40 protein-coding genes, 3 tRNA genes and 1 other annotated feature (1 of these 44 cut by a window edge) are annotated in these 43,713 nt (G+C 47.8%); of the genes, 37 read left to right on the plus strand and 6 right to left on the minus strand.

The features are described from left to right. The 5 genes from HP552_RS22220 to HP552_RS22240 all read left to right on the plus strand — a co-directional run. On the plus strand, positions 1 to 565 hold the 3' portion of the coding sequence (locus tag HP552_RS22220) for a YlmH family RNA-binding protein (protein WP_175397549.1). Its footprint begins 218 nt before the window's first position; only the last 565 of its 783 coding nucleotides appear in the window; the start codon falls outside the window, past its left edge; it ends in the stop codon at positions 563 to 565. Between the two features lie 121 nt (positions 566 to 686). Then, positions 687 to 839 carry a hypothetical protein gene (locus tag HP552_RS22225; protein ID WP_175397550.1) on the plus strand — a complete coding sequence of 51 codons (153 nt, stop codon included), beginning with the start codon at positions 687 to 689 and terminating at the stop codon, positions 837 to 839. Then, on the plus strand, positions 811 to 1,320 hold the full coding sequence (locus HP552_RS22230) for a DivIVA domain-containing protein (RefSeq protein WP_056696170.1): 510 nt from the start codon (positions 811 to 813) through the stop codon (positions 1,318 to 1,320). The genes HP552_RS22225 and HP552_RS22230 overlap by 29 nt, the downstream gene beginning before the upstream one ends. 58 nt (positions 1,321 to 1,378) lie before the next feature. After that, positions 1,379 to 1,668 (plus strand) — a binding site (T-box leader). 86 nt (positions 1,669 to 1,754) lie between these two features. Continuing rightward, positions 1,755 to 4,853, plus strand: coding sequence for an isoleucine--tRNA ligase (gene ileS, locus HP552_RS22235; protein WP_175397620.1), 3,099 nt, complete (start codon positions 1,755 to 1,757; stop codon positions 4,851 to 4,853). Positions 4,854 to 4,997: 144 nt separating this feature from the next. After that, positions 4,998 to 5,348 carry a DUF5665 domain-containing protein gene (locus tag HP552_RS22240; RefSeq protein WP_175397551.1) on the plus strand — a complete coding sequence of 117 codons (351 nt, stop codon included), beginning with the start codon at positions 4,998 to 5,000 and terminating at the stop codon, positions 5,346 to 5,348. Positions 5,349 to 5,364: 16 nt separating this feature from the next. Here the strand turns inward: HP552_RS22240 and HP552_RS22245 are convergent, their stop codons facing one another. Then, positions 5,365 to 6,114 carry a TraR/DksA C4-type zinc finger protein gene (locus HP552_RS22245; RefSeq protein WP_175397552.1) on the minus strand — a complete coding sequence of 250 codons (750 nt, stop codon included), beginning with the start codon at positions 6,112 to 6,114 and terminating at the stop codon, positions 5,365 to 5,367. Between the two features lie 219 nt (positions 6,115 to 6,333). Between HP552_RS22245 and lspA the strand changes: the two genes are divergently transcribed. The 8 genes from lspA to HP552_RS22285 all read left to right on the plus strand — a co-directional run bounded on the left by lspA (position 6,334) and on the right by HP552_RS22285 (position 12,908). Next, positions 6,334 to 6,828, plus strand: a complete 495-nt coding sequence (gene lspA, locus HP552_RS22250) for a signal peptidase II (protein WP_175397553.1) — start codon at positions 6,334 to 6,336, stop codon at positions 6,826 to 6,828. A 55-nt stretch (positions 6,829 to 6,883) separates the two neighbouring features. Further along, positions 6,884 to 7,804, plus strand: coding sequence for an RluA family pseudouridine synthase (locus HP552_RS22255; RefSeq protein ID WP_376768977.1), 921 nt, complete (start codon positions 6,884 to 6,886; stop codon positions 7,802 to 7,804). 109 nt (positions 7,805 to 7,913) lie between these two features. Next, the gene (locus HP552_RS22260) at positions 7,914 to 9,167 is read left to right on the plus strand and encodes an LL-diaminopimelate aminotransferase (RefSeq protein WP_175397555.1); all 1,254 of its coding nucleotides are present in this window, start codon (positions 7,914 to 7,916) and stop codon (positions 9,165 to 9,167) included. A gap of 181 nt (positions 9,168 to 9,348) precedes the next feature. After that, complete coding sequence (locus tag HP552_RS22265; protein WP_175397556.1) at positions 9,349 to 10,263, plus strand: decaprenyl-phosphate phosphoribosyltransferase; 915 nt, start codon at positions 9,349 to 9,351, stop codon at positions 10,261 to 10,263. 32 nt (positions 10,264 to 10,295) lie between these two features. Next, entirely contained in the window at positions 10,296 to 10,928 is a 633-nt protein-coding gene (locus HP552_RS22270) for an HAD family hydrolase (protein ID WP_175397557.1), read from the plus strand. Then, positions 10,925 to 11,245 carry an EamA family transporter gene (locus HP552_RS22275; protein WP_175397621.1) on the plus strand — a complete coding sequence of 107 codons (321 nt, stop codon included), beginning with the start codon at positions 10,925 to 10,927 and terminating at the stop codon, positions 11,243 to 11,245. Before HP552_RS22270 ends, HP552_RS22275 begins: the two co-directional genes overlap by 4 nt. Then, positions 11,232 to 11,552: a DMT family transporter gene (locus tag HP552_RS22280; RefSeq protein ID WP_312884329.1), complete on the plus strand. Its 321-nt coding sequence runs from the start codon at positions 11,232 to 11,234 to the stop codon at positions 11,550 to 11,552. Before HP552_RS22275 ends, HP552_RS22280 begins: the two co-directional genes overlap by 14 nt. Positions 11,553 to 11,606: 54 nt before the next feature. Continuing rightward, positions 11,607 to 12,908, plus strand: a complete 1,302-nt coding sequence (locus tag HP552_RS22285) for a DUF6080 domain-containing protein (RefSeq protein WP_175397558.1) — start codon at positions 11,607 to 11,609, stop codon at positions 12,906 to 12,908. A 139-nt stretch (positions 12,909 to 13,047) separates the two neighbouring features. Here HP552_RS22285 and HP552_RS22290 read toward each other — a convergent pair whose 3' ends face one another. After that, positions 13,048 to 15,723: a YhgE/Pip domain-containing protein gene (locus tag HP552_RS22290; protein WP_175397559.1), complete on the minus strand. Its 2,676-nt coding sequence runs from the start codon at positions 15,721 to 15,723 to the stop codon at positions 13,048 to 13,050. 659 nt (positions 15,724 to 16,382) lie between these two features. Here HP552_RS22290 and pyrR point away from each other — a divergent pair. The 15 genes from pyrR to HP552_RS22365 all read left to right on the plus strand — a co-directional run bounded on the left by pyrR (position 16,383) and on the right by HP552_RS22365 (position 33,635). Continuing rightward, positions 16,383 to 16,946 carry a bifunctional pyr operon transcriptional regulator/uracil phosphoribosyltransferase PyrR gene (gene pyrR / locus HP552_RS22295; RefSeq protein ID WP_175397560.1) on the plus strand — a complete coding sequence of 188 codons (564 nt, stop codon included), beginning with the start codon at positions 16,383 to 16,385 and terminating at the stop codon, positions 16,944 to 16,946. Further along, entirely contained in the window at positions 16,946 to 17,857 is a 912-nt protein-coding gene (locus HP552_RS22300) for an aspartate carbamoyltransferase catalytic subunit (RefSeq protein WP_376768978.1), read from the plus strand. The genes pyrR and HP552_RS22300 overlap by 1 nt, the downstream gene beginning before the upstream one ends. Positions 17,858 to 17,975: 118 nt before the next feature. Then, positions 17,976 to 19,280 (plus strand): dihydroorotase, encoded by a 1,305-nt coding sequence (gene pyrC, locus HP552_RS22305; RefSeq protein WP_175397562.1) that lies wholly within the window; start codon positions 17,976 to 17,978, stop codon positions 19,278 to 19,280. A 379-nt stretch (positions 19,281 to 19,659) separates the two neighbouring features. Further along, positions 19,660 to 20,802, plus strand: a complete 1,143-nt coding sequence (gene carA, locus HP552_RS22310; protein ID WP_175397563.1) for a glutamine-hydrolyzing carbamoyl-phosphate synthase small subunit — start codon at positions 19,660 to 19,662, stop codon at positions 20,800 to 20,802. Between the two features lies 1 nt (position 20,803). Next, entirely contained in the window at positions 20,804 to 24,022 is a 3,219-nt protein-coding gene (gene carB, locus HP552_RS22315; RefSeq protein WP_175397564.1) for a carbamoyl-phosphate synthase large subunit, read from the plus strand. A 101-nt stretch (positions 24,023 to 24,123) separates the two neighbouring features. Further along, positions 24,124 to 24,864: an orotidine-5'-phosphate decarboxylase gene (gene pyrF / locus HP552_RS22320; RefSeq protein ID WP_281366151.1), complete on the plus strand. Its 741-nt coding sequence runs from the start codon at positions 24,124 to 24,126 to the stop codon at positions 24,862 to 24,864. Further along, positions 24,861 to 25,502, plus strand: a complete 642-nt coding sequence (pyrE, locus tag HP552_RS22325) for an orotate phosphoribosyltransferase (RefSeq protein WP_175397565.1) — start codon at positions 24,861 to 24,863, stop codon at positions 25,500 to 25,502. The genes pyrF and pyrE overlap by 4 nt, the downstream gene beginning before the upstream one ends. A gap of 439 nt (positions 25,503 to 25,941) precedes the next feature. Next, entirely contained in the window at positions 25,942 to 26,715 is a 774-nt protein-coding gene (locus tag HP552_RS22330; RefSeq protein WP_175397624.1) for an ABC transporter ATP-binding protein, read from the plus strand. Next, entirely contained in the window at positions 26,678 to 27,793 is a 1,116-nt protein-coding gene (locus HP552_RS22335; protein ID WP_175397566.1) for an efflux RND transporter periplasmic adaptor subunit, read from the plus strand. The genes HP552_RS22330 and HP552_RS22335 overlap by 38 nt, the downstream gene beginning before the upstream one ends. After that, positions 27,793 to 30,717, plus strand: a complete 2,925-nt coding sequence (locus HP552_RS22340) for an ABC transporter permease (RefSeq protein ID WP_175397567.1) — start codon at positions 27,793 to 27,795, stop codon at positions 30,715 to 30,717. Before HP552_RS22335 ends, HP552_RS22340 begins: the two co-directional genes overlap by 1 nt. Before the next feature lie 2 nt (positions 30,718 to 30,719). Beyond that, a complete protein-coding gene (locus tag HP552_RS22345) occupies positions 30,720 to 31,583 on the plus strand; it encodes an ABC transporter ATP-binding protein (protein ID WP_175397568.1) in 864 nt (287 codons plus the stop codon). Positions 31,584 to 31,603: 20 nt separating this feature from the next. Then, on the plus strand, positions 31,604 to 33,052 hold the full coding sequence (locus HP552_RS22350; RefSeq protein WP_175397569.1) for an ABC transporter substrate-binding protein: 1,449 nt from the start codon (positions 31,604 to 31,606) through the stop codon (positions 33,050 to 33,052). 143 nt (positions 33,053 to 33,195) lie between these two features. Further along, on the plus strand, positions 33,196 to 33,360 hold the full coding sequence (locus tag HP552_RS22355) for a hypothetical protein (RefSeq protein ID WP_175397570.1): 165 nt from the start codon (positions 33,196 to 33,198) through the stop codon (positions 33,358 to 33,360). A 71-nt stretch (positions 33,361 to 33,431) separates the two neighbouring features. After that, positions 33,432 to 33,505: transfer RNA gene (locus HP552_RS22360), tRNA-Met, on the plus strand. A 56-nt stretch (positions 33,506 to 33,561) separates the two neighbouring features. After that, positions 33,562 to 33,635 (plus strand) — tRNA-Ile (locus tag HP552_RS22365). A 92-nt stretch (positions 33,636 to 33,727) separates the two neighbouring features. On the opposite strand, the gene HP552_RS22370 is transcribed toward HP552_RS22365, so the two are convergent. Beyond that, entirely contained in the window at positions 33,728 to 34,399 is a 672-nt protein-coding gene (locus HP552_RS22370) for an SOS response-associated peptidase (protein WP_175397571.1), read from the minus strand. Between the two features lie 242 nt (positions 34,400 to 34,641). Between HP552_RS22370 and HP552_RS22375 the strand changes: the two genes are divergently transcribed. The 5 genes from HP552_RS22375 (at position 34,642) to HP552_RS22395 (ending at position 38,522) form a co-directional block, all read left to right on the plus strand. After that, on the plus strand, positions 34,642 to 35,067 hold the full coding sequence (locus HP552_RS22375) for a hypothetical protein (protein ID WP_175397572.1): 426 nt from the start codon (positions 34,642 to 34,644) through the stop codon (positions 35,065 to 35,067). 196 nt (positions 35,068 to 35,263) lie between these two features. Further along, positions 35,264 to 36,820: a tetratricopeptide repeat protein gene (locus HP552_RS22380; protein ID WP_175397573.1), complete on the plus strand. Its 1,557-nt coding sequence runs from the start codon at positions 35,264 to 35,266 to the stop codon at positions 36,818 to 36,820. A gap of 298 nt (positions 36,821 to 37,118) precedes the next feature. Next, positions 37,119 to 37,805: a hypothetical protein gene (locus tag HP552_RS22385; RefSeq protein ID WP_175397574.1), complete on the plus strand. Its 687-nt coding sequence runs from the start codon at positions 37,119 to 37,121 to the stop codon at positions 37,803 to 37,805. Between the two features lie 94 nt (positions 37,806 to 37,899). Further along, on the plus strand, positions 37,900 to 38,025 hold the full coding sequence (locus tag HP552_RS22390; protein ID WP_175397575.1) for a sporulation protein YjcZ: 126 nt from the start codon (positions 37,900 to 37,902) through the stop codon (positions 38,023 to 38,025). A gap of 167 nt (positions 38,026 to 38,192) precedes the next feature. Continuing rightward, the gene (locus HP552_RS22395) at positions 38,193 to 38,522 is read left to right on the plus strand and encodes a DUF1904 family protein (RefSeq protein ID WP_175397576.1); all 330 of its coding nucleotides are present in this window, start codon (positions 38,193 to 38,195) and stop codon (positions 38,520 to 38,522) included. A 93-nt stretch (positions 38,523 to 38,615) separates the two neighbouring features. Here HP552_RS22395 and HP552_RS22400 read toward each other — a convergent pair whose 3' ends face one another. Continuing rightward, a complete protein-coding gene (locus HP552_RS22400) occupies positions 38,616 to 39,851 on the minus strand; it encodes an MFS transporter (protein WP_175397577.1) in 1,236 nt (411 codons plus the stop codon). Between the two features lie 172 nt (positions 39,852 to 40,023). Next, positions 40,024 to 40,212 (minus strand): DUF6199 family natural product biosynthesis protein, encoded by a 189-nt coding sequence (locus HP552_RS22405; RefSeq protein ID WP_175397578.1) that lies wholly within the window; start codon positions 40,210 to 40,212, stop codon positions 40,024 to 40,026. Between the two features lie 286 nt (positions 40,213 to 40,498). Here HP552_RS22405 and HP552_RS22410 point away from each other — a divergent pair, with 286 nt between their 5' ends. Both HP552_RS22410 and HP552_RS22415 read left to right on the plus strand, forming a co-directional pair. After that, positions 40,499 to 41,653, plus strand: coding sequence for a sensor histidine kinase (locus HP552_RS22410; protein WP_175397579.1), 1,155 nt, complete (start codon positions 40,499 to 40,501; stop codon positions 41,651 to 41,653). Positions 41,654 to 41,768: 115 nt separating this feature from the next. Then, on the plus strand, positions 41,769 to 42,254 hold the full coding sequence (locus tag HP552_RS22415) for a NucA/NucB deoxyribonuclease domain-containing protein (RefSeq protein WP_175397580.1): 486 nt from the start codon (positions 41,769 to 41,771) through the stop codon (positions 42,252 to 42,254). Positions 42,255 to 42,332: 78 nt separating this feature from the next. Here the strand turns inward: HP552_RS22415 and HP552_RS22420 are convergent, their stop codons facing one another. Next, positions 42,333 to 42,569, minus strand: coding sequence for a hypothetical protein (locus tag HP552_RS22420; protein ID WP_175397581.1), 237 nt, complete (start codon positions 42,567 to 42,569; stop codon positions 42,333 to 42,335). Positions 42,570 to 42,789: 220 nt separating this feature from the next. Here HP552_RS22420 and HP552_RS22425 point away from each other — a divergent pair, with 220 nt between their 5' ends. After that, positions 42,790 to 43,248 (plus strand): general stress protein, encoded by a 459-nt coding sequence (locus HP552_RS22425; RefSeq protein ID WP_175397582.1) that lies wholly within the window; start codon positions 42,790 to 42,792, stop codon positions 43,246 to 43,248. Positions 43,249 to 43,540: 292 nt separating this feature from the next. Further along, a tRNA-Leu gene (locus HP552_RS22430) sits at positions 43,541 to 43,626 on the plus strand. Positions 43,627 to 43,713 lie beyond the last annotated feature (87 nt).

A 43,713-nucleotide genomic window follows, 5' to 3' on the forward strand; every position in this document is an offset into this window, starting at 1 on the left:
GTTGATTGCACCGGATTATCGGTATCTCGATGATGAGGATATGGGTATGCAGGTGCTCAGCATTACGTCAGACGATCAGAAAATTGCTGAGCTGGAGCATGGGGACTACATGGGGGCCCTGCTCGGGCTTGGACTGAAACGCGGCAAGATCGGAGATATCCAAGTGCTGGATGACGGGTGCCACACCGTGGTGGCCGCGGAAACCGGCGCTTTTTTATCGCTTCAATTGAATCAGGTACATCGGGTTCATGTGTTTACAGAGCTTCTTCCCCTGGATCAGATGAAATGGTCTGAGAGCAAGCTGGAGACGATGGATATTACCGTTGCATCCCTGCGTCTGGACGGAATTTGTGCGGATGTGTACCGACTGAGTCGCAGTAAAGTTCTGATTCCCATCAAGGCCGGTCGATGCCGGGTGAATTGGAAAGTGGAGGAAGATCCGTCCAAACCGCTGAAAGCTGGGGACGTGGTTTCCATTCAAGGTTTTGGCCGTTTTAAGGTACTGGAACAGGACGGTATGACCAAAAAGGGACGTTGTCGTGTAAAAATCGGCAAATTTGCTTAGCGGCGTTGCAGGAAAACCCGTTTTCTTGTCGAAATGTTTAAGATAAAGGTGTAAAAAACATTCGCTGTTTCCGATATACATTGAAGTACAAGGTTGTTGTGACCGTATTGGAATCAGAACGTTGATTCTGCAATTGCAAATCGTACAAGTTGCCAGATGGCAGCTTGTTCACGGCCCTTTGGGTCGTACCCATGTGCTGCAAACCTTCTCGGTACGGGAAGGAACTTTAACAGGAGGTGGACAGCATGCCATTAACGCCGCTGGACATACATAACAAGGAATTTTCCCGACGCTTGCGCGGGTATGACGAGGATGAAGTCAATGAGTTCCTGGATCAAGTCATCAAAGATTACGAAGGCGTCATTCGCGAGAACAAAGAGCTGAGCAATCAGTTGCTGTCCGTTCAGGAGAAGCTTGATCATTTTGCCACAATTGAAGAGACGCTCAGCAAAACGATTATCATAGCGCAGGAAGCAGCCGACGATGTGAAGAACAATGCGAAGAAAGAAGCGCAGCTCATTGTGAAGGAAGCAGAGAAGAATGCTGACCGGATCGTGAACGAGTCTTTGGCGAAGTCCCGCAAGATTGCTCTTGAAGTGGAAGAGCTGAAAAAGCAGGCTTCCATCTATCGTGCCCGTTTCCGTACACTTGTTGAAGCTCAGCTCGAACTGTTGTCCCAGGATGGATGGGAAGCACTGGAGAGTCGGGAACAGGAAGTCCGTGACCGTGAGCGGGAAATGAAGGAAATTTATTAGTCAGCCTGCCCGGTTGACTTTTGCCTCTAAAGAGGCTATAACTATATTCATAATGAATAATGATTCCATGACGGGTTCAGTACGTTATGATCTCATCCCTCAGAGAGTTGGCGTTTTGGTGCAAGCCAATGGATGAGTTATAGCCGAATATCTCCCCGGAGAAGTGACGCTGAAGCGGTAATGCATTGCCGTGCGTAAGCGAAACCGTAAGCCGAACGTTATATCGGCACCCTGCTGTAGTGAAGCGGGGCATAAGTGCTGTTGATGACAAAGCCTACCCATGTGATTGGATATGGTTTGTGATGAACAGAATTAGGGTGGTAACGCGAGCATAACCTCGTCCCTTTCCAGGGATGAGGTTTTTTTGTGTCCAAAAAAAGAAGTGATGTGAATTGTGGACGGTCCACGATCCAATTATTGAAAGGAAGATCATGATGCAAAGAGTGGATGTCAAAGAGAAAGCACGTGCCAGAGAACTGCGCATGTTGAACAAGTGGAAATCGGAAAATACGTTTAAAAAATCCATCGAAAACCGCGAAGGCAAACCGAACTTCGTCTTTTACGAAGGACCGCCTACCGCGAACGGCAAGCCGCATATCGGCCACGTGCTGGGACGCGTCATCAAGGATTTTGTGGGACGTTACAATACCATGAAAGGTTACCGTGTTGTTCGTAAAGCAGGCTGGGATACACACGGTTTGCCAGTGGAGCTTGGCGTGCAGAAGAAGCTGGGCATCTCCCACAAGTGGGAGATCGAAGATTACGGTGTGGAGAAGTTCATTAACGAATGTAAAGCGAGTGTATTTGAATATGAGCAGCAATGGCGTGATCTGACAGAAGGCATTGCTTACTGGACGGATATGGATAACCCATATATCACGCTGGACAACAATTACATCGAAAGCGTATGGAACATCCTGGCGACGATTCACGAGAAAGGACTTCTTTATCGGGGACATCGTGTTAGTCCATACTGCCCATCATGTCAGACTACCCTGAGTTCCCATGAAGTGGCACAAGGATACAAGGATGTCAAAGACCTTAGTGCCACAGCCAAATTCAAGCTGGACGACAGCGGCGAATTTGTACTTGCCTGGACGACTACCCCTTGGACACTTCCTTCTCACGTTGCACTTGCCGTTAATCCGGACATGGATTATTCCCGTGTACGTCAGGACAATGAAGTATACATCATGGCAACAAATCTCGTGGAGAAAGTCATGAAGGACTCCAAAGGCGAGTATGAAGTCATCGGGGCACTGAAAGGCTCCGATTTGGTTGGTAAAACGTATGATCCGCCATTCAACTACGTACAGGCTGAGAAATCCAATGTCATTCTGGGTGCAAGCTTTGTAACGGATGCAAGTGGTACAGGGATTGTACACATGGCTCCGGCACATGGTGAGGATGACTACCGCGTATGTCGTGAAAATGGCATCAGCTTTGTCAACATGGTGGACCTTGAGGGTAAGTTTGTGGCTCAGGTTACTGATTTTGCGGGACGTTTCGTGAAGGATTGCGATATTGATATCGTGAGATACCTGTCCGAGAAAGGGCGCTTGTTCAGCAAAGAAAAATATGAGCACAGCTACCCGTTTTGCTGGCGTTGTGATACTCCACTTCTTTACTATGCAATGGACAGCTGGTTTATCCAAACTACAGCGATCAAGGATCAGCTGATTGCAAATAATAGTGAAGTGGAATGGTACCCAGGACACGTCCGTGAAGGACGTTTCGGGAAATTCCTTGAGGATCTGGTGGATTGGAACATCAGCCGTGACCGCTACTGGGGCACACCGCTGAACATCTGGGTGTGTGAAGAAACAGGAGAACAATTTGCTCCACACAGCATTGCTGAGCTGCGTGCACGTGCTGTAGGAGATGTACCAGAGAACCTTGAACTCCACAAACCTTATGTAGACGAAGTCAAGGTACTCAGTTCCTGTGGCAAATATGAAATGAAACGTACACCGGAAGTGATTGATGTCTGGTTTGACAGTGGTTCCATGCCGTTTGCCCAGCAGCACTATCCGTTTGAAAATAAGGAAACATTTGAGCAGCAATATCCGGCTGACATGATCTGTGAAGGGATTGACCAAACTCGCGGCTGGTTCTACAGCTTGCTGGCAGTGTCTACCCTTTTGACAGGCAAGGCGCCGTACAAAGCAGTAATGGCAACAGGACACGTCCTGGATGAAAACGGACAGAAGATGTCCAAATCAAAAGGCAATGTTATCGATCCGTGGGAAGTTATTGAAGAATATGGAACAGATGCGTTCCGGTGGGCCTTGCTGTCTGACAGTGCACCGTGGAACAGCAAACGATTCTCCAAAGGCATCGTCGGCGAAGCCAAATCCAAAATGGTGGACACGTTGGTTAACACACATGCTTTCCTGACGTTGTACGCAACCATTGATGGATTTGATCCACAGGAGCATCCGTTCAAACCATCAGCGCACAAGCTGGATCGCTGGATTCTGTCCAGATTGAACAGCCTGATTCTGGTTGTGGAAAAGGCACTATCCGTTAATGACTACCTGAACTCTTCCAAAGCGATTGAAGCATTTGTTGATGAGCTGAGCAACTGGTACATCCGTCGTTCCCGTGACCGTTTCTGGGGCAGCGGATTGACGGAAGATAAACTGGATGCTTACCGCACACTTACAGAGGTGCTGGTGACTACAGCCAAACTGGTTGCACCATTCACACCAATGCTCGCGGAAGATATCTATTTGAACCTCACAGCAGGTGAGAGTGTGCATATGGAAGATTACCCGGCAGCAAATGAAGCGTTGATCGATCTGGATCTGGAGCAAGATATGGAGACAGCTCGCCGAGTGGTTGAGCTCGCACGTAACGTGCGTAACGAAACAGGCATCAAGAACCGTCAGCCGCTGTCCGAGTTAATCGTATCGCTCGATAAAGGATTTGATCTGGCAAGCTATGAAGAGATCATCAAGGATGAAATCAATGTCAAAGGAATTCGTACCGAGCATAACGATGCCGAATTCGTTGATTTTACTTTGAAGCTGAATCTGAAAGTAGCAGGGAAAAAATACGGCAAGAACGTAGGCTTCCTGCAGAATTTCTTCAAGGGCATGTCAGCGGATGAGACTCGTAAAGTGGTGACGGAAGGTGTGCTTAACGTGGTTTCTCCGGAAGGTGAGGAACTGCAAGTGACGAGTGAAGAGCTGCTGGTGGAAAAACAAGCCAAATCCGGTTTTGCCTCAGCGTCCGGGTATGGTCTGACGGTAGCCCTCAACACCGAAATCACAACGGCATTGGAACAGGAAGGTTGGGTTCGTGAAGTTGTTCGTTCCGTACAGGATACACGGAAGAAATTGGACCTGCCGATTGAAAAAAGAGTCCGTCTCACATTGGATGTTGATCCTGAGCTTCAGGCGGCAATCGAGGCATTTGATGAGGTGCTGCGTGAGAATGTACTCGTTACTGAAGTTACATTCGGTACCCATGCAGACATGCAACGCATTGATGCAGGTGGCAAAGCGATTGGGGTTTATATCGAGGTGTAATTAGGACAGAATATAGAGAATAAGCCAACGAGCCTTAGACGCAGGGAGGGATTCCCTGTATCTTGGCTCGTTTGGTTTTTGTGCAAATGGGCAATGATTTCTATTGTGCAGACTCTATAGATACCAAAGGAACTGAGCGAACTCATGAATGAAGACAAGCAGCCATCATCCACTTCACAATCTGCAACGTCAGAGAGCCATAATGACAAAATTGAGGAACTTCATACACTGACCAATCGGCTCGCGAATGAGCTTGAGCGTTCACGTATCGCACAGTATACGGAATTGCTGAATCGGCCGTGGAAACTGATAGGACTCAATCTTTTGTCAGGTGCAGCGCGAGGTGTGGGGATCGCCATCGGGTTTACGTTTTTTGCAGCTACGATCATTTATGTGTTGCAGGTACTGGGTGCGCTCAATCTGCCGATCGTCGGAGATTACATTGCCGATATCGTACGCATTGTTCAGCGTCAGCTTGAACTGAACACATATTAGTGATCTTCAAGACAGGTTAGTACAGGTCGTTTGAATCCGGGTCCGAGTCCATATCCGGCTCAAGCAAGCCTTCACCCTCGCGATTCTCCATATACTGCCGGTACTGCCGGTTGCGAACGATGGACACGTCATGACCGTAAATATCGGTCGCGACAAAGCTCTCATATGCTTCGACGCAGCCCTCAACCTCGTCTGTAGCTTCAATGGCCATGACATCGTAACTGTCGATGTCGCGGCCTTCAGCCATGGCTGGCGTGTTTGACGTGCCCCAGCTCTCAACGATCTGCCAAGCATCTTCACCATCGAAGCCGTTTTGATCATCACGCTCATCAAGGCTCGTGCGTCCAAAGGCCGGAGCAAGAAATTCCTCCTCGACCGGACGATTGTCGGAAACGACAGTTTCAGGCTGATGTTTTTTGCAGTACTTGGTGTAGGGAACAGCTTGCATCCGCTCATAAGGGATGGGCTGCTGACAAACTGCGCATGTACCGTAATGTCCTTCCTCGATGGAATGCAGGGCAGAGTCAATACGCTCCAGTTGAAATTCATCATGCTCTAAAAGGGAAATATCTTTCTCGCGGTCATACATCTCGGTGGCTACATCACCGGGGTGATTATCAATAGGAGACAATTCACCCGTCTGAAATCTCATTGACCCGCTGAGGCCATAATGGTCATTTTGCTCAAGCCGATGTTCAATTCCACGTTTCTCAACCAGCAATTGGGATCGTAAGGATTGTATTTGTTGTGAAGTAAGATGTGCCATCGTTTTCCCCTTTCTGTCCGAATGGAATCCGAAATTTGTCTCTGGTCTAGGATGTACCAATCAGCTCGGGAATACAGAAGGGAATTGTTATCGTTTTTGCCATTTGGATTGGGGAAAAGCACTTCGTGGACGACTTCCAAACAGCTGTGCTACAATGAACAAGTCTGGCGTAAAGCCTGGTATGGTTTGGAAAAGACGAGAACGGAGTGACGAACAAACGTGGTGTATTATATCCTCGCTTTTATCGTATTTTTGGTGGATCAGGGAACGAAGTATTTAATTGCGACCCGAATGGAGCTTAGGGAAGAGATCCCCGTCATAGGCAATTTCTTTGTTATTACTTCACACCGGAACACGGGTGCGGCTTTTGGCATTTTGCAGGACCAGCGTTGGTTCTTTATTGTTGTTACCGTGATTGTGGTAATTGCCTTGATCTGGTATTTGCAAAAGGTGAAAGATACTCCGCACAAATTGCTGCCTGTGGCATTAAGTTTGGTGCTTGGTGGGGCAATCGGCAATTTCCTTGATCGGGCTTTGACCGGAGAAGTTGTGGACTTTGTCCAGCTTAATTTTGGCAGTTACACGTTTCCCATCTTCAATATCGCCGATTCAGCGATCTGCATCGGGGTAGCGCTGATTATTGTGGAGACGTTTCTGGAGGGACGGCGCGAAAAGGTCGCCGCGAAGATTGAAGGGAATGAACAACATGAGTAAAATGCACAACGAAGAACAAACTAATGGGGACACGTCTGCACATGACGAGGACCTGATGAATGACAATGAACGACTGGAATGGACCGTTTCCTCTGAACACAAGAAGGAACGCATTGACAAATATATTACCGAAGCAATGGACGATGTATCCCGCTCCCAGGTTCAATTATGGATCGGAGACGGTCTGGTAACCGTGAACGGAGCCGTAGTGAAGGCGAATGCCAAATTGGCGGAGGGTGATCTGATCGAGCTTCAGATTCCTGAGCCGACGGCTGTAGAGATCATTGCCGAAGATATTCCGCTGGAAGTGGTTTATGAAGATAGTGATGTCATTGTCATTAACAAACCGCGTGGTCTTGTGGTGCATCCGGCACCAGGACATACGTCGGGTACACTCGTTAATGCACTCATGTATCATTGCAAAGATCTTTCGGGCATTAATGGCGAGCTGCGTCCCGGAATCGTGCATCGGATCGACAAGGATACTTCAGGCCTGCTGATGGCTGCCAAAAATGATCGTGCACACGCCTCATTGGCTGCGCAGTTAAAAGACCACAGTGTAAACCGCCGGTATATTGCACTTGTCCATGGTCATTTAAGTCATGATCAGGGAACGATCGATGCACCCATTGGACGAGATACGTATGACCGTAAAATGTATACAGTGACAGAACGCAACAGCAAACATGCGGTCACGCATTTTAACGTTACGGAAAGAATCAACGACTACACTTTGCTCGAACTGAAGCTTGAGACAGGTCGAACTCACCAGATTCGTGTTCATATGAAATTTATTGGACATCCGCTTGTTGGAGATCCGATCTATGGACGCAACAAGGGCATCAAAATGAATGGGCAGGCGCTGCACGCGGCGATTCTAGGTTTCGTTCATCCAACCACAGGTGAGTACCTGGAATTCACCGCTCCGCTTCCGCAAGACATGGAAGATGTCCTTGCCTCACTGCGCAGTCGCTGACCACTCGGGAAAGTACAAATGTTCGGATACTTTGTCCATGGTTAAACATGGGCAAATGCTTCATATTAGATTGTAGAAATTTGCGTCAAATGAGGAGATGAACATAGGTATGAGTATCGATAAATATCAAGAAACTTACATTCAAACCAATTTTGCCGACCGTATTGGCGGCTCCAACTATGGTAAAGACACCAACATTTATAAATTCGAGAAAATCAAACGTGCGAAAGCTTCAGCCAAAAAAGATTTCCCGAATGTGGAACTGATTGACCTTGGCGTAGGTGAACCTGATGAGATGGCAGATGCAGGTATTGTAGCTGCACTGGCACAAGAAGCCTCCAAACCGGAGAACCGTGGTTATGCGGATAACGGGATTCCCGAATTCAAGGAAGCAGCTGCCGCTTACCTGAAAAATGTGTTCAACGTTGAAGGCATCGATCCGGCAACGGAAATTGTACACTCGATCGGTTCCAAGCCAGCTCTGGCCATGATGCCTTCCTGCTTTATCAATCCAGGTGACGTAACAATCATGACAGTGCCTGGTTATCCGGTTATGGGTACTCACACCAAATACCTGGGCGGCGAAGTGTACAACATTCAGCTGACGAAGGAAAACAACTTCCTGCCGGATCTGACAACGATCCCTGAAGATATCGCAAAACGTGCCAAATTGCTGTATCTGAACTATCCGAACAACCCAACTGGTGCAGGTGCAACGGTTGAATTGTTCACTAAAGTGATTGAATGGGCGAAAAAGTACAGCGTAGTTGTTGTTCATGATGCTCCATACGCTGCACTGACTTATGACGGCAATAAACCGTTCAGCTTCCTGTCTGTACCTGGAGCAAAGGATGTTGGCGTAGAGCTGCACTCCTTGTCCAAGTCTTACAATATGACAGGATGGAGAATCGGATTTGTCGCAGGGAACCCACTCGTTGTTAAAGCCTTCAGTGATGTGAAGGACAACAACGATTCCGGTCAATTCATCGCGATCCAGAAGGCTGCTGCCTACGGTCTGAACCATCCGGAAATCACGGAGAAAATTGCAGAGAAATATTCCCGTCGTCATGACCTGCTGGTTGCTGCACTGAATGAACTGGGCTTCCAGGCCGAGAAACCGAAAGGTTCTTTCTTCCTGTATGTTGAAGCTCCAAAAGGTGTAGTAGGCGGACGTCGCTTTGAATCCGGGGAAGACTTCTCCCAATTCCTGATCCGTGAAAAATTGATCTCGTCTGTACCTTGGGACGATGCAGGTAACTTTGTACGTTTCTCCGTTACTTTTGAAGCCAAAGGCGAAGAAGAAGAGAAACGCGTAATTGCTGAAATCAAACGTCGCCTGAGTGACGTGCAATTCGAATTCTAATTGGAATTCACCTTGACATGTGAATAAGATAAAAGATAAGAGACCGGAGACGGTCTCTTTTTTTTGTGCGAAAATAAAAAAAATTCCATTTACTCTCTTTACAAAATTATACAAGCAACATATGATTAGATCTTTACGTTATTTTATAGACAGAAGTAGTTTTAGAAGGGAGTCATGGAAATTGTTGTCTTCAAGAACAAATACGGTATCCTCACATGCAGCAGGAACTGGCAATGCCATTTCAGGTCTGTTCAAACTGCTGAGGCCGAAACAGTGGACTAAAAATTTGCTGTTATTTGCTGCATTACTGTTTTCCTTTGAGGAAATACGCACTGAAACCATTGTATCGACTTTGCTTGGTTTTATTTTATTTAGCCTTGTTGCAGGCTGCGTGTATATTTTAAATGATTACGTGGATCGGGACAGGGATCGGCAGCATCCAGTGAAGCAGTTCCGGCCGATTGCCTCTGGGCAGGTTCAACCTGGCTATGCTCTGTTGTTTGGTGTTGTCCTGTTGATCCTCTCGGTGGGAATTGCTTTTGTAATAAACCCGCTTTTCGGTGGACTATGTATAGTGTATTTTCTGTTGAATGTGTCTTACTCTTTTATACTGAAACATCTCGTGATTGTGGATATGATGACCATTGCAGCCGGATTTGTACTTCGTGCCATAGCAGGTGGAGTATTAATTCATGTGCCCTTTACGCCTTGGTTTCTGATCTGCACCATGCTATTGTCATTATTTCTTGCAATTGGCAAGCGGAGAAATGAACTGACACTGCTCGAGGGCAATACCGGATCGCATCGTAAGGTGCTGGATAACTACTCCGTCACATTGTTGGATCAATTTAATACCATTGTAACGACAGCGACCATTATTAGTTATTCCCTGTTTACCTTTACGTCTGACCGTACCATTCATCTGATGTGGACCATTCCGCTGGTGATATACGGCATGTTCCGTTATCTGTATCTCATTCATATGAAAAACCAAGGGGGCTCGCCGGACCGCGTTTTGTTTGAGGACAAGCCCATTCTGATTACCGTAATTTTGTATGTGATTAGTGTGGTCGCCATTTTTGCGATTTTTGAATGAAAATATAGATTGAGGGTTGGAGGGGGATCAGGGTGAAAAGCACCAAAATTGCCATCTTTGATATTGATAAAACGATCATACGCAGGGACTCCATGTTTCAGTTTGTGCACTATGGTGTTCGTCGCTACCCTGGTCAGGTATGGAGACTGCCGCTCATCGCCATTCATACTGCAATGTTCAAGGCAGGTCTGATGAGTGTGGAACAAGTCAAGCGTTCGTACTTTAAAAGCATTGAGCGCATGTCTGAGGAAGATCTGGAGCATTTTTTTGATACCCGGTTGCGTACCGCCATTTTTGCTGAAGCCAGTGTGGAGATGCAGCATCGCAAGGAGGCTGGTTATCATGTGTTGCTGGTAACTGCGTCTCCGCATGCCTATATGAAATATTTCAGCAGTTTCCCTTGGGTAGATCATGTGATTGGCACCGAACTGGTCCGGCATCAGAATGGATACACCTGTACCATTGAGGGCGTCAATTGCAAAGGGGAAGAGAAGGTGCGCCGCATACAGGCCTATCTGCAAGAGAAAAACATGGTCATCGATTATGAGCAGTCCTGCTCTTACTCGGATTCTCTGTCCGATCTTCCAGTGATGCAGCTCGTGGCACAGCGATATTTTATTAACAGACGTGTTCCGGAAATGGAGGCACTATCGTGGGGGAAATGAAGGGACGTCATACGGGCAAATGGTTCATGCTTGCATCCGCTTTTCTAACGGCAACGGGACAGCTGTTCTGGAAATGGGGGCTGACAGAGTGGATCTATCTTGGCATTGGATTTGTCTGCTATGGGCTTGGAGCCATCTTGATGATTAAGGCCTTTGCTCTGGAAAAGCTGTCTGTGGCTTATCCGCTGATGTGTGCAAGCTATGTTTTCGCACTCATTTATGGTCACTTTTTGCTGGGAGAAGAAATGACGTTACAGAAGCTCGCAGCGGTTGTGCTGCTCGGAATTGGGGTGACATTAACCAGTGTTGACCGATAGCTGGATGGTGGTTGTACTGATTGCGATGACGCTGTGCGGAGCAATGGGTGGTGCTGGTTTGAAAGCCTATGCGACAAGCCGTAAAAAGCTGCATGTTCTTATAGGGCTCGGATTTTACGGAACGGGCGCTTTACTGAATATTGTGCTGCTGAAATTTCTTCCCTTGACCGTGGTGCTTCCTGCCAATGCGCTGACGTATGTATGGACCCTGTTAATTGCAAAAGTTGCATTCAAAGAGACGGTTGGGCCGCTTCGCTGGCTGGGTGTGATATGCATTATGGGTGGGTTGTGGTTTTTGGTTGGGTAACGCGTATATGAATAGCGCAGAGAATTTTGAATATGACATACTGGATGTGATTGCATGAAGTTTCTGGATTACATATTTTATAATCGTAAATCGAATTGGACGGCACTATGCCTGTTTGGGGGATTCACTCTTTTTTACGCTCTGATGAATGCACCTTACGTGATGTACATTGCGGATCAGGGACAAGTTCTTGGAGCATACACGCCATTTAATACAGATCAATTTCCAATCAATTTGTTTAATTTTGATCCGTCCATGTATTATGGTGCGAACAGTTCCTCGGTTATTCATCCGTTAATATCCTTTCTTGTTGTGACACTGGGAGCAGTAGCGCAGCTGCTGGGAGGGAATTGGTTCTTTCTTATTCTGCAATCTCTCGTGAACGCGGGATCCGTGGTGCTGGTTTTTCTTTTTCTCGATCAAAAAGACAGACAGATCATCACACCACTGCTCTTCGCATTGCTGTTTGGATGTAGTTCCTACCTGATGTTTACCGCACTGATTCCGGACTCCTATCCGTATGTGCAGTTTTTTATCCTGTTGTCCGTGCTTTACATGCAATATACGCGTGATCGAAATGACGTGCGTTATATGCCGAATGCATTGCTTGCATCCATCAATTTTGGCCTGACTTCCACGAATATCGTTCCTTATGCCGCTGCAATGTTTTTCAATCTGCGTACCTGGCGCAAGGCTTCCACTTGGAAAAAGTACATCGGGATTATGGCACTGGCAGTTGCTTTCATTATCGTATTAACGGGGATTCAGTATGTTGCGTTTGGGGGAAGAAGCTGGGTTAGCAATTGGCTGCTCGGGATACAAAATGGTGGGACTAGCTATGCAACGCCTTTTCAGTTTGCCGTTCATTGGAAAGCATTGACTCTGTTGACGATTAATCCGATGCTGTCTCCCAAAGTACACCTGCTGGATCCGGGTCTAGTTGCGTTTGTAACGGACCTGTCTCGTTCCAATCCAATCCATGTTCAGATTGTCGGTATTTTTATATTGCTGCTGGCGCTAGCGGGATTCATCCAAGGCATCCGTGAACGTGAAGTGTGGACACTTGCTCCGTATATTTTATTCGCATTTTTACTTCATATCGTAGTTGGGTTCGGGCTGGCTGTTTTCCAATATGATATGTATCTGTATGCCGGTCATTATCTGTTTGCGTTATTCCTGCTGGGTGGGGGATTGGTGATCCGTTTTCGTCCGGGACTCGGCAAAAAAACAATTATGGGTATACTCTTCATATGTCTACTGGTAATGGTCACGAACAATATTTACCGTCATGTAGAGACATTGACCACAATCAAACAGTCTTACGATCAGTTGGAGCAGACGCACAACTTGAACTGATTGCGAGTTTCTCGTGAGTTATAAAAGGGACAAGCAATTTGGAGCATGATATCCATAGACTTGTCTCTTTTCCTGATTCGATCTGAATGACAAAATAAACCCTCCACATAAATTATGCGGGGGGTTATATCTATTTGAATTAAGCTATGATTTTGGTCTTCTTCGCATTCTCGGCTGAACGCTTGGTGAGACTGCTAAGAGGCCGTTTCAATACGAGAGCCAGGACGAGGCTAAGGGCAATAAATAAACATAGCCACAGAATATCCTTCAAGGCCGTCGACCACAAAATGCCACCGACCGATTCACGAAGAAGACTTATGGCATACGTAAAGGGCATGAATGGGTTCAATGCCTGGAAAAAAGGAGAAGTCATACTGATCGGAAATGTTCCTCCCGAGCTGGAGAACTGGAACACCATAAAGATGATGGCAATTCCTTTCCCGATGTTACCAAACACGGACAGCAGGGTGTATGTGATCGTGACAAACACGGCACTCACCAGCATGGCAAATAAGACGAACCACACTTTATCCGCAACATAGGTTCCAAGAATCAGCATATCTCCCAAGGTTACGCATACGGCCTGAAGCAGCCCTATCGTGAGGAACGTGCCTAAACGGCCGAGATACAACTGATATCCTCGAAACTTGCCGTCCGGATTTTCTGCTTCTGCCCGAAGTAGGGAAATCAGCAAGGTAGAGCCGACCCAAAGGGACAATACGCCATAAAATGGAGACATGGCCGATCCGTAATTCGGGATAGGATACAATTGGTTTTCCTTGATGTGAACCGGACTTGCAAGGAAAGCACTCTCATCCTCGATATCGCCCCGCAGCAGCTTGGCAAGTTCGGCAAACTGATTATTGCCTTCCACTTCCCTGAGTTTGTCTGCTGCCTTACTGATCGCACTCTCCAGAGCGGGCAGATCCTCTCGAACAAGTGTGGCCACGCGGTGCACTCCTTTTTCGACCTCAGGCAGCTGATGCTGTACAAAATCGGATGCCTTGCCAATCTGTTTCTCTGCAAGGGGCAGGTCATTTCGGACAAAATTGGCTGCCTCGTTCAGTTTGGTTCCTACTTTGGGAAGGTCGTTCTGAATTAATGGAGCTACTGTATTCAGCGCTTGAATGAAAGCTTCACTTTTGCTCTGAAGTGTCTCGGAAATTTCATGTATTTTGGTCTGGATTTGAGGCAGATCGCTTTGAATTTTTCTTAGTTCCGTCTGTCCAAAAGTAATCCCTTCCTTGGTTACGGACAGTATGTCCGCAACATCCGGAATTCGGTCTTGAGCACCCTGTAAAGTGTCTGCTGATACCGATAGGATGGATCTCAGTTTATCTGAACCAGCAGAAAGGGCAGGTGCGATTTCAAGATCATACACACCAAGGATTTGACCAATACCGCTATTGATGTCCTCTGACAATGCATTGAGCTGAGTGATAATATCTGCAGGCGGAGTTGTATGGCCACGCATGGCATCACTGATGATGCCTGCGAGTTTTATTTGAAGTTGAAGCTTGTCCGAGACAGTGTTCATCCGAGTAATTTTGTCGGCTAACGGGTGGCTTGGAAGGAAGTTGTCCATTTTTCCTAATATTTCAGCCATACTATCAACCAATTTTACAGCTATTCCAAGCCGAACGGCCATTCTGTCCAGATCGTCTGCTGTTGGAAGTACACTGAGGTCCGTATTTTGCAATCGTCCGAACATGTCTCCGCCAGCATCAGCGATTTGCTGTACCAGCAATAGATTTTGCCGGATAACCGGCCCGATCGCCTGAAACGCTTCTTCACACGAATCCAGGAAACGGTTTAACCCTGCAGATAGTTCTACTCCGTTTCCCGCGATGCTGGATAACGTGTCAAGATCATCCTGGGCAGCTAGTACGATGGTAAGGGCATTATCCATTTTGGATAATGCCGTATCGATGACACCTGATACTTCACCGAAATGTTGATCCACTTCCTGAATACGTTCCATGGCTTGGCGAATTTCCGGGATTCGTCCTTGAATGGCGAGTACCTCGGAGGAAGCTTCCATGATCTGCGGCCAATATTTCTGTACCTTAAGTATATATTGTGCTGCTTCGTTAATTTCAGGCAGTCGTTTTTCAATCTCTACAATTTTTTGGGCTTCTTCTACAATGGCTGGCATTGCCTTTTCGACTTCCAGCACTTTTTGTCCCGCAGACTGTATGGCAGGAAGATTGTCTTCCAGTGCAAAAATTCCATTCTCCATCTTGCGCAGGGTTGGCAGCTGAGCATGGATCTCCACCCCAGCTTCCTTTAATTTGGTCAACACTGCCTCGCTGACCGCTTCGGTAAAACTCTCATTAATTTGTGTTGTAATGGCAGAGACGCCAGAGCCTGTAATTTTGGGAGCAATGGCGTTGACCTTTTCATTGACCGTGTAGATGACTTCGGGGCGGTCCAGTTTTCCATCAACGATGCCGGTAATTTTGGATGAGAAGTCACCAGGGATCAGGAGGCTAGCATAATACTCGCCAGTCTGGACGCCGCGATTGGCCTCAATCTGATTCACAAATGTCCACCCCAGCTTATCGTTCTGCTTCAGGCTGGACACCAATTCTTCTCCAATATTAACCGTTGTCCCGGCAACTGTTGCCCCTTGATCTTCCGTTGTCACCGCGATTTTAATCCCTTGTGTATTGCTGTAAGGGTCCCAAACTGATTTGACATTGACCCAGTCATAAACCCCAGGCAGTAGAATAATCGCAACAATTAAAAATATGCCTGTAGGTACTTTTAAAATATGCAGCCAATCTGTTTTGTAAATCCGCCATATGTTACGCATGATTTCCTCCTAATACCAAATCAAAGTTCAGGTCCTATATCATTCCCATCTCGGGAATATACAAATCTATATGTATATCGGTTTCTTTGAACGGAATATAAACTCATCCACGTATAAGTCTTTACCCTGTTCATTTGAGAATAATCGAGCCTGTATTCAATCTATGATACTAAAACAGGAAGGGTTATATTGCCTGCACCCAAATTTGCAATTAACTATGGATAAATATACAGAAATATTGTATAATTATGAGCAATGAATGAAATGTGAGGGTTGTGGATGCTTTTCAGCCGAACTGTTGATTCTAAGTGGAATACACAGGGGAGTTTCGCCTGTTAAGGTGAGGTGTTGACAGGGGGTTGTCTTTCTGTCATAATTCATGAAGATAAACGGACATATTGATCAACAGCGCCCTGTGAGGCACTGCGATATGAACGACATGAATAGCACCTTTAAATCAGTCCCGTGAGACTGGCAAGGTAACGTGAACGATACATCGTTTTTTGCTGCGGCAATAGAACGGTGCATCCCGAGAGTAAACTTTCTTCAGAGCGGTCTGAAGTTCGGAGACTCCTTGCCAATAAACACGGCAAGGAGTCTTTTTTGTTCTCCTGTCACGGGGCCATGATCTGGAGGGAAATCCTGAGGAGGCTGAACGCATGAGCACAGAAACACATGTCATTATGGATGAAACGGCGATCCGCCGCGCATTAACACGGATTGCCCATGAGATTTTGGAAAAAAACAAAGGGATCGACGGTTGTGTGCTGGTCGGGATCCGTACGCGGGGTGTTTATCTCGCAGAACGGATCGCCGCGAAGATTGAAGAGATCGAGGGCGCCAAGGTCCCCTGGGGAGAACTGGATGTAACTCCTTATCGCGATGACCGCTTGGACGATAACAAAGCGAATCGTAAGGAACTGTTGACGATGACACCTGAATCACTGTCGATCCATAACAAGAAAGTGATTTTGTTCGATGATGTGCTCTATACCGGACGAACGATTCGTGCAGCGATGGATGCCCTGATGGACTGTGGAAGACCGCAGAATATTCAGCTGGCAGTACTCGCGGATCGCGGACACCGGGAACTTCCGATCCGACCTGATTTTATCGGCAAAAATGTGCCGACTTCCAAATCGGAGGAGATTGAAGTAGCACTGATGGAAACGGACGGACAGGACGAAGTCAAAATCATTCAGAACCGGGGGGAGCAGGCATGATGATTACACAGACAGCATTGAAGGACCGGAGCTTGCTTGGACTGAAGGAACTTAGTCGCAGTGAAATTGAATCGATTCTTAACCGGGCAGCCCACTGGGAAGCTCAGTCGAATAAATTGGTCCCCGTACTTGAATCACGCTTTGTTGCCAACATGTTCTTCGAGAACAGCACGCGTACTCGCTTCTCATTTGAAATGGCTGAGAAACGATTGGGTGCACAGGTGCTGAACTTCACGGCAGCTGCTTCGAGTGTAGAGAAGGGCGAGTCCATCTATGATACAGTGCGCACACTTGAGTCGATGGGCATTGATGCAGGAGTCATCCGGCTGAAACCGGCAGGTGTTCTGCAGCAGCTGGCTCAGAAGGTGAATGTTCCACTGGTAAATGCGGGAGACGGAAATAACGAACATCCAACCCAGGCACTGCTGGATCTGTACACCATGCGAAAAGCTTTCGGTGAGCTGAAAGGTTTGCGTGTGTCGATCATTGGCGACATCATGCACAGCCGGGTTGCACGCTCCAACTTGTGGGCCCTGCAAAAGTTTGGAGCAGATGTACGCTTCTGTGCACCTCAAACGATGCAAGCACCGGAACTGGCAGAGCATGCTCCTTATGTAGGACTGAATGAAGCACTGGATGCGGATGTAGTCATGATGCTTCGGGTTCAGCTCGAACGTCATAAACATGGTCTCATTACCTCGGCTGAGGATTATCGCGAACACTACGGATTGACGGAGGAACGGGCGGCACGCCTGAATCCCAACACCATTATCATGCACCCTGCCCCAGTAAACCGGAACGTTGAAATTGACGACGCGGTTGTCGAGAGTACAGCATCGCGAATTTTCCCGCAGATGGCGAACGGTGTTCCGATTCGCATGGCGGTTATGGAACGCGCATTAAAGCTGTAACAGGGTCTGGCTATGGGTCATAGGCTGACGAAGACGGAACTTTCTACAGGACGGTAAGAGTACACGATAAATCAAATCATCCGGATTCTCCGGGACAGAACCGAAGCGGAGGGCAATTATGCTACAGATTATTAAGAACGCGAATGTTTTGAATGCACAAGGGGAATTTGAACGAAAAACGATCGTTATAGATGAAGGCAAAATTCAAAAGATCGCTGGTGTGGAAGATGAAGCGGTACTTAAAGCAGAACAATCGGCGCAAAGTGTAACGGATGCGTCAGGCAAATTGGTCATTCCCGGCTTGATCGATATGCACGTACATTTGCGTGAACCTGGATTCGAACACAAAGAGACCATCGAGACAGGTGCCCGTTCAGCGGCACAAGGCGGGTTTACGACAATCGCCTGCATGCCTAATACAAGGCCGGTAACAGATAGCCCGGATGTAGTAAAGCTGGTTTTGGATAAAGCCAGAGAAGCCGATTTGGTCAAAGTGCTGCCTTATGCAGCCATTACCAAAAATGAGCTTGGCCGTGAACTTACCGATTTCGCAGCTTTGAAAGAAGCAGGGGCAATTGGCTTCACGGATGACGGTGTAGGCGTGCAGAACGCACAAATGATGAAAGACGCGATGAGCCTCGCGGCAAGTATGGATATGCCAGTCATCGCCCACTGTGAAGACGACTCATTGGTAGTCGGTGGGTATGTCACAGAAGGAGAATTCTCGAAGCGCCATGGTATCAAAGGCATTCCCAACGAATCCGAAGCGATCCACGTTGGCCGTGATATCCTGCTTGCCGAAGCAACGGGTGTTCACTACCATGTCTGCCACGTAAGTACGGAACAATCGGTTCGCCTGATTCGTCTGGCGAAGTCCATCGGCATTAAAGTGACTGCTGAGGTATGTCCTCACCATCTGGTGCTGTCGGATGAAGATATCCCGGGCATGGATGCCAACTGGAAGATGAACCCGCCACTGCGCTCACCGCGTGATGTGCAGGCTTGTATCGAAGGTTTGCTGGACGGCACGCTGGACATGATCGTAACGGATCACGCACCGCACAGTGAAGAGGAGAAAGCCAAAGGCATGGAGCTGGCACCGTTCGGAATCGTTGGGTTCGAAACAGCTTTTCCGCTGCTGTACACCAAGTTTGTGGAAACAGGACTTTGGAGCCTGGACTTCCTGGTGAAACGCATGACTGCCGATCCGGCACGGGTATTCCGACTGGATACAGGCAAGCTGGAAGAGGGAGCGCCTGCGGACATCACCATGATTGACCTGAACGAGGAAAAAGCAGTCGATCCTGCAACGTTTGCAACCAAAGGTAGAAACACCCCGTTCACAGGCTGGAAGCTGAAAGGCTGGCCAGTGCAGACTTGGGTAGATGGCAAAAGCGTGTGGAACAACACGTTACAACAGTAAATTGGTATCTTAGTAAATCGATAAACCTTACTTCTTTAATTCTATAAAGACAATAACTCTAAATCTACAACCTTACACCAGCAACATCTTTACAGCTAACTTGAGGCAGATCATGCCGAGAGTTCAAAATACGAAACAAGCAAGTTGAATGTCATGGTTTTGAACTTGGACACCAACGTAACTGCGGAGTGGACAGAAAAGACCCGAAGAAACGAAGTGTTCGCCTTTATCAACAGATTCTACCCTATGAGGGTTAAATTCAAATGAATCTGTTGATAACAGCGATCGAAGGGTTTTCTGTCCGCGGAGCCGCACAAATGTAACTCCATGTTCAACTCGAGTGCATTCAACGTTGATAAACACAGAGGAGTGAAATGGGATGCAGGCACAGGCAAGATTATTGTTGGAAGACGGCACACTGTTCACCGGGAAAGCATTCGGTGCTGAAGGTGAAACGACAGGAGAGGTCGTTTTTAATACGGGAATTACAGGCTACCAAGAGGTGCTTTCGGATCCTTCTTATTGCGGTCAAATCGTAACCATGACGTATCCGCTGATCGGTAACTACGGGATTACGCGTGACGACTTCGAGTCCATCCGTCCATTCGTGCATGGCTTTGTGGTTCGTCGCCATGAACCGGTACCGAGCAACTGGCGCGCTGAATACAGCGTGGACGATCTGCTCAAGGAGTACGGCATCGTGGGCATCAGCGAAATTGATACACGCATGTTGACTCGCCGGATTCGTCATCATGGAACAATGAAGGGAATTCTCACAACAGGATCGAAGCCTGTGGAAGAGCTGCTGGAGATGATGGGAGATACGAGCATCGCCGAGCTTCGCAACCAGGTTCCTCTGACGTCCACACAGCACGTATACAACAGCCCGGGAACGGCTGAACGCATCGTCCTGGTAGACTATGGTGCAAAAACAGGGATCTTGCGCGAACTCAGCAAACGCAACTGTGACGTTGTCGTTGTGCCTCATGATGTAACAGCAGACGAGATTCGTCGCCTGAACCCGGATGGCATTCAGCTGTCCAACGGCCCTGGGGATCCGAAAGACGTGCCACATGCCGTTAAAATGATCAGTGAGCTGCTTGGTGAGTATCCGATCTTCGGTATCTGCCTCGGTCATCAACTGTTTGCACTGGCAGCAGGTGCTGATACAGAGAAGCTTAAGTTTGGACACCGCGGCGGGAATCACCCGGTCAAAGAACTGGAGAGCGGACGCTGCTTCATCACATCCCAGAACCATGGCTACACCGTTAACGAAGAGTCAGTGAAGAGCACTGACCTGGAAGTTACACACATCAATAACAATGACAAGACCATTGAAGGTCTGAAACATAAAACATTCCCGGCGTTTTCGGTACAGTATCATCCGGAAGCTGCGCCAGGACCTTACGATAACAGCTATCTGTTCGACCGTTTCATCGAAATGATCCGGGAGCACAAGATCACTAACCCGCAAAAGCCGCGTCAAGCCGTATTGGCAGCCGCAGTGAAAGGAGCGCAATAACATGCCGATTAACAAAGACCTCAAAAAAATCCTGGTGATTGGTTCCGGTCCAATCGTCATCGGTCAAGCGGCCGAGTTCGACTATGCCGGTACACAAGCTTGCCAGGCACTGAAAGAAGAAGGCGTGGAAGTTGTACTCATCAACAGCAACCCGGCAACCATCATGACTGATACCAACATGGCTGACAAGGTGTACATCGAGCCGATTACACTCGACTTCGTCACTCAGATCATTCGTCAGGAACGTCCAGACGGATTGCTGCCTACACTCGGCGGTCAAACCGGTTTGAACATGGCCGTGGAACTGGCTCGTGCCGGTGTCCTGGAACGTGAAAATGTGAAACTGCTCGGAACACAGCTTACGTCCATCGAGAAAGCGGAAGACCGTGATTTGTTCCGTGATCTGATGCGCGAACTGGAACAGCCTGTACCCGAGAGTGTGATCGTAACGACACTCGAAGAATCCCTTGATTTTGCAAATGAGATTGGTTATCCAATCATCGTTCGTCCTGCCTATACGCTTGGCGGAACAGGCGGCGGTATCTGCGCCAGTGAAGAAGAATTGCGCGAAACAGTGGTAGCGGGTCTGCGTTACAGCCCGATTGGCCAATGTTTGGTCGAGAAGAGCATTGCGGGTATGAAAGAAGTCGAGTATGAAGTGATGCGGGACAAAAACGATAACTGTATCGTTGTCTGCAACATGGAAAACTTTGATCCGGTAGGTGTTCATACAGGCGACAGTATCGTCGTAGCACCAAGCCAAACCCTGTCGGACCGTGAATATCAAATGCTGCGTTCAGCTTCCCTGAAAATCATCCGTGCCCTGAACATCGAGGGTGGATGTAACGTACAGTTTGCACTGGACCCACACAGCTTCCAGTACTATGTCATTGAAGTAAATCCACGGGTAAGCCGTTCCTCGGCACTGGCTTCCAAAGCAACCGGTTATCCGATTGCCAAAATGGCTGCCAAGATTGCCATGGGTTACACGCTGGACGAAATCGTAAACCCGGTAACAGGTCAAACTTATGCTTGCTTCGAACCAACACTGGATTATATCGTAAGCAAGATTCCCCGCTGGCCGTTCGATAAGTTTGTTTCAGCGAACCGCAAGCTGGGGACACAGATGAAAGCGACAGGCGAAGTTATGGCCATCGGCCGTACATTCGAAGAGTCGATTCACAAAGCAGTCCGCTCCCTGGAGATCGGTGTACATCGCTTGTATCTGAAGGATGCAGAAACGCTGGATGAAGCTACGTTGAACGAGCGTTTGGTCAAAGCGGATGATGAACGCATATTCCTGATTGCGGAAGCGTTCCGCAGAGGTTATACATTGCAGCAACTTCAGGATCTGACCAAGATTGACTGGTGGTTCCTGGACAAAATTGAGGGCTTGATCGGCTTCGAAGATCGCATTCGTGAGGAATCCGAGTTGTCTTCCGAGACACTGTATCAAGCGAAACGCCTCGGATTCACGGACCGTGCCATTGCTGAGCTGCGTGCTGAAGGTCAACCAGGCAGCAAGCTGACAACAGAAGCAGAGGTAAGAGCACGTCGTGAGCAGGAAAACCTGCGTCCGGTATACAAAATGGTGGATACATGTGCAGCCGAATTCGAAGCAACAACGCCATATTACTACTCGACTTACGAAACCGAGAATGAAGTGACCCCTTCAGACAAGAAAAAAGTGGTCGTGCTTGGTTCGGGTCCAATCCGGATTGGTCAAGGAATCGAGTTTGACTATTCAACAGTTCACGCGGTATGGGCGCTGCAAAAGGCAGGTTACGAAGCGGTTATCATCAATAACAACCCGGAGACGGTTTCTACTGACTTCAATACATCGGATCGTTTGTACTTCGAGCCTCTGTTCTTCGAAGATGTCATGAACGTGATTGAACAGGAACAGCCGGTAGGGGTTATCGTACAGTTCGGTGGTCAAACGGCCATCAACCTGGCAGCACCACTGCGTAATGCAGGTGTAACCATTCTCGGAACAGATTTGGAAAGCATCGATGAGGCAGAGGATCGCAAGAAATTTGAACGTCTTCTCTCCCGTCTGGAAATTGCACAGCCTAAAGGTAAAACAGTCATTTCCGTAGATGATGCGGTAGAGACGGCACAAAGCTTGGGTTATCCGGTACTGGTTCGTCCTTCCTACGTACTCGGCGGTCGCGCCATGGAGATTGTATACTCCGATGCCGAATTGCTGACATATATGGAACAGGCGGTTAAAATCAATCCGGAGCACCCGGTACTTATTGACCGTTACATGATGGGTAAAGAAGTCGAGGTTGACGCCATCTGCGATGGTGAAACGGTATTGATTCCGGGGATCATGGAGCATATCGAGCGTGCAGGGGTTCACTCTGGTGACTCCATCGCGGTATATCCTCCTCAACATCTGTCCCAGGATATGAAAGAGAAAATTGTAGAGATAACAATCAAAATTGCGAAAGAACTGAAAACGGTAGGTTTGGTCAACATCCAGTTTGTTATCCATGATGGCCAAGTGTACATTATCGAGGTGAACCCGCGTTCATCCCGTACCGTGCCATTCCTGAGCAAAGTAACCAACATTCCGATGGCGAACCTGGCAACACAAGCCATTCTGGGTGTGAAACTGAAAGATCTTGGTTATGTTGACGGTCTGTGGCCAGAGTCGGATCATGTATCTGTCAAAGTGCCGGTCTTCTCCTTCGCGAAGCTGCGTCGTGTGGAACCAACCCTCGGACCTGAGATGAAATCCACAGGTGAGGTTATGGGTCGTGACCCGAATTACGCCAAAGCGTTGTTCAAAGGTCTCATCGGAGCAGGAATGAAAATTCCGGCAACCGGAGCGATTGTAGTGACTGTAGCAGACAAAGACAAGGATGAAGCTGTACCATTGCTCGAAGGTTTCTACAGACTGGGTTACAAAATCATGGCTACTGGCGGAACAGCAGCTGCGCTTGAAGCAGCGAACATTCCGGTAACGACTGTGAACAAATTGAGTGAAGGTTCGCCGAACATTTTGGATATGATTCGCAGCGGCGAAGCGAACTTTGTCTTCAACACACTGACCAAAGGTAAAACGCCACAGCGTGACGGGTTCCGGATTCGTCGTGAAGCGGTAGAGAACGGCATTGTATGTATGACTTCATTGGATACGATTCGCGCCCTGCTGAGAATGCTGGAAACGATCAACTTCTCCTCTGAGGCCATGCCAGCCTTTGTTGAATAAGTAATCTCTGATGAAGGACATCAGTCAGCCTGAGGGTTGGCGGGATGTCCTTTATATCGGGCAAAAACGGAAAAACAAGCATGTGGAAGGAGCGGGACTGGATGAATCAACCTGAATTCAATGAAATGGCTGGCCGATTAATGGTCGCCCTGGATTATCCTGATGCGGAACAGGCGCAGGAACTGGTACAGGCATTAGAGGGCATTCCCTGTTATCTAAAAGTGGGGATGCAGCTGTTCTACGCAGCGGGTCCGGATTTTATCCGGGAGTTGAAAGCGAAAGGGTACTCCGTGTTTCTCGATGTGAAAATGCACGATATCCCCAACACCGTTCGCGGTGGTGCCGAAAGTATAACCCGACTTGGCGTGGACATGTTCAATGTGCACGCAGCTGGCGGTACGAGCATGATGCGTGCTGCACGTGAAGGAGCGGAAGCGGCCCTGGCTTCAAACCCTTCTCTTAGCCGACCGGAGATTATCGCGGTTACCCAGCTTACCAGTACAAGCCAGGAAACGATGAACCGTGAGATCGGCATCGAGGGAAGTGTGGAAGCGGCAGTGGTTCGTTATGCTGGACTGGCCCATGAGGCAGGTCTGGATGGCGTAGTTGCTTCTCCCCTTGAGGTGCCGGCCATTCGGGCAGCCTGCGGCAGTGATTTCCACACCGTTACTCCGGGAATTCGGCCAGCAGGAAGTGGGTTGGGTGACCAGACCCGTGTCCTCACACCGGGTGAAGCCATTGCCAGAGGCAGCCATTACATTGTTGTAGGCAGACCAATTACAGGTGCCCCCAATCCACGTGAAGCAGCAGAAACCATTTTGAAGGAGATGTTGAACGCATGATCGCACTGAACGAGATTCCCAACCACATTGCTTCCCAACTTTTGAAAATTAACGCCGTGGCACTGCGCCCGCAGCAGCCATTTACCTGGACATCGGGTATAAAGTCTCCAATCTACTGTGACAACCGTTTGACGATGTCCTATCCGGAGATCCGCAATGATATTGCTGAAGCCTTCGCAAGTATCATTCGTGAGCAATATCCTGATGCAGAAGTTATTGCAGGTACAGCAACCGCGGGAATCCCGCATGCAGCCTGGGTGGCTCAGAAGCTCGATCTGCCAATGGCCTACATTCGTGACAAAGCAAAAGGGCATGGCAAGGAAAACCTGATTGAAGGCATCATTACCGAAGGTCAAAAAGTGGTTGTTATTGAGGACCTGATCTCTACAGGAGGCAGTTCCATCAAAGCCGCAGAAGCGGTACGTGCAGCAGGGGCAACGCCATTAGCCGTGCTTGCGATTTTCAGCTATCAGCTGGATAAAGGGGTAAAAGCATTTGAAGAAGCTGGCATTCAGCTGCAAACTCTTTCCAATTATACAGCTCTAATGGACGTGGCACTTGCTCAGGGGACAATCCAGGAGAGTGATTTTGAGCTGCTCAAATCATGGCGTGAAGATCCTTCTTCATTTGGTAAATAATATCATCTGCTAATCAACAACTGCTCGTTTGTAAACAGTATCAAAATTGTAATGATTGGCGTTATAGAGGCAAATTCATGGAATAGGCAAGAAGCATCCCGCACTTTGGGATGCTTTTTTCGTTTGTTCATCAAAATATTAACTTTTTCCCGGCAACGTTGTAAAAAGCTTGTAACTTTTAGTTGGGATCGGTCGTTTATAATGCAGTGTAGTATGGAATAGATTTCTATTTTTAGTACCCTTAAAGAAATGAACGGGATGTTAAGAGAGGATGAGCGTGATTGCTGGCATGAAGAAGTTATTTTCCAGAACCAGATCTGCCAAAAGCCAGTCTGGAGAGACCCATGCAGAGGGACAAACGGAACAGCAGAACACAGCCGGGCAGGAGAACTTGGCATACATAAGTAAACCCGAAAGTCCTTCAAATAACTCGCAACCCATGACCGATGGAACAAGCCAAGATGAGGTGGCTGTTGCCGCTGCTGAACCGGAAGCGAAGTCCAAGCCTGTGGAAAAGGCCAGTTTGCTGCCTCCGTATGATGGGCCTGTGCTGGAAGTTCGTAATGTACATCGCAGCTTTCAGACGGGCAGCCGGATTATCCATGTTCTCAAAGGCATTGACATGGAAGTCAACCCACAGCAGCTTGTCATGTTGAAGGGGAGATCCGGCTCAGGCAAAACGACTCTGCTTAATATGCTTGGTGGGCTGGATCAGCCTTCAAGTGGTGACATTTTATTTTCCGGGCAGCCTTTGCAGGATTGGGGTGACCGGAAACGGACTTCTCTGCGGCGCAAGGAAATTGGCTTTATTTTTCAGGCGTATGCACTGATGCCCTTGCTGTCGGCTTGGGAAAATGTCGAGTTATCACTGCGAATGGCGGATGTGCCTCGTTCAGAATGGAAGGAACGGGTAGGTCATTGTCTGGATCTGGTCGGACTGACCAAACGGGTGAAACACCGGCCATTCGAAATGTCCGGGGGGGAACAGCAGCGGGTCGCGATTGCCAAAGCCATTGCGCATAGACCCCGACTGCTGCTTGCGGATGAGCCGACAGCCGAGCTGGATTCCAAAATGGGCGCACAGGTGATGGCCGTATTTCGCAATATTATTGAAGTGGAACAAGTAACAATATGTATGACGACACACGATCCTACGATTTTGGAGGTTGCGGACCATGTTTATGAAATGGCGGACGGCAGATTTATCAAGTAAAGGGGCCGCTCCGAAAAGGGGGAAACGTGCAGCACTTGTTGTGATTGGTGCAATCGTGGCTGCAACGATGACAGGCTGCTCATTGCTGCCGGCAGAAACAGAGGAAGAAGTACTTCCGCCGATTACACCGCCTACGATTTCCAAAAAGCCGGAATATGAAGTCCGGACAGAAACACTGGAGAAAAAGGTTAGCGGCAGCGGCAAAATGATGAGTCAGCGGGAAGAAAAGGTGTATTTCACGCTGGACGGCATGCACATCAAGGAATTGAATGTAAAGCCGGGGGATAAAGTGAAAAAGGGTCAACTCCTCGCCGTACTTGATGTGGAGAGTGTGGAGAAGGAAATTCGAGCCAAGAAACTTCAGATTCGGAAATCGGAAGTGCAAATGAAAGAAACGCTTCGCAAGCGGGACGAAATGGATCCGGTGGAATTCGAAGAAGCCACCATCGCATTTGAAGAGCTGCGCCAGGAACTGGCTGATCTGGAGGAACAGATTGGCAAAGCGACGCTGACCGCTCCCTTTGGGGGAACGATTATTGCGGTCCAGGTGGAGAAAGGCGCAGCTGTCAAAGCCTACGATCCAATTGCAACCATTGCAGATACATCGAATCTGATTGTAGCAGCAACGTTTGCGAAGGAAGATCTGGAAAAGTTCTCAGCTGGCATGAAAGCAGATGTGGACATCAACGGAGCAGGCAAGGTTTCTGGCAAAGTTAAAGTAATGCCTGTCGCTCAAGCAACTGGAAATGGAAGCGGAAACGGTGAAGGTAGCGGCGAAGGCGGAACGCCTCCGGTCAAAGAGACCCTCGACCAATATGTCATCGTCTCACTGACTAAAATGCCCAAGGGTGTGGAACGCGGAACCCCTCTAACGGTATCCATTGTAACCCAGCGTACGGAGGATGCCATTGTCATTCCTGTCTCGGCGCTGCGCTCCATCGGTTCTAGAACATACGTGCAGGTCGTTGAGAGCGATGGCAGCAAACGTGAAGTGGACGTTGAAGTGGGACAGCAGACCTCTACGGATGTTGAAATTCTGAAAGGTCTGACCGTTGGACAGAAAGTGGTGGGCCGCTAATGGGGCTGCCATTGCTCAGGCTGTTGTTCCGCAAAATGTGGAACACCCGTTGGATGACATTCAGCACACTGATCGGACTGATTGTGGCGGTTGCGTTCACCGTCAGTATTCCGATGTATGCCGATGGTGCGTTGAAACGGGTGGTGGCACAGACCCTGCAGGATAACAGTGAGGGGTTGCCTGCAGGTTCATTGCTTATGAGTTATCAGGCACCGGGTGGAGTCAAGACAGACACGCTCGGTCTCGATGAGGTGGATCGTTATATTCGTGAGGATGTGCCTCGCGATATCGGTTTTCCGTTCCATACGTATGTAAACTCTAGATCCATTCGCAGTACGGAGGTGAATCCGGAGGATCCAACCAAGGTGGATGCCAGTCGGGTTCGAAGCATGACGCTTGGCACGATGAGCGGACTGGACGCACAGGTGAATTACTCTGCCGGTGTGAAGCCGGGCAATCAGCTCAAGGATGACATTATTGAAGCGGTCATGCTGGAGGAAGGCATGTATCGGAATGATCTGCACGTCGGAGACATTCTGGAATACCCGGTGTACAGTGGATTGGATATTACACTGCGTGTCAAAATAACCGGCTCCTTCAAGGCGGATGATCTGAAAAGCCCGTACTGGGTTCAAGGATTTGATGGCATGATGAACGGTCTGTATGTGGATGAGTCGGTATTTAACGATGTTTTATTGAAGGAAAAAGGGATTCCGCTTCAGAATTCGCGTTGGTATTATGCGTTTGATCTGAAGGAAATCCAAACCAGCCAGCTGCCGGGTCTGACTTCCATGCTGGAACGGCTTGATATTGATCTGTACCAGCGGCTTAAGGATACGAAGGTGGATATTACATTTGGCGATCTGCTGAAGCAGTTCCGCAGTCAGAGTCTGCAACTGCAGACGATGTTATTCACATTGGCCGCACCGATGATTGCCATGGTCTTTTATTTTATTGCCATGAATGCCAGGCAGTCACTGCAGAAGCAGGAAAGTGACATTGCGGTATTGAGAAGTCGCGGAGCTTCTGCCCGACAGATTTTCTCCCTGTACCTGCTGGAAGGTATCTTTCTCGGGGCAATTGCACTGGTGATCGGACCCATGCTGGGTTGGTTCATGGCCAAAAGCATCGGTTCAGCCAGTGGATTCCTGTCATTCGTGGATCGCAAATCGATTCCGATCGGTATATCAAAAGAAGCCATTCTGCTTGGCCTTGTGGCAGTGCTCGTAGCGATCATTGCTTCACTCATTCCGGCAATAACCTATGCACGAGCGACGATTGTTTCAGCCAAAAGACGTCAGGCACGTACGGATCGTGCTCCGGTATGGCAGCGCTGGTTCCTGGATATTGTACTGATGGGTCTCGCAGGTTATGGATACTACCTGTTCTATGAGCGTCAGATGTTGACTTTCCAGACGGGCATGACGACAGATCAGCTGCAGGTACAGCCATTCCTGTTTTTTGTACCTGCACTGGCAATCTTTGCTCTGGGTCTGTTCTTCCTGCGGTTGTTCCCGTGGATTCTGAAACTCATACAGTTGATCGGGCGCAAGTTTTTGCCGGTTCCGCTGTACTTGACCCTGACGCAGCTGTCACGTTCATCGTCGTCATACTACCCATTGATGATTCTGCTTGTCTTGACTCTCGGGCTTGGTGTGTACAACTCGGCTGCAGCCCGGACGATTGATCTGAACTCCACCGAGCGTACGCTGTACCGTTACGGCTCCGATGTGATCATGCAAACGGTGTGGGAAGGGACACCCGAGGTTAAGCCTGGGGGTTCCGGTCAAAACGGCGGGTCAGGTGGAGGTCAACAGGGTGGTGGAAACGGTGGCGGTGGCGGTTCTGCTGGCGGCGGAGCTTCCGGTGGAGGCAATGGTGGTGGCGCCCCAGGTGGGGGCGGCGGAAACTCACAGCCATCCAAAGTCATCTATTCCGAACCGCCATTCGAAGTATTCCGCAGGCTGGACGGTGTGGAACATGCAGCAAGAGTGCTGCAGACGAAAGGGAATATCATTGTATCCGGCAAATCCGGCGGCCAGGGCATGCTGGTCGGGATTGATAATGTGGACTTTGCTAAGGTGGCCTGGTTCCGTAACGATCTATTCCCTGCACACCCTTATAAGTATCTCGATTTGTTGGGCAAATATGAAGGTGCGGTTTTGATCTCCTCCAAATTTGCCGATAAGTTCAAGCTCAAAACCGGGGATCTGCTCTCCATCGGTGTTCAGGGCCAGGCGATTGAATTTGTGGTCTTTGGCATCATTCCTTACTGGCCTGCCCAGTACCCGGATCAGACGCCATTCTTTGTGGCCAATCTGGACTATATCTATGATCAGGTGCCTCTGATCCCTTATGAGGTTTGGCTGAAAATGGAGCCGGATGCGAAGGTTGCACCATTGATGGAGAAACTTGCGGCGGAGGGCATTGAGCTATCGTCCGTACGCGATGTGCGTACTGAATTGGTATCCCAGGGCAAACATCCGTCACGTGGTGGTGTGTTCGGCATACTGAGTCTGGGCTTCCTGGTATCGGTCATTATCTCCCTGATCGGATACATCCTGTACTGGTTTTTCAATCTCTCAGGACGTGTCGTGCAGTTCGGGGTGCTACGGGCCATGGGATTATCACGTGCACAGCTGAGCGGTATGCTGCTCCTGGAGCAAGTGTTTACCGCTGGACTATCCATCCTGCTCGGGATTGGAATCGGTCAGGTATCCAGTCGTCTGTTCCTGCCATTCCTTCAAACGACGGACAATGTATCTGCACAGGTGCCTCCGTTCCGGATTGTGTTTGAACAACAAGACATGCTGCAGCTGTATGGCGTGACGGTGGTCATGCTGGTTGTTGGAGCAACAATGCTGTTGTGGCAGATTCGCAGACTGCGGGTTCACCAGGCGGTCAAAATGGGAGAGGAGAGGTAAACGTGATCCAATGCGAAGGACTTGTGAAAATTTTTAAATCCAGCGATGTGGAAGTCGTTGCCCTTCAAGGTCTCAACCTGACCGTCAATCAAGGTGAAATGATGGCGATCATCGGCAACAGCGGCAGTGGTAAATCCACACTGCTTAACATTCTTGGGGGGCTGGATCGCCCGACAGCCGGTACCGCAGTTGTGGGAGACTGGGACTTGCTCAAAATGACGGATGCCCAACTGGTAGAGTACAAACGTCATACTGTAGGTTTCATCTGGCAAAATAACGGACGTAACCTGCTGCCTTATCTAACGGCACTGGAAAATGTGGAAACACCCATGATTCTTGGGGGCAAGCGGGATCGCGCCTATGCGATGCAGCTGCTGGAGTGGGTTGGTCTCAAGGACCGGATGCACAACAAGCTGCATCAATTATCGGGGGGAGAACAGCAGCGGGTGGCAATTGCCATCTCGTTATCCAATCGTCCCAAAATTTTGCTTGCCGATGAACCCACAGGCTCGGTTGATTCCGAGACATGTGATACGATCATGAACATTTTTCGCAAGATGAACAAGGAACTGGGCGTTACGATCGTCATCGTTACCCATGACTTGACGCTTGCCGGCAAGGTGGACCGAATTGTAGCCATTCGTGATGGCTTGACCAGTACCGAATTTGTGAAGCGCAATCCGAATCTGGATGATGAACATGGACTATCTGAAGCAGGTGCGCCGGATATCCATGAAGCCTTTGTCATCATAGATCGGGCGGGACGCCTGCAGGTACCCAAAGAGTATTTGGAGGCACTGTCCATCGACAATCGGGCAACATTGGAATTTGACGGTGAACGTATTGTGATCACACCGCCAAGATAAATTTGAGGGGGAATTGGGAGATGAAGAACAGGTTTTGGGGAAAACGTGTGCTGGCCGTACTGGCTACAGCCAGTCTGGCATTGCCGCTGATTGCGGGCTGTACAGCAAGTGAGGCGAAGGATACAGAGCAGCGTGTATTGCGTGTGGCTACGTTATGGGGAAACCAGGATGATAGTTATTTCCGCCAGCAGTTTACCGATGCGTTTGAATTGACACACCCGAATGTCACGATTGAAGTGGTCGCCGCAGTAGACCAGGGAAGCATGTATGGTTATGGAAATCAGGAAGAACAGCAGGAAATGCCGGACAGCCTGGAAAATCTGAAGAAAATCATGACTGGGGATAATCCTGTAGATGTTGTCGTGGCTGACACGGCTACGATCAAATCACTCATCCAGGAAAATATGGTAAAACAGCTGGACCCGCTGATCCAGGAGGACAAATTCGACACCAGTGATATTGTGCCAAGTGTCCTTGAAGGCATCAAGGACTTGGGTGATCAGAGTATTTACGCACTGACACCGACCTTTTCTTCGTCCGCCCTGTTCTTTAATAAGGCGATGTTCCAAAAAGCAGGCGTAGAGCCGCCAACAGACAATATGACTTGGGATGATATTTTCAACCTGGCAACACGTCTTACAAAAGGTGAAGGCAAGGACCATGAGTTTGGTTTCTCCTTCACAACATATCAAGGAGGTTCTCCATACTACTCCATGCAGCAATACTATAATTCTTTGCAATTAAAAATATTTGATGACAAAGCAGAGAAGATGACCGTTGATTCGCCGCAATGGGAGAAAGTATGGAGTACCATCAGCAAACTCGCTATCGATAAAGTTATTCCTAAAGGTGACGAACCACAGGATCAGGATCCAAACGGGCGTTATAACCCCCTTCAAGGCGATCTGTTCCTGAGCAGCAAGGCAGCCATGGTAATTGGGGACTACAGCTACATTAACCAATTGATTGATGCCAACAAAAATGCAGATAAAATGGAAGGCTTCACTAAGGTAGACTGGGACGTAGTAACTCCTCCTGTTCACCCGGAAGCACCTGAAATCGGGGGCAACATCTACTTGAGCAGCCTGATGGCGATCAACAGTTCGGCTCAGAATCCGGATGATGCTTGGGAATTGATCAAGTATATGAACAGTGAGGATTGGGCGAAGATCAAGGCCCGCAGCAGCTACGAGATGGTCTCACGCAAAAGCTTCATTAAACCGAAGGACGGTTTGGATTACAATATCCAAGCGTTCTATACACTGAAGCCTGTGCCTCCGACCAATACGAACATGGATAAACTGTACCAGAAAATGCCTAATCTCTGGCAGGTGAGCGACAAAGGCATGGAATATTTCACTCAGGTGCTTGAAAACAAGAAAACACCAAAAGAAGCGCTGGGCGAGTGGGCCGCCAAGGGTAACGAAATGCTGGAGAAATTGAAGAAAGACCCTAAGGCTACATTCTAAAAGCTTTACAATTTTAATTTTATTTTTCAGCATCATAAAGAATTAGTCGCTGGAGTTTTGATCCTCTGGCGGCTATTTTTTTTGAAATTGGGGTACTCTACAATTAACAGAGATGAAACATAACTTCGGAAAGGAAGAGAAGGATGCGCTGGGTTTACTTCAGCAAGCTATATACAACCAAATTTCAGGCGGGATGTCTTGCCAAACGCATGGAGCAGGATGGGTGGATTTACGGTCATAATGAGCCGGCGGAGGTCGAGGTGTACCGCTCGAAAAAAGGAAGATACGGCGTTCGTTTTATTCCCTGACATTACCCCTTGACTTATTAGGAGGTTATGGTGTATATTAATTAAGTCGCTGTTTTAATATTTTTTACTGACGCGGGGTGGAGCAGCCCGGTAGCTCGTCGGGCTCATAACCCGAAGGCCGCAGGTTCAAATCCTGCCCCCGCAATTTAGTTTCACCTGGATGATTCACAGCCATCATCTGCACGTTATATATTATGTCTAGGGCCCTTAGCTCAGTTGGTTAGAGCGGTCGGCTCATAACCGATTGGTCGGGGGTTCGAGTCCCTCAGGGCCCATTCTCTTAAAACCCTTGCGCAGCAAGGGTTTTTTTCTGTTCTCTTTTAAGTATGAACGGTAGAAACGTAGGGATATGAAATTGCTGCTAATTCTATTCCACTGCCTTCAACAATTCTACTGAATTATTTCTAACGTTGCCTACATCCCTGGAAACCTTGTATGCCCGCATTTCAGAGGCTTTGTATGGCTTCAGCAGTCCAAGCAGGGAAGAAACATCGTTATGACTTCTTTCCAGCCATTCACCTTCATCCTGCGGTCGTAAGATAACCGGCATCCGGTTGTGTATACCTGACATTAATTCATTAGGTTCCGTCGTAATAATTGTACACGTGCTTAACTTGTTACCTTCCGGGTCTGACCAGATGTCGTATAATCCAGCGAGCGAAAAGATGCTTTCGTCCTTCAGCAGAATGCGGAGAGGCTGATTGTGGGTTCCTTCCTTTTTCCACTCATAGAAACCATTCGTGGGAATAATACAACGCTTGGAGCTAATGAGGTGTTTGAATGAGGGCTTCGTGTCTATGGTCTCTGCCCGTGCATTGATCATTTTGTTTCCGATTTTGTCATCTTTGGCCCATGCAGGGACCAAGCCCCAGCGGAGAGAACCGAGTCGATTTCCTTGTTTGCTACCGATTATGGCTGGAATGTATTGCATCGGTGCTGCATTATAATTGGGTTGGTATTCGAAGCCATCACTTATTGAAGCCATATACCTGTCCATTAATTCCTCTATAGGATCAACAATTGTAAACCTGCCGCACATACGAATCACCTCCTCAAGTATCATTATCATATTTAATCATACATCTAAAGGATTAAACACGGAAATAATTAGATGGGCAGCATCATTGTGAAGCCGAATAATGGTTAATGTCTGTAATACAATTTGATCTAAGCGGCCCGTATAAGTTTTCATATGTCTTTTTTTTCTAAAAATCATTGTCTGTCCATGCCATCTCTGTACTCTCGCATATACTATCCTATTCCAACATAGGAGGTAGATTCATGAGTCAATTTATTGATGCGAGAACTTCGCAGAATGCCAGCTTGGCAAACTCCATTTCCGTACCTATTCTAGTAACTAACACGCCCCAATTATTTGGACAAATTGGATTGGTAACGACTGCCGGCATTGGAGCGAACCCGCGTGTACAAATGAAAGGAACGGTCTCCGTACAGCTCCCATTGGCACTCGTAGGAATCACAATTACAGTTGTTCGTGGTACTGCTCCAACGGACCCAGTCATTTATTCCGCAACGTCCACATTCAGCTTAAGTGTTCTGGCACCTCAAGTTATTACGTTCTCCGCTGATGATTTCAATCCACCGGTTCTGCCGCAGCTGACGTACACTGCTTTTATCAGCTCCAACTTGCTGGGTACTGTTCGAGTAGGTCCCGAGAACTTCGATGGAGCACTGTACTCGGATTAATAGCCTGGCGTTCTTGCCTACCGGATGATTATAAAAAAGGTTATCGTCTAACAATAATTGAAATTCGTGTTTGTCGCTGCCTGCCTGTTAAGGTGGGCTTTTTTGTAATGGGAAGCTGCCATCCTGGGGTCGTGTAATGCTTATGATATAATAAGAACCAGTGAATTTATTAGACAGAAGGCGGGTTTTATATCACATGATGAAAAACGAAGGACAGCGCTTCCGCTTCAGCGAAGCTCCGGTATGGGATTGGCAGCGGGCGTATTATGAACAAAAAGGATTGAAGGCCTGGACGGATAATCAGGTTCCGCAATACATTACGAGCAATCCCATGATTGCAACTGCCTATGCGGAAATGATTTTTGGGTTTCTCCAAGACTTGGCTGCCAAGGGGAAGACAACTGAGACGGTAACCATTCTGGAATTGGGAGCTGGTGTAGGTCGCTTGGCTTTTCAAATTTTGATTAAACTATGTGAGTTGAGGGACTACGCTGCCACAGAGCTGCCTTCCTTCCGTTATATAATGACGGATCTTGCCTCAGACAATGTTTTCGGCTGGAAGAACCATCCGTCCATGCAGTCTTTTATTCAGCAGGGACTGCTTGATTTTGCGCAATTTGATGCCATGCATGACACGGAACTGAACTTGGCCGCAGCAGGTACGGTTATTCGCCCTGGTGAGCTGATGCAGCCATTACTGATCATTGCAAACTACTTTTTTGATAGCATCCCTCAAGAATTGATTTATGTTGGTGAAGGCAAAATTTATGAATGTGATGTGATGCTCTCCAACGCTGACAGCTCCTCGAACCTTCAGCCTGTTGAAAGGTTGGAGAATATGGAGCTGAGTTATGCCTACCGCCCTGCCCCCAAATTCAGTGCAGATACCTATCCGTACAGGGACGTCATCTCACTTTACCAGGAGGAACTGGAGGATTCTCATATTCTGTTTCCGGCAGCCGGGCTGGCCTGTCTTGATCGTTTGGAGACGCTATCCCAATCAGGGTACGTGTTGATCACAGCTGATAAAGGGGATCATCGACTCGATAACTGGAAGTTTGCAGAGCCGCCTGAATTTGTTCTTCATGGAAGCTTCTCATTAACAGCGAATTATCATGCAATACAACACGTTCTGGAGCAGCGTGGGGCCCATACTTGTTTTACTTCACATCATTACAAAGATCTTAATATCGGATGTATGTTGATGGTGAAAGAGCCCATGAGCTATGTGAATACGAGGCTTGCCTATCTGCGGGAAGTGGAGCGTTTTGGGCCGGATGATTTTTTCAGTATAAAAGAATGGTTCGACCATCAGGTGAGCAGGATGGAACTCAAACAGCTCTTGCCTTTTTGGCGTTTGGGCAGATATGATGCGGAATTTTTGATACATAGTGCTCAGCGAATATCCGATCTCATTCCGGATGCGAGCGATGAAGAGATGCTCGATATCCAGCAGGGTATTCACACGATGTGGTCTTCCTATTACACTATGGAGCAGATGGGGGATATTGCATTTCTGGCAGGGCAATTGATGAATGAAATGGCTGTGTATGAAGATGCCAAGCATTTTTTGGAGTTGTCTCTGCAAGCCGATGAATTGAAACACAACCCGGCAGTATTATACGATTTGGCAGTTTGCTGTTACGAACTGGAACTGGAAGAAGAAGCGTTGGATTATACCCGCAAGGTGCTGGCTATGGATCCGGATCACGAAGAAGCGCGTTCCTTGCTTCAAAGTTTTGAAAGCAGATGATCGCTCTGTATTTCACCAGCATCCTTCAATGAAGGAAGATTACTTCGAGATGTGGTTACGGATTGAAGCTATCATGGACAAGTGCTATATGATAAACTAGAACACAGAAATAAGTAATCACATTCCTTAACCACATACCACGTGAACTGTAAAGCTAATTGTTTTTTACATGTTGTGTAATAGACAGTTACTCTTGAAGCGATGTGCAAGTAGCAGTGAATCTGCTGTGCTGCCTTTAAGCCGGTTTCGTACCTACACAGGTATGAACCGGCTTTTATTGATAAATGGGGGACATGAGATGAAGATTATGATCGGGCAACCGAAGCTGGAACAGGCACTTGTACAGTTGGAAGGAGAACTGAGATCCCATCCTGAAGTGGATATTTTGCTGTATCCGGAGGGTTATCTCAATCAAAATGTGGAAGAGGCATGCAGGTTGGCTGCGAGATATGAAACGATGATTATATCGGGGCACCGGAGATTGGACGAACGCCCCAAGGATCGAACCATCATCATCAACAAAGCGGGAGAGATCGTTCTCGAAAAGGCAAAGTACACACCTGCTGCATTGATTGTGGAAGAGGGCTGGACCATCAGTACGTTGTTGTGCGACGAGATCGTGCTGCAGGGTTTTCGGAATGAGCATATTGGACATGTGCAATTAATCATGCACTCCATCGGTGTCGGGATGTTCAGTGAGGAGCAATATATGGAGTGGCTGGAGAAGGCACGGCAGATTGCCGTGACTGAGCAGTCCGTTATCATGGGAACAAGTCATGCGGACGGGTCTTACCGGGATTGTGATACCAGTATTCCAATTGCCTACTGCATTGCGCCTAATGGTGAAATCCTCCTGCAGTCAAAAACGGATACAAGAACCCGGATCATTGATCTGGAGTTGACTGGTATAGAGGATGGAGGCAAGGCAATAACAACTGGAACCGGTGTGAACATCAGTGTACATCACGTGGGGAAATCCATGTAGGAATGGGCGCTGCAGATTGGGGAGATGCCCGGTCATTTGTGCTGAATTGGCATATGTTATGGCATACCTTGAAATTCAAAGGAGGCCAATCAAAATGAGTCAAGTTGGATACGGTTGTAATAATGTAGGAGGAGCTGGGTACGGTATGTGTACTTCCACTGCCGCAATTCTGGTACTCTTCATCCTGCTCGTCATCATCACAAAATCCTTCTGGTTGTAATACGTATTCGGTTCAATGAATGGGGCGTTACACCAAGCTCCGCTGAAATTTCAGCGGGGCTTTCCTGTGTTGGCGAAGTGAGCAACAACGAGTCTTTCATTTGACAACCGAAAACAATGTGCTTAAAATCACATAAGAGACTAAATTTAGAGATTGAAGGGATCGTAATGCCGTTTATTCGTTTTAGAGGATTCACAGGTCACCAACTGGAGGAAGTTGTTCCCCGGATTACCGAGCAGATGGCTCTTATTTCCAATATTCCACGAGAAAAAATGAAGGCCGAGCGTTATGATGTACAAGCTCTTACGCCATCTCCCGCATCGGTAGAAATTTTAATGTTCCAGCGTGATCAGGACGTTCACAATCGCATTGCATCTTCCATCCATGGTATTCTCGCAGACGAAGGCCTTTCAGATGCTCATATTTTTTTCAACATCCTGTCCCCAACTTTATATTATAAGCAAGGCAAGCCGCTAACCGATTACCCATTGGATTAAATATGAATAAGACCAGTGCATGGTTTGCAAAATAAAATGGCTGTTCCGCCTGTGTTCGGAACAGCCTGGGACGAGCGGTAATCTGCTCGTCTTTTATTTTATCCAGGAAACACCTGTACCCCCATCGGAACTGCTCTGCTGGCGTACTTGGTTCAATCCGGACATACATAGCACAGAGATGACTAACGGGGCTCCACCAATGAAGTAGACCAGCCTCACACCAAACTGATCTGCAACCAATCCGAAGAAAAGGGCAGACAAGCTGATGGATGCAGTCAGGAGCATGCTTCGGGCTGCATATACATCGGACAGTGATGCTGCAGGAACAGCATTTTGATACGCATTCTGTAGTTCGGATTCCCGTATCTGGCTAGCGGAACCCATGAAGATGCTCAGTACAAGTGCTAGCCAGGGAAGGCTGTTTAACCCGAAAGCCAGGGTCGATAAGATGAAGAGAAGCGAACTGACAGCCATGCTGGAGATCAGGTGTCGCTGACCGAGGCCGGTCAGACAACGTGTGAGAAAAACGCCGAGGATGGCGCCGGCAGCGTAACTTGAATGAATGAGGCCCCACCATTCCTCTCCTTGTCCAAGGGCTTCTTGGACAAAAGCGAGTGTAATGGCACCGGTCCAGATGGATCCGGCCAGTGCTTTGAACACATCCACATAGGTAAGCAGCCGCAAGGGACGATTATTCCGTAACAGAGACCAGCCTTCCCGCAGTATGTTTCGTTTGACATGGGTATTGTCCGCTTGTCCCACTACTTCACTCGATAGCAAGGCGATGGCGATCATCAAAACCAAGTTGGCCCATGACATGGCAACAGCTGCCCAAAATGTCTGTGAAGCGCCCCAGTGAAAGACGACAAAGCCCGTTATAGCATATCCAACCATTGTTGCGGTTTGATTGGAGAAGGTTAACAGGTTGTTCGCCTTCACGAGTTCCTCGCCTTGAGCGAGACGTGGGGGTAAACTGTTAAGGATTAGCGATTCCGAGCCCTCCAGAAAGGAAAGAACAGTGATGATACCCAGTAAGACAGGGATATGTACAGTCAGATAAGCAAATGAGATGCCGATTCCAGTGAGTATGAGAGTCTTCGCTACAGAAATGCCGGTGATGAATTTGGCGAAAGAGAAACGGTTCATAACCCATGAAGAGGTTACGCCTGCCACGATCCGTACAGACATCTGAATAAAAGGGAAGAGTGCGGCATAGAGCACCGAGCCAGTCTGACCGTAGATCAGTAAAGTCATAACCATAATATATACAACTTGAATAAAGGATAGGAGTGTCTTGGCAGCCCAGTATGGATAGAAAGTGATGTTCATGCATAGATGCCCTTTCACGAATCATATATATTCATTACATATAAATAACAATACTAATAGTAATGGGACGGAGGGCAACGCACCACAAATAAAATTATCATATTCTCTTCATTGATAGCACAAAAAAGCAGTTATCCACGTGGATAACTGCTTCGTTAAGTATAGGAAACCTTTAGGCGGCTGCAAGTGTAAAAGCGATAAGCAGCATGACTAGACTGGTCATTCGGGTGAACGTCATATAAGGCTTGCTCGGCTCGGACTCTCCCCTGGAAATCCATCCATAGCGCAAATACCATCCAAACTTGGGGAAACACAGATTAATAATGCAAAGTGTCATGAAAATAAAAAAGAGGGTTCTCATGCCCGATCTTCCTTCCTTGTTTTGCATGACCCGGATTGGTATTAACGACCTCTGCGTCTGGTGAAGAAGAACAATACCAGAATAACGATAATAATGATTAACAGAAATTTCATGATGTTTTCCTCCTGACGGATTGGTGTGAGTTATTCGTATTTACCCACGAACTACACCATTTGAATAACTGTGTTACAATTAATTATATTGATTTCCGTTGATCGAAGACCCAATTCTTACATGATTATATATGTACCTACCGGAACGCACCATAAGAAACAGGAGGGGAAGCATGAGCATCCAAAATCGGCACTCCATACCCATTCAGTGGGAGTTTTTAATATCCAAACTTAAATCTTCCGTAACTGTGGTCGACGCAACCTCACCAGAACTGCCTTTGATATTTGTCAATGAACAATTCACGGCTCTTACCGGTTATACCTTCGAAGAAGTGGTTGGACAAAACTGCCGATTTCTTCAGGGCAGAGACACGAATCCCGAAACCGTAAGCAAGATTCGTGAGGCACTCAAGCAGCGGGTATCCATTAAAATCGATATTTTAAACTATACTAAAAGCGGTCAGCGATTCTGGAACGAATTGAACATTGATCCCATTTTTGATGATGAAGGACAGTGTCTCTTTTTTGTGGGCATCCAATACGATATTTCTGAACGGAAATATGCCGAGGAACAGCTTCGTAGGGCAGCCAAATTGGCGGAGATGAACAGCAGGGGGCATCTGGAGTTTATCGGGAAATTAAGTCATGAACTGCGCACACCACTCAATGGAATTATGGGCATGATCGAGTTAACGAGCATGGGTGAAATCAGTGAGGAGCAAAAAGAATATTTGGAGCTCGCCCGTCAGTCGGGTGAAGCCTTGCTGAACATAGTGAATAACAGCCTCGATATGGCGAAGCTGGGGCGCGGTAAGATGAAAGTTGAACAGATAGAATTCCAGCCACTCAAGCTCGTTCAACAGATTGTTAGAACGCACGAACCAGCGGCTGAACAGAAAAAGATTCATTTGCGTTGTCAAGCTGACATGCAGGTGCCAGACGTTTTGATCGGAGATCCGCTGCGCTTGCGTCAGGTGTTGGATAATTTGCTGAGCAATGCAATTAAATTCACTGAAGAAGGTGAAGTGTTATTGCAGCTGGATGTAAAGGAACAACATGGAGACGAGATTACCTTGGAGTTCTCCGTAAGTGATACGGGAATCGGTATTCCGGAAGAGAAGATCAATCAGTTGTTCGAAGCGTTTACCCAAACGGATATCTCTCATGCTCGCAGATTCGGTGGCAGCGGACTGGGATTGACGATCTGTAAGGAACTGCTTGAATTGATGCAGGGGGACATAACAGTAGAGAGTGTACTAGGACAGGGTACACAATTCCATGTTACACTGCCGCTGTTACGGCAGCATGTTATTCCGCACGTGGGATAACAGCCTGGTAGAAGTGAACGTTGAGGACAGTTCGGAGCTGCTGCGGACTGTCTTTTTGGTATTGTTTCGCGAACGAACGTTCTGGTATAATGCAAGAGGGAACGGGGGAAACAGCATGAAGAGAAAGCGCACAAGGAAGAGAAAAAACAAAGTCATAAGCAGGCTCAAAAAATCGTTTATTACGCTGGCGACCCTCATGGTTGTGGCGTTCTTTGCCTGGTTTGAGGGAGAATTACCGCTGGATCTGCCATCACCGTTCAGTGGGAGCAGTCAGGGTGTGGATCACACCATTACCTTCCCATCCGACCGATACCCGGAGACGGCCAATCATATCAAGGCTGCCATCAAGGCAGGTCACTCGGATGTATGCACGATTGATCGTAATGGCGCAGACGCCAATCGCGATTTGTCACTCAAGGGTGTGCCTGTGAAGAAAGGGAAAGATCGGGATGAGTGGCCAATGGCCATGTGTGCTGAAGGCGGGGCGAATGCAGACATTGAGTACATTACGCCCAAGGATAATCGCGGTGCGGGGTCGTGGGTTGGTAATCAGCTGAGTACATATCCGGATGGAACGCGGGTGAAGTTTGTTGTGAAGTAGCTAGTAGTAGTACAGAAACATAGAACAGACAAGAGCCAGACCGTTGTGGGTCTGGCTTTTGTCTGTTCATCTATACCATTACAGATCTGCAATACATAAGTGCATACCATTCATGTGATGGGAACGGATGCTCAACAAGCGGGTAATCTGCTCCACCTCATCAAAAGGGATCCAAAGGTTTCCCTGTACCGTGCGCAGGGTAAGAATGGATGAGTCGGCAGAACGCTCGGGGTAACCGGTCACGGTTTGCCCGCTGGTATTACGAACAACGATTTGCTGCTTGCGACGAATGGCAATTTCTACCTCTTTTTTCATAAGACATTGCTCCTGGTTATGGGATAGTTACTTAATATGTCAATAATTTCAATGGTTAATTTGTCTTCTTTATCTAGTCTATCAGAACTAGGTATGGATTTCCAGAAAAGAAATGATGTTTCGGGTTGGGAGGATTGACTTATTGTAAGGATTGGGTTTTTGAGCGGTTAGGTTATACAAAATAATGGGTTATGGACGATTGATTAAGGGAGGAAACGGAATGACACAATTACTGGTTGGACTGGTCCGTACGGAGAACGAAGCGATTGTGATGCTGGGCAAGCTTAAAGAGGAAGGGCTTGAAGCAGATTCATTGGGTGTAGTAGCCAAAGAGCATTTGGATCTCGATTTGATCAGCGAAAAAGCAGGTCTGGCCAAGCCTTTGAAGGGGGCAGGTACAGATGGCGCATTTGGCGTCTTCAAGGGTGTGCTGGCAGCGTTGGGGAAACGAATGGATCAGACGATCTCTGCCGGTAAAGTGGTTCGCCGATTGGCAGGCAATGAAATTGGAGGAGAAACGGACGATCTTGTACTTACCCTGGCAGAAGCAGGGGTAGCCGAAGAGGATGCCCAGTACTATGAACAGTGGCTTCTTCAGGATCATTTGCTTGTCGTGGTGGAATGCAAAGAGGACGATGCTGCCCGCATTGCACCCATTGTGAAGGGGAAAGACTCATAAACAACAGGCTGTACACTTTTTTTAGTTTAATTTAAGCCTGATTTTAGGTTTCTTTAATGTTGGGGAGGTATTATGATCTCACACCTCCCTTAATATAGATGGTTTATAGAAAGTCCGGGACCGCAACTCGGACTTTCTAGGCACTGTTAGCTGACGCTGGCAGTGCCTTTTCATTTTCGTGATATTCGATTTTGAAAAAATGAGAAATTTGATAAAATATGTGTTGCATAATGTTTAATCCTATGTTAAGATATTTCTTGTCGCCTCAAGTGATAAAGTAGTACATACATATGCCGGGGTGGCGGAATTGGCAGACGCACAGGACTTAAAATCCTGCGGTAGGTGACTACCGTACCGGTTCGATCCCGGTCCTCGGCATCATAAACAACCCTGAAATCCCTTGTCGCATAAGGGGTTTTTCTTTTTTATGGATTTAAAATAGCATGCCTAATTCAAAGGGAACGA

The sequence above is a fragment of the Paenibacillus xylanilyticus genome (assembly GCF_013359935.1).
In the GTDB taxonomy this organism is placed as follows: domain Bacteria; phylum Bacillota; class Bacilli; order Paenibacillales; family Paenibacillaceae; genus Paenibacillus; species Paenibacillus xylanilyticus.

Bases quoted from the DNA above. Each gene is read 5' to 3' on its own strand.
- HP552_RS22245 (WP_175397552.1), bottom strand. From the start codon at position 6,114: ATGGCACATCTTACTTCACAACAAATACAATCCTTACGATCCCAATTG.
- pyrR (WP_175397560.1), top strand. From the start codon at position 16,383: ATGAGCACAGAAACACATGTCATTATGGATGAAACGGCGATCCGCCGC.
- HP552_RS22285 (WP_175397558.1), top strand. From the start codon at position 11,607: ATGAAGTTTCTGGATTACATATTTTATAATCGTAAATCGAATTGGACG.
- pyrC (WP_175397562.1), top strand. From the start codon at position 17,976: ATGCTACAGATTATTAAGAACGCGAATGTTTTGAATGCACAAGGGGAA.
- HP552_RS22375 (WP_175397572.1), top strand. From the start codon at position 34,642: ATGAGTCAATTTATTGATGCGAGAACTTCGCAGAATGCCAGCTTGGCA.
- ileS (WP_175397620.1), top strand. From the start codon at position 1,755: ATGCAAAGAGTGGATGTCAAAGAGAAAGCACGTGCCAGAGAACTGCGC.
- HP552_RS22390 (WP_175397575.1), top strand. From the start codon at position 37,900: ATGAGTCAAGTTGGATACGGTTGTAATAATGTAGGAGGAGCTGGGTAC.
- HP552_RS22300 (WP_376768978.1), top strand. From the start codon at position 16,946: ATGATTACACAGACAGCATTGAAGGACCGGAGCTTGCTTGGACTGAAG.
- pyrF (WP_281366151.1), top strand. From the start codon at position 24,124: ATGAATCAACCTGAATTCAATGAAATGGCTGGCCGATTAATGGTCGCC.
- HP552_RS22380 (WP_175397573.1), top strand. From the start codon at position 35,264: ATGATGAAAAACGAAGGACAGCGCTTCCGCTTCAGCGAAGCTCCGGTA.
- HP552_RS22255 (WP_376768977.1), top strand. From the start codon at position 6,884: ATGAATGACAATGAACGACTGGAATGGACCGTTTCCTCTGAACACAAG.
- HP552_RS22405 (WP_175397578.1), bottom strand. From the start codon at position 40,212: ATGAGAACCCTCTTTTTTATTTTCATGACACTTTGCATTATTAATCTG.
- HP552_RS22290 (WP_175397559.1), bottom strand. From the start codon at position 15,723: ATGCGTAACATATGGCGGATTTACAAAACAGATTGGCTGCATATTTTA.
- HP552_RS22275 (WP_175397621.1), top strand. From the start codon at position 10,925: ATGAAGGGACGTCATACGGGCAAATGGTTCATGCTTGCATCCGCTTTT.
- HP552_RS22240 (WP_175397551.1), top strand. From the start codon at position 4,998: ATGAATGAAGACAAGCAGCCATCATCCACTTCACAATCTGCAACGTCA.
- HP552_RS22230 (WP_056696170.1), top strand. From the start codon at position 811: ATGCCATTAACGCCGCTGGACATACATAACAAGGAATTTTCCCGACGC.
- HP552_RS22340 (WP_175397567.1), top strand. From the start codon at position 27,793: ATGGGGCTGCCATTGCTCAGGCTGTTGTTCCGCAAAATGTGGAACACC.
- HP552_RS22350 (WP_175397569.1), top strand. From the start codon at position 31,604: ATGAAGAACAGGTTTTGGGGAAAACGTGTGCTGGCCGTACTGGCTACA.
- HP552_RS22385 (WP_175397574.1), top strand. From the start codon at position 37,119: ATGAAGATTATGATCGGGCAACCGAAGCTGGAACAGGCACTTGTACAG.
- pyrE (WP_175397565.1), top strand. From the start codon at position 24,861: ATGATCGCACTGAACGAGATTCCCAACCACATTGCTTCCCAACTTTTG.
- HP552_RS22260 (WP_175397555.1), top strand. From the start codon at position 7,914: ATGAGTATCGATAAATATCAAGAAACTTACATTCAAACCAATTTTGCC.
- HP552_RS22335 (WP_175397566.1), top strand. From the start codon at position 26,678: ATGTTTATGAAATGGCGGACGGCAGATTTATCAAGTAAAGGGGCCGCT.
- HP552_RS22425 (WP_175397582.1), top strand. From the start codon at position 42,790: ATGACACAATTACTGGTTGGACTGGTCCGTACGGAGAACGAAGCGATT.
- HP552_RS22420 (WP_175397581.1), bottom strand. From the start codon at position 42,569: ATGAAAAAAGAGGTAGAAATTGCCATTCGTCGCAAGCAGCAAATCGTT.
- HP552_RS22415 (WP_175397580.1), top strand. From the start codon at position 41,769: ATGAAGAGAAAGCGCACAAGGAAGAGAAAAAACAAAGTCATAAGCAGG.
- HP552_RS22400 (WP_175397577.1), bottom strand. From the start codon at position 39,851: ATGAACATCACTTTCTATCCATACTGGGCTGCCAAGACACTCCTATCC.
- HP552_RS22395 (WP_175397576.1), top strand. From the start codon at position 38,193: ATGCCGTTTATTCGTTTTAGAGGATTCACAGGTCACCAACTGGAGGAA.
- carA (WP_175397563.1), top strand. From the start codon at position 19,660: ATGCAGGCACAGGCAAGATTATTGTTGGAAGACGGCACACTGTTCACC.
- carB (WP_175397564.1), top strand. From the start codon at position 20,804: ATGCCGATTAACAAAGACCTCAAAAAAATCCTGGTGATTGGTTCCGGT.
- HP552_RS22370 (WP_175397571.1), bottom strand. From the start codon at position 34,399: ATGTGCGGCAGGTTTACAATTGTTGATCCTATAGAGGAATTAATGGAC.
- HP552_RS22355 (WP_175397570.1), top strand. From the start codon at position 33,196: ATGCGCTGGGTTTACTTCAGCAAGCTATATACAACCAAATTTCAGGCG.
- HP552_RS22330 (WP_175397624.1), top strand. From the start codon at position 25,942: ATGACCGATGGAACAAGCCAAGATGAGGTGGCTGTTGCCGCTGCTGAA.
- HP552_RS22410 (WP_175397579.1), top strand. From the start codon at position 40,499: ATGAGCATCCAAAATCGGCACTCCATACCCATTCAGTGGGAGTTTTTA.